At 39.2% G+C, this 57,671-nt stretch carries 51 protein-coding genes (1 of these 51 running past the window's edge); 40 read left to right on the top strand and 11 right to left on the bottom strand.

Features of this window, described 5'->3' with window-relative positions; genetic code table 11:
* The 14 genes from NOL38_RS04500 to glf form a co-directional block, all read left to right on the top strand.
* Window positions 1-690: the 3' portion of a sugar transferase gene (locus NOL38_RS04500; protein ID WP_277941497.1), read on the top strand. 690 nt of this gene lie to the left of the window's left edge; 690 of the gene's 1,380 nt are visible here — the last part of the coding sequence; its start codon lies beyond the left edge, outside the window; it ends in the stop codon at window positions 688-690.
* An 8-nt stretch (window positions 691-698) separates the two neighbouring features.
* On the top strand, window positions 699-1,148 hold the full coding sequence (pssD, locus tag NOL38_RS04495) for a PssD/Cps14F family polysaccharide biosynthesis glycosyltransferase (protein ID WP_277941496.1): 450 nt from the start codon (window positions 699-701) through the stop codon (window positions 1,146-1,148).
* Window positions 1,148-1,633, top strand: coding sequence for a glycosyltransferase (locus tag NOL38_RS04490; protein ID WP_277941495.1), 486 nt, complete (start codon window positions 1,148-1,150; stop codon window positions 1,631-1,633). The genes pssD and NOL38_RS04490 overlap by 1 nt, the downstream gene beginning before the upstream one ends.
* A gap of 39 nt (window positions 1,634-1,672) precedes the next feature.
* Window positions 1,673-2,146, top strand: a complete 474-nt coding sequence (locus NOL38_RS04485; RefSeq protein WP_277941494.1) for a serine acetyltransferase — start codon at window positions 1,673-1,675, stop codon at window positions 2,144-2,146.
* A gap of 34 nt (window positions 2,147-2,180) precedes the next feature.
* Entirely contained in the window at window positions 2,181-3,209 is a 1,029-nt protein-coding gene (locus tag NOL38_RS04480) for a glycosyltransferase family 2 protein (protein WP_277941493.1), read from the top strand.
* Between the two features lie 56 nt (window positions 3,210-3,265).
* Window positions 3,266-4,501, top strand: coding sequence for a hypothetical protein (locus tag NOL38_RS04475; protein WP_277941492.1), 1,236 nt, complete (start codon window positions 3,266-3,268; stop codon window positions 4,499-4,501).
* 10 nt (window positions 4,502-4,511) lie between these two features.
* Entirely contained in the window at window positions 4,512-5,678 is a 1,167-nt protein-coding gene (locus NOL38_RS04470) for a CDP-glycerol glycerophosphotransferase family protein (protein WP_277941491.1), read from the top strand.
* An 80-nt stretch (window positions 5,679-5,758) separates the two neighbouring features.
* Window positions 5,759-6,151 carry a glycerol-3-phosphate cytidylyltransferase gene (gene tagD, locus NOL38_RS04465; RefSeq protein ID WP_277941490.1) on the top strand — a complete coding sequence of 131 codons (393 nt, stop codon included), beginning with the start codon at window positions 5,759-5,761 and terminating at the stop codon, window positions 6,149-6,151.
* Between the two features lie 95 nt (window positions 6,152-6,246).
* On the top strand, window positions 6,247-7,302 hold the full coding sequence (locus NOL38_RS04460; protein ID WP_277941489.1) for a glycosyltransferase family 2 protein: 1,056 nt from the start codon (window positions 6,247-6,249) through the stop codon (window positions 7,300-7,302).
* Between the two features lie 102 nt (window positions 7,303-7,404).
* Window positions 7,405-8,841, top strand: coding sequence for a flippase (locus NOL38_RS04455; RefSeq protein ID WP_277941488.1), 1,437 nt, complete (start codon window positions 7,405-7,407; stop codon window positions 8,839-8,841).
* 41 nt (window positions 8,842-8,882) lie between these two features.
* The gene (locus tag NOL38_RS04450) at window positions 8,883-9,995 is read left to right on the top strand and encodes a glycosyltransferase (RefSeq protein WP_277941487.1); all 1,113 of its coding nucleotides are present in this window, start codon (window positions 8,883-8,885) and stop codon (window positions 9,993-9,995) included.
* A gap of 144 nt (window positions 9,996-10,139) precedes the next feature.
* Window positions 10,140-11,384, top strand: coding sequence for a glycosyltransferase 61 family protein (locus tag NOL38_RS04445; RefSeq protein ID WP_277941486.1), 1,245 nt, complete (start codon window positions 10,140-10,142; stop codon window positions 11,382-11,384).
* A 68-nt stretch (window positions 11,385-11,452) separates the two neighbouring features.
* Window positions 11,453-12,352, top strand: coding sequence for a UTP--glucose-1-phosphate uridylyltransferase GalU (galU, locus tag NOL38_RS04440; RefSeq protein ID WP_277941485.1), 900 nt, complete (start codon window positions 11,453-11,455; stop codon window positions 12,350-12,352).
* A gap of 509 nt (window positions 12,353-12,861) precedes the next feature.
* The gene (glf, locus tag NOL38_RS04435) at window positions 12,862-13,974 is read left to right on the top strand and encodes a UDP-galactopyranose mutase (RefSeq protein ID WP_277941484.1); all 1,113 of its coding nucleotides are present in this window, start codon (window positions 12,862-12,864) and stop codon (window positions 13,972-13,974) included.
* 99 nt (window positions 13,975-14,073) lie between these two features.
* On the opposite strand, the gene NOL38_RS04430 is transcribed toward glf, so the two are convergent.
* Both NOL38_RS04430 and NOL38_RS04425 read right to left on the bottom strand, forming a co-directional pair.
* Complete coding sequence (locus NOL38_RS04430) at window positions 14,074-14,562, bottom strand: NADPH-dependent FMN reductase (RefSeq protein ID WP_277941483.1); 489 nt, start codon at window positions 14,560-14,562, stop codon at window positions 14,074-14,076.
* Window positions 14,563-14,680: 118 nt separating this feature from the next.
* Entirely contained in the window at window positions 14,681-15,130 is a 450-nt protein-coding gene (locus tag NOL38_RS04425) for a MarR family winged helix-turn-helix transcriptional regulator (RefSeq protein WP_002938613.1), read from the bottom strand.
* Between the two features lie 213 nt (window positions 15,131-15,343).
* Between NOL38_RS04425 and NOL38_RS04420 the strand changes: the two genes are divergently transcribed.
* The 16 genes from NOL38_RS04420 to NOL38_RS04345 all read left to right on the top strand — a co-directional run bounded on the left by NOL38_RS04420 (window position 15,344) and on the right by NOL38_RS04345 (window position 35,976).
* Window positions 15,344-15,841 (top strand): cell wall elongation regulator TseB-like domain-containing protein, encoded by a 498-nt coding sequence (locus NOL38_RS04420; protein ID WP_172101995.1) that lies wholly within the window; start codon window positions 15,344-15,346, stop codon window positions 15,839-15,841.
* Entirely contained in the window at window positions 15,838-17,019 is a 1,182-nt protein-coding gene (locus NOL38_RS04415) for a pyridoxal phosphate-dependent aminotransferase (protein WP_277941482.1), read from the top strand. The genes NOL38_RS04420 and NOL38_RS04415 overlap by 4 nt, the downstream gene beginning before the upstream one ends.
* A 14-nt stretch (window positions 17,020-17,033) precedes the next feature.
* The gene (gene asnS, locus NOL38_RS04410; RefSeq protein WP_024377171.1) at window positions 17,034-18,380 is read left to right on the top strand and encodes an asparagine--tRNA ligase; all 1,347 of its coding nucleotides are present in this window, start codon (window positions 17,034-17,036) and stop codon (window positions 18,378-18,380) included.
* Between the two features lie 103 nt (window positions 18,381-18,483).
* On the top strand, window positions 18,484-19,803 hold the full coding sequence (locus tag NOL38_RS04405) for an MATE family efflux transporter (RefSeq protein WP_277941481.1): 1,320 nt from the start codon (window positions 18,484-18,486) through the stop codon (window positions 19,801-19,803).
* Between the two features lie 49 nt (window positions 19,804-19,852).
* On the top strand, window positions 19,853-20,230 hold the full coding sequence (locus tag NOL38_RS04400; RefSeq protein ID WP_002941727.1) for a RidA family protein: 378 nt from the start codon (window positions 19,853-19,855) through the stop codon (window positions 20,228-20,230).
* 21 nt (window positions 20,231-20,251) lie between these two features.
* Complete coding sequence (rapZ, locus tag NOL38_RS04395) at window positions 20,252-21,139, top strand: RNase adapter RapZ (protein ID WP_277941480.1); 888 nt, start codon at window positions 20,252-20,254, stop codon at window positions 21,137-21,139.
* Window positions 21,136-22,110 (top strand): YvcK family protein, encoded by a 975-nt coding sequence (locus NOL38_RS04390; RefSeq protein WP_024400159.1) that lies wholly within the window; start codon window positions 21,136-21,138, stop codon window positions 22,108-22,110. Before rapZ ends, NOL38_RS04390 begins: the two co-directional genes overlap by 4 nt.
* Window positions 22,107-23,024 (top strand): DNA-binding protein WhiA, encoded by a 918-nt coding sequence (gene whiA / locus NOL38_RS04385; protein WP_105120323.1) that lies wholly within the window; start codon window positions 22,107-22,109, stop codon window positions 23,022-23,024. Before NOL38_RS04390 ends, whiA begins: the two co-directional genes overlap by 4 nt.
* Window positions 23,025-23,307: 283 nt before the next feature.
* Window positions 23,308-24,003, top strand: a complete 696-nt coding sequence (locus tag NOL38_RS04380) for a Crp/Fnr family transcriptional regulator (RefSeq protein ID WP_014638193.1) — start codon at window positions 23,308-23,310, stop codon at window positions 24,001-24,003.
* A 261-nt stretch (window positions 24,004-24,264) separates the two neighbouring features.
* A complete protein-coding gene (gene arcA, locus NOL38_RS04375) occupies window positions 24,265-25,494 on the top strand; it encodes an arginine deiminase (RefSeq protein ID WP_408549305.1) in 1,230 nt (409 codons plus the stop codon).
* The gene (locus NOL38_RS04370; RefSeq protein WP_002941721.1) at window positions 25,494-25,934 is read left to right on the top strand and encodes a GNAT family N-acetyltransferase; all 441 of its coding nucleotides are present in this window, start codon (window positions 25,494-25,496) and stop codon (window positions 25,932-25,934) included. Before arcA ends, NOL38_RS04370 begins: the two co-directional genes overlap by 1 nt.
* Window positions 25,935-25,952: 18 nt before the next feature.
* Window positions 25,953-26,966 carry an ornithine carbamoyltransferase gene (gene argF / locus NOL38_RS04365; RefSeq protein WP_011922164.1) on the top strand — a complete coding sequence of 338 codons (1,014 nt, stop codon included), beginning with the start codon at window positions 25,953-25,955 and terminating at the stop codon, window positions 26,964-26,966.
* A 117-nt stretch (window positions 26,967-27,083) separates the two neighbouring features.
* The gene (gene arcC / locus NOL38_RS04360; RefSeq protein ID WP_024400852.1) at window positions 27,084-28,031 is read left to right on the top strand and encodes a carbamate kinase; all 948 of its coding nucleotides are present in this window, start codon (window positions 27,084-27,086) and stop codon (window positions 28,029-28,031) included.
* Between the two features lie 342 nt (window positions 28,032-28,373).
* Window positions 28,374-29,876, top strand: a complete 1,503-nt coding sequence (locus tag NOL38_RS04355; RefSeq protein WP_044693483.1) for a YfcC family protein — start codon at window positions 28,374-28,376, stop codon at window positions 29,874-29,876.
* Between the two features lie 118 nt (window positions 29,877-29,994).
* Window positions 29,995-31,335 (top strand): dipeptidase, encoded by a 1,341-nt coding sequence (locus tag NOL38_RS04350; protein ID WP_024396022.1) that lies wholly within the window; start codon window positions 29,995-29,997, stop codon window positions 31,333-31,335.
* A gap of 369 nt (window positions 31,336-31,704) precedes the next feature.
* Entirely contained in the window at window positions 31,705-35,976 is a 4,272-nt protein-coding gene (locus tag NOL38_RS04345; protein ID WP_277941479.1) for a family 16 glycosylhydrolase, read from the top strand.
* Between the two features lie 289 nt (window positions 35,977-36,265).
* Here the strand turns inward: NOL38_RS04345 and NOL38_RS04340 are convergent, their stop codons facing one another.
* Both NOL38_RS04340 and queA read right to left on the bottom strand, forming a co-directional pair.
* Window positions 36,266-36,739 carry an arginine repressor gene (locus NOL38_RS04340; RefSeq protein ID WP_002941715.1) on the bottom strand — a complete coding sequence of 158 codons (474 nt, stop codon included), beginning with the start codon at window positions 36,737-36,739 and terminating at the stop codon, window positions 36,266-36,268.
* Window positions 36,740-36,802: 63 nt separating this feature from the next.
* A complete protein-coding gene (gene queA, locus NOL38_RS04335; RefSeq protein ID WP_277941478.1) occupies window positions 36,803-37,831 on the bottom strand; it encodes a tRNA preQ1(34) S-adenosylmethionine ribosyltransferase-isomerase QueA in 1,029 nt (342 codons plus the stop codon).
* A gap of 347 nt (window positions 37,832-38,178) precedes the next feature.
* Here queA and NOL38_RS04330 point away from each other — a divergent pair, with 347 nt between their 5' ends.
* Window positions 38,179-38,883 carry a glucosamine-6-phosphate deaminase gene (locus NOL38_RS04330; RefSeq protein WP_277941477.1) on the top strand — a complete coding sequence of 235 codons (705 nt, stop codon included), beginning with the start codon at window positions 38,179-38,181 and terminating at the stop codon, window positions 38,881-38,883.
* A gap of 38 nt (window positions 38,884-38,921) precedes the next feature.
* Here NOL38_RS04330 and NOL38_RS04325 read toward each other — a convergent pair whose 3' ends face one another.
* Both NOL38_RS04325 and NOL38_RS04320 read right to left on the bottom strand, forming a co-directional pair.
* Window positions 38,922-40,028 (bottom strand): low temperature requirement protein A, encoded by a 1,107-nt coding sequence (locus NOL38_RS04325; RefSeq protein ID WP_277941476.1) that lies wholly within the window; start codon window positions 40,026-40,028, stop codon window positions 38,922-38,924.
* A gap of 73 nt (window positions 40,029-40,101) precedes the next feature.
* Window positions 40,102-41,058, bottom strand: coding sequence for a glutathione S-transferase family protein (locus NOL38_RS04320; RefSeq protein ID WP_277941475.1), 957 nt, complete (start codon window positions 41,056-41,058; stop codon window positions 40,102-40,104).
* 138 nt (window positions 41,059-41,196) lie between these two features.
* On the opposite strand from NOL38_RS04320, the gene NOL38_RS04315 reads away from it, so the two are divergent.
* Entirely contained in the window at window positions 41,197-41,913 is a 717-nt protein-coding gene (locus NOL38_RS04315) for a pseudouridine synthase (RefSeq protein WP_277941474.1), read from the top strand.
* Window positions 41,914-41,927: 14 nt separating this feature from the next.
* A complete protein-coding gene (locus tag NOL38_RS04310) occupies window positions 41,928-42,407 on the top strand; it encodes a glutathione peroxidase (protein WP_277941473.1) in 480 nt (159 codons plus the stop codon).
* 18 nt (window positions 42,408-42,425) lie between these two features.
* On the opposite strand, the gene NOL38_RS04305 is transcribed toward NOL38_RS04310, so the two are convergent.
* The 5 genes from NOL38_RS04305 to NOL38_RS04285 all read right to left on the bottom strand — a co-directional run bounded on the left by NOL38_RS04305 (window position 42,426) and on the right by NOL38_RS04285 (window position 47,787).
* A complete protein-coding gene (locus NOL38_RS04305; protein WP_024392922.1) occupies window positions 42,426-43,427 on the bottom strand; it encodes a FecCD family ABC transporter permease in 1,002 nt (333 codons plus the stop codon).
* Window positions 43,424-44,449, bottom strand: coding sequence for a FecCD family ABC transporter permease (locus NOL38_RS04300; protein WP_009909658.1), 1,026 nt, complete (start codon window positions 44,447-44,449; stop codon window positions 43,424-43,426). The genes NOL38_RS04305 and NOL38_RS04300 overlap by 4 nt, the downstream gene beginning before the upstream one ends.
* Window positions 44,450-44,462: 13 nt before the next feature.
* On the bottom strand, window positions 44,463-45,392 hold the full coding sequence (locus tag NOL38_RS04295; RefSeq protein WP_277941472.1) for an ABC transporter substrate-binding protein: 930 nt from the start codon (window positions 45,390-45,392) through the stop codon (window positions 44,463-44,465).
* Between the two features lie 12 nt (window positions 45,393-45,404).
* A complete protein-coding gene (locus NOL38_RS04290; protein WP_024385481.1) occupies window positions 45,405-46,190 on the bottom strand; it encodes an ABC transporter ATP-binding protein in 786 nt (261 codons plus the stop codon).
* 151 nt (window positions 46,191-46,341) lie between these two features.
* Window positions 46,342-47,787: a UDP-N-acetylmuramoyl-L-alanyl-D-glutamate--L-lysine ligase gene (locus NOL38_RS04285; protein ID WP_277941471.1), complete on the bottom strand. Its 1,446-nt coding sequence runs from the start codon at window positions 47,785-47,787 to the stop codon at window positions 46,342-46,344.
* A gap of 145 nt (window positions 47,788-47,932) precedes the next feature.
* Here NOL38_RS04285 and NOL38_RS04280 point away from each other — a divergent pair, with 145 nt between their 5' ends.
* From NOL38_RS04280 to NOL38_RS04250, 7 genes are all read left to right on the top strand, one after another.
* Window positions 47,933-48,679: a lysophospholipid acyltransferase family protein gene (locus NOL38_RS04280; RefSeq protein ID WP_277941470.1), complete on the top strand. Its 747-nt coding sequence runs from the start codon at window positions 47,933-47,935 to the stop codon at window positions 48,677-48,679.
* Window positions 48,680-48,745: 66 nt separating this feature from the next.
* Window positions 48,746-49,408 carry a helix-hairpin-helix domain-containing protein gene (locus tag NOL38_RS04275; protein ID WP_277941469.1) on the top strand — a complete coding sequence of 221 codons (663 nt, stop codon included), beginning with the start codon at window positions 48,746-48,748 and terminating at the stop codon, window positions 49,406-49,408.
* Window positions 49,392-51,629, top strand: coding sequence for a DNA internalization-related competence protein ComEC/Rec2 (locus NOL38_RS04270; protein ID WP_277941468.1), 2,238 nt, complete (start codon window positions 49,392-49,394; stop codon window positions 51,627-51,629). Before NOL38_RS04275 ends, NOL38_RS04270 begins: the two co-directional genes overlap by 17 nt.
* Before the next feature lie 95 nt (window positions 51,630-51,724).
* Window positions 51,725-52,756: a DNA polymerase III subunit delta gene (holA, locus tag NOL38_RS04265; RefSeq protein ID WP_277941467.1), complete on the top strand. Its 1,032-nt coding sequence runs from the start codon at window positions 51,725-51,727 to the stop codon at window positions 52,754-52,756.
* 112 nt (window positions 52,757-52,868) lie between these two features.
* Window positions 52,869-53,474 carry a superoxide dismutase SodA gene (gene sodA, locus NOL38_RS04260; RefSeq protein ID WP_024408471.1) on the top strand — a complete coding sequence of 202 codons (606 nt, stop codon included), beginning with the start codon at window positions 52,869-52,871 and terminating at the stop codon, window positions 53,472-53,474.
* Window positions 53,475-53,737: 263 nt separating this feature from the next.
* Window positions 53,738-55,762 (top strand): surface-anchored 5'-nucleotidase, encoded by a 2,025-nt coding sequence (locus NOL38_RS04255; protein ID WP_277941466.1) that lies wholly within the window; start codon window positions 53,738-53,740, stop codon window positions 55,760-55,762.
* Window positions 55,763-56,055: 293 nt separating this feature from the next.
* Window positions 56,056-57,671, top strand: a 1,616-nt coding sequence (locus NOL38_RS04250; protein ID WP_277941465.1) for a KxYKxGKxW signal peptide domain-containing protein, incomplete at its 3' end; no start/stop codon positions are given.

Below are 57,671 nucleotides of genomic sequence, written 5' to 3'. Positions count from 1 at the left end.
TCATTCGGCTTCAAAGCTTTGAAAAATAAGAAGATCCAACTATTGGGTGACCATAGTATTGTTACTTTTTCAACAAATTTTTACAAACCCAGTCATATCATGATGAAGCGACTTTTAGATATTCTAGGTGCAATCGTAGGATTGTTAATCTGCGGATTAGCATCAATTGTATTGGTCCCAATCATCCGACGTGATGGTGGCCCAGCAATCTTTGTTCAAAAACGTGTTGGAAAAAATGGAAGGATATTCAAGTTTTATAAATTCCGTTCGATGTATATCGATGCTGAAGAACGTAAACAAGAACTGATGGATCAAAATCAGATGCAAGGTGGTATGTTTAAATTGGATAATGACCCACGGATTACTCCTATCGGGCATTTCATTAGAAAAACAAGTTTAGATGAACTACCTCAATTCTACAATGTTTTAATCGGTGATATGAGCTTGGTAGGCACTCGTCCACCAACTGTTGATGAATTTGAAAAATATTCACCAAGCCAAAAACGAAGACTTAGCTTTAAACCAGGGATTACAGGTTTATGGCAAGTAAGTGGTCGCAGTAATATCACAGATTTTGATGAGGTTGTAAAACTTGATGTTGAATACATTGATAACTGGAATATCTGGTCCGATATCAAAATCTTGTTAAGAACGTTTCAAGTAGTGATTAAGAGAGAAGGAAGTAAGTAATAATATTTATGAAAGTTTGTCTAGTAGGATCCTCTGGAGGTCATTTAAACCACTTATTTTTATTAAAGCCATTTTGGAGTTTTGAAGACCGATTTTGGGTGACATTTAATAAAGAAGATGCGAGAAGTATATTGAAAAATGAGAAAATGTACTCGTGTTATTTTCCAACCAATAGAAATTTATTAAATTTAATACGAAATACTTTTTTAGCATTTAAAATTTTAAGGAAAGAGAAACCGGATGTAATTATCTCGTCCGGGGCAGCTGTAGCGGTTCCGTTTTTTTACATTGGAAAAATATTGGGTGCTAAAACTGTATATATAGAAGTTTTTGATAGAATTGATAAACCAACTGTAACTGGAAGATTAGTATATCCTGTAACTGATAAATTTATTGTACAGTGGGAAGAAATGAAAAAAGTCTATCCAAAATCTAAAAATCTAGGGAGTATTTTTTAATGATTTTTGTTACTGTAGGAACTCATGAGCAGTCATTTAATAGACTAATTGAGGAAGTTGATGCACTAAAAAAAAATGGTATTATTACAGAAAGAGTATTTATTCAAACGGGATTTTCAACGTATGAACCTAAATATTGTGACTGGAAAAACATTATTTCATATACTGAAATGGAATCATATATGGATGTGGCCAATGTAATTATTTCACATGGGGGACCAGCAACATTTATGGGCGCAATTGCAAGAGGTAAAAAACCAATTGTTGTTCCAAGAAATGTAAAATATGGAGAACACGTAAATAATCACCAACTTGAATTTGCTAAACAAGTTTTAAATCGATTCGATAGTATTTATCTTGTGGAAGAAATAAATGATCTAAAAAAATTTCTACAAAAGGATTATTCATTTTTGGAAAATTCAACTTCCAATAATGAAAAATTTAATATTAATTTTAGAAAAGAGATTTTTGATTTGTTTAAGTAAGTTTTTTGATAATAACATATTTTTTTAGATGGATTAATTATGAATGATAAAAAAGCAAAAGTAATAATATGGATAATGAAGTATGGTAAGCGTCATTTAAGCAAAAATACTTTATTTCATAATTTAAATTACCTTATTTATAAACTTTTGAACTCAATAATTGTTTTAGGATTTTTTGGTTCAGAAATACATTCTTCAAGAAGTATTAGCGATAACATAATTTTATTCCATCCTTATGGAATTGTTATTAGTGCTGATGCAAAAATCGGAGATGGAGTAATTATCCGACAGCAAGTAACAATTGGAAATAAAGGTTTAGGAGGCATTGGTGACAAATCACCTACTATTGAAGAAAATGTAGAGATTGGTGCGGGTGCTAAGATTATTGGAGATATTACAATCGGTGCAGGTTCAAAAATAGGAGCTAATGCGGTAGTTACAAAAAGCTTTCCAGCAAATTCAATTTTAGTGGGAGTACCTGCAGTCAATATAGCGAATAAATCTAAAACTTGAAAAAGTCTATTTCTGATTTTAGTAGGAGAGAGTTATGGTAGGAGTGTCAATAATAATTCCAATTTATAACGTGGAAGATTATTTGATTCAATGTTTAGAGAGTATAGTTAATCAAACTTATACGAATATTAATGTTATTTTAGTCAACGATGGTTCAACGGATTCAAGTGGAGAAATTTGTGAGATGTATGCAAATAAATTTGATTTTATTACAGCATACCATAAGGAAAACGGTGGTTTAATTTCCGCTTGGAAATATGGATTGTCACATGTAACAACGGATATTATTTCATTTGTTGATCCAGATGATTGGATAAATGAAACATATTATGAAGTCTTAGTGAATAAATTTTTAGAATTCGATGCTGATATTATTACAAGTAGGGTTATGATGGATTTTGGAGCATCTCAAGAAGAAATCCAATATAAAATACACAATGGTTTATTTGTAGGTAAGATACTAGACGAAAATATTAAATCTGTTTTTCTCTCTCAGGGTGGCTTTATGGATAGGGTTATTCCAGTCACTAGATGGGCAAAGTTGATTAAAAAAGATTTAATTGAGAATAATTTAAAGTATCTAAATGAAAAAATAACCTATGGTGAGGATTTAAATATAATTTTACCTGCTATTTTAGATTCTAAAAGAGTTTATATTCACAATGAGGGAAACGCTACATATTATTATAGAGTGAGAAAAGATTCAATGCAGCACTCATATGACAGAAATAAGCTTTTTAGTGTGAACGAGGTTTATTCGTCACTAATGAATATCGCACTAGAAAAGAATAGGAATGAGTTAAGAACACAAATTTTGACAGATTATATTTGTGCCTGTGTACAGTGTTATAAGAATGAATTAAATAATTTAAATTATGTAGTATCCATAGAAAATTTAAAAATATTGAATAAAAATAGCTTCTTCACGGAAGGCTATTCTGTAGTTAAAAGTAATAAATTTGGATTATTGAATAGATTGATAGTTATTTCGCTGAAGTATGACAATACTTTTTATTCTAAGATGCTTTATAATATTTTAGTTTTGTCTAAAAAATTTAAATAATCATTATTTTATAAATAATTGATTAAAATATTTTTGTTGTAGGAATGGAAATAAAAATGAAATTAAAAATTCCGAATACTAGTAGTGTAAGCTTTTGGCTGATAGCTAGTTTACTTATTTCATTTGCTTTAGAAGTATTAGTACAAATGAAAGTCATAAGAGATGTCCCAATTCTAAAGATGGGTCAATATCTATTATTATTGTTCCCAATTTCATTGGCTTTTTTGCAAGTGATTTTTCAAAGATATAATCGAGAGAATAGTATTGAGCAAATTCCAAATTTAAAATTTAAAAATGAACTTAAATTAGGATTACTTTTAGGATTAATTTTTTTGGTATTAACCTTGTTACGTTCTTATAGTGAAGGAATTTTTAGTGCAAATTCAATATTAGAGGTTTTTCAAATTACTTTTCCTTTTATTTTTTCATTTGTTATTGTGAATTTCGTAAGTCAAAAAGGTATAACTAATTTTATGAAATTTTCACTCATAATTGTGTTGATAGGTTTGTTGTTTGATGAAAGAGAGAATCTAGTAGTAATCAGTAATTATTTAAAGATTTCTATATTTGATTCTTATTCACCGTTTGAAAATAACACATTTCCACAATTTGCAGCACCGTTAGGGGTATATTTTGTGTATCATATGAGAAAGTATCCGTTTATGGCCGCGCTTGCACTAATTGTCAATTTTTTAATTTTTAAGCGCGTATTACTTTTGATGGTTATTGTACTTTTTATTTTTAGATTCTTCCATTTAGATAAGAGATTCTGGAAATTAGGAAGATATACAAAAACATATGCAACATTGTGGTTCTGTATAATTTTACTAACATATCACATGTACCTTCCGGAAAATAGAGTTTACTATGAGCAACTGTTAGATGTTAATTTTGCTCGTTTTACTGTTGGAAGAATTTATCGATTTTGGTATGTTAATGAACAGGGCTTCCAATCTTATGGGTTAGGTTCGACTAGGGAATTTTTATTTCAAAAAAATCTTTCCTATGTAGGTTATGATTTCGAGATGGATTTTATAAAGACATTCTTTGAAATAGGCCCAATTGCTGTAGCTTCATATGTTTTTGTAATGTTAAAATCATGTGGTAAGAATATATATGCTGTTTTAGCAGTTCAGTTATATTTCTTGAATTATTTAATGGCTAATGGAATGTATCAATATTGGTCTGTATCATTATTGTTGCTTTCAATTGCTTGTATTAGCAATGATGAAGAAAATTTAAAATATAAACAATATATGGACAAAAAGATTGTGAAATTTAGAATTGTATAGGTATGGATATATGGGGATTGGTTTAGGAATTAAATCAAAATATAAATGGTATATATTTGGAAATATTTTTCGAATATTTCAAATAAATAAAAAAAAAATTGTAGTTGATAATTTTTTAGGTAGAGGATATGGTGATAATCCTAAATACATTGTTGATGAGTTGTTAAAACTTGATAGTAAATTAGATATTGTTTGGGTAGTAAATAATAAAACAGATACTTCATTATTTCCAAAAGGGATTAGAACGGTTAAGTATGGTTCGATAAAATCAATTTATGAGTGGATGACTGCCAAAATTTGGATAGATAATGTGAAACAATACTATAAATTGAAAAGAAAAGGACAATATTATCTCCAAACATGGCATGGAGGTGTATCTTTAAAACGAGTGGAAAAAGCTGTAGAAGATAGCTTAGATATTGGCTATGTAAATGCCTCAAAAATAGATTCAACAATTATTGATGCTATGATTTCTAATAGCAATTGGCAAACCAATGATTATAAGACAAATTTTTGGTACAATGGTCCAATTTTTGAATTTGGATTACCAAGAAATGATATTTTTTTCCACAATACTGAAATAATTTCGAAAAAAGTAAAAGATTTTTTTGAAGTTCCTGAAGAATATAAAATAATACTTTTTGCCCCTACATTAAGAAATCATAAGAATACGTTCGAACAAAAAGAAATCTTTACAATAGATAGTGAAAGACTAATCAAGTCATGTGAAAAAAAATTTAAAAATAAATATGTATTAATTAATCGATTTCATCCAGGGGTCGCTGATCACATTAATATAGTACAATCAGAGTTTAATAAAGATGGGAATTTTTATTCGGATATGCAAGAGTTACTAGTTGCTTCGGATGTTTTGATTACAGATTTTTCAAGCAGTATATTTGACTTTGTTCTGAAAAGTAATAAAGTATTTCTGTTTGCGAAGGACTATGATGATTATATAAATAAAGAAAGAGGCTTAAATTTCGATTTAAAAAAAGATTTGAAGTTCAATTTTGCTAATAGTCAGGATGAACTAATTTACAATATTTTAAATTTTAATGAAGAAATTGCTAGCAATAATATCGAAGAAATGAAAGTGTTTCTTGGTATGTGCGATGATGGTAATGCATCTTTAAGAATAGCAGAACATATAATGAATATTATCAATGAAAGTTGAATTTATGGCTTATTTTTTATTTGTCTTTAAGAAAGATGAAAAAATATAAATTAATACTTGTAGTAGAAATGGAGTAGGAAATGAAACGCGTAATTACATATGGAACATTTGATTTATTGCATTATGGGCATATTAACCTTTTGAAGAGAGCAAAAGCTTTAGGAGACTATTTAGTTGTTGTAATTTCATCAGATGAATTTAACTGGAATGAAAAGCAAAAAAAATGTTATTTTTCTTACGAGCAAAGAAAAGCTTTGGTTGAGGCTGTTCGATATGTTGATTTAGTAATATCTGAGGATAGCTGGGATCAAAAAAAATCCGATGTACACGAGTATCATATTGATACTTTTGTTATGGGTGATGACTGGGAAGGAAAGTTTGATTTTTTAAAAGATGAAGGCGTGGAAGTTATATATTTACCAAGAACACCCGAGATTTCAACAACTCAGATAAAAAATGAGCTCAAGCAATAGTCATGTAAAAAAATTAATTGTTTAAATTGGTAGTGTGTTTCCATAATTTTTAAAAATAGTGTGAATTAAAAAGTAAGTGCAAAAGAAGGTATAAATTGGAAAATAATCTACATAGTTCAATTGGGAAAATAAGTATCATTTTACCCATATATAATGCTGAAAAATATATACATAATACGATAAATTGTATATTGAATCAAACTTATTCAAATTGGGAACTTATTGCGATAAATGATGGAAGTGTTGATGCAACTTATGAAATATTGAAATCTTTTGCTCAGAATGATCATAGAATAGTATTGATAAATAAGGAAAATGGAGGTGCAAGTCAGGCACGAAATATTGGATTATTAAAAGCAACAGGAGAATTTATTGCTTTTATTGATGATGATGATTATGTTGATCCAGATTTCTTAAATAAGCTAGTAGACGCAATTACTGAGTTTAATGCTGATATTGCGATGTGTAATATTATTCAAAATGATGGGTCATTAGAGTACAATTGGGAAAAAATTGAATTTTTTAAAGGAAATGAACAAATTTTTGACGAATATGCAAGAGAAGGAATTTGTAATAGAATTTGGAACAAATTATATCGTCGAGAAGTTGTCGAAGGTATTTATTTTGCAAATGATCGACCTATAGGAGAGGATTCATTATGGACTCCTCAAGTTATGGAGAGAGCTTCATCGTTAGTAAGAATTCCAAAAGGTTACTATCAATATATTATTCGACAGAATAGTTTGATGCATGGTGGTCGACCGGATAATATGGCGCGATTGGAATTTCTCGCAAATGCATTTTTGGGTATGTTAATAATTTTAAAGTTTGCAAATGACCAAGAAGGTCGTTCAAAAAAACTCAAAGTTTCAATTTCATTGTGCATTCAAGCAGTTACAAGAAATTTAGATTTACATTATTTTGAGACTGATAGAATTATTCAAAGTTTTATTAAGCAAAATCCAGATATTTATGATTACTGTTCAACAAATGCAGAAAAATTGGTAATTTCTGCAATAGAGGATGGAAAAAGATTTTCTGATATTGTAAATAATTATAGAAAATTTGTGTTTTTTAAAGGAACATTTTCTGAAAAAAAAGAATTATTTATTCGTAGTTTAAAAGAGATATTAAAGAAATTAATGAAATGAAATTCCTTATAATAAATGAAGTTTAATCAGTTGATATTCATTTTTTTGAAGCGTTGGATCAAGATATAGATAATTTGAATTAGGAAGGAATTTGTTTTAGATATGAAGAAGAAATCATTAGCATTAAATGCATCACTAAATGTTTTAAGAAATATTTTAAATTTAATATTTCCACTAATCACTTTTCCATATGTGACAAGAGTTTTAGATGTTGAAGGAATTGGAGAATATAATTTTGCAAATTCAATTGTTAGTTATTTTTTGTTGATTGCGGGTCTTGGAATTTATAAGTATGGTATTCGAGAGGGGGCAAAATTCAGAAATGATAAAATTAAAATTAGTGAATTTGCAAGTGAAGTATTCTCATTAAATCTAATTTCAACTATTTTAGCATACATCCTTCTATTTCTGACTATCATGTTTTCAAATCAAGTGAGTCAGTATTATGTGACAGTCTTAATATTTAGTTTACAAATTTTCTTTACAACTATTGGTGTTGAGTGGATTTTTTCTATGTATGAAGAATACGTCTATATTACTATCAGAAGTATACTATTTAAAATTGTATCGATGTTGCTCCTGTTTTTGTTAGTAAAAGATAGTAATGATGTTGGAATGTATTCAGCAATAACAGTTTTTTCATCTGTAGGTTCAAATATTCTAAATTATTTTAAAGCAAAACAAATGGTCATCCTTAGATTTGTTTTTAATAATAAGTTAAAAAAGCATTTAAGACCTATATTAATTTTATTTGCTTCAAGTATAGCTGTACAAATTTATATTAATTCGGGTATTACAATTTTAGGTTTTATGAAGGATACTTATACAGTTGGATTATACTCGGTTTCATCAAAGATTTACTCAATTGTAAAAAATGGATTAGCGGCAATGTTACTTGTTACTGTTCCAAGACTTTCAATGTTTTGGGGAAATGGTTTGAAAGATAAATATGTTGCCCTATTCAAAGATATTTATCATAGCTTGCTAATTATTATGATTCCAACTATGGTTGGTTTATTCATGCTTAGTAAAGAAATAATTTTGATAATCTCAGGAAATGAATATATTTCAGCAGTACCTTCACTAAGAATTCTGTGTTTTGCCTTATTATGCTCTATAATATCCTGGGTGTTTAATGATGGAATATTAATTCCTACAAAGCGTGAGAAATTCGCGTTATATTCGACACTTATTAGTGCTATAGTAAACATTTTAGTTAGTTTTGCTTTAGTGGATCTACTGGCTCAGGATGCTGTTGCAATTGCGGTATTAGTAGCAGAGTTTGTGGGGATGTTATTAAATATATATTGGTCACGTGATATTATTAGATTCAAAGATATATTTGAATTACATATTGGATCATATATTGGTTGCATACTTATTGCGATTGAGTGTTACTTGGTTTCTAAGTATATTTATGGAACTATAAATATTTTAGTAATTGCAGTCGTAGTTTCAGTTTTTACATATGCGATGTTACTTTTTATTTTTAAAGATCGTTTTATCATGAGTGTTAAAAAGTATATTAATAAGAGTTAATCCTAAGTGATAAAATTATTATAATTTTGTGAGGTTTTAGTTTGGAGAAAAAGATACTTTTAATAAGTACTGTACCTTTAGCAAGTAATGGAATTTCTACGTTTGTAATTGAAAGTTCAAAAATTCTTTCTGGATTTGGAAATGATGTAACAATCTTAACAATTAATAGTGTAGATGAAAAAAGAAGAAAAGAAATAATTGATAACAATGTTAATTTATTAGAGGGATATAATCGACAAAATATATTGGAGTACTTTTTTAAAGTGGTTCAATTAATAAAAAAAGATAAGTATGATTTGGTTCATGTGCATGGAAATAGTAACACAATGTCTATTGAATTGTTTGCAGCAAAATTTGCAGGCTGCAAGGTACGAATTGCACACAGTCATAATACTAAAACTAACCATTCTAAGCTTCATAAAATCTTAGCACCCTTATTTAGAAGTTCGATTACTGGTCGTTTTGCATGCGGCATGGCAGCCGGTCGCTGGTTGTACCAGGAACAAGATTTTTATGTAATAAATAATGGAGTTGAATTTTCAAAGTATGGTTTTAATAAATCAATTCGAGATTCAATTAGGGAAGAGCTTAATTTAAAAGAAGTTGACATTTTATTAGGACATATTGGTGGATTTAACTATCAAAAGAATCAGGAGTTTTTACTAGACATTCTGCCGTTATTAGATGAACGGTTTAAATTGATTTTTTTAGGTGATGGAGAGTATTTTGATACTGTACAAAGGAAATCTCATGAATTAGGACTTTCAGATAGAGTATTTTTTAAAGGAAGTGTAAATGATGTTACTAGTTTCTTGAATGCACTAGATATTTTTGTACTACCGTCTAGGTTTGAAGGATTACCATTTTCTTTAATTGAAGCAAAGTCTGCAGGCCTACCATGCTTAATATCAGATAGAATTTCTAAAGAAGCTAATTTAGCTGAGGGAATTTATTTTTTAAGTATTGACGACATATTGCTTTGGAAGAATTCAATACTTAAGATCTCTTCAAAACCTATTAATAGAGAACTTGCTTCAGAGATCGCAATTAGGGAATTAACTGAACAGGGATACAGTTTACAAAATAATATTATTTTTATGAACGAAGTTTATAACAAATTAATATTAGAAAAAAAGTCCATTAATTATTCTTAAAGTTATTTATGTGATGTATAGGATTGTATAAACGATTTATGTAAACATTAATAAAAAAGCGATTATTAATAAGACGGAGTCGCTAAAAATGAGTTTTATAAACCAAAGTGTTTATTAACTCAAAGATATTGAAGGAGCTAATTCATGAATATTTTCGATGAAAGGTACTTAGATGAATTCACCCAAAATGATTTTTATAAGCTATCTACTAAAAAATACTTATTAAAGAAACAATTAGAGGTGAAAGTGATTGATAATGGAGTAGTGCTTCCACCAAAATCTAATGACTCTAAAATTGTTGATAAATTTAACAACTCGAATTTACTAATTGGAAAAGGTGGAATAGTTGATGCCCGAGGGCGATACTTAAATATTTCATCCCAAAAGGCAGAAGGAATGAAAGACCGTGTTGTAGGTGCTTATAATTTTGATGAGTCAGAACTACGAATAAGTGAAGAAAAGGTAATATATTTAAATTATTTTATAAAACAATGGGGTCATTTTTTATTGGATGTAGTTGGTCGACTATGGTATCCATTACAACAAGATAGCGAAACCAAAATAGCTTATACTTGTTTCTCAGGTGAGGATTCAAAGATTGAGGGAAACTATTTAGAGTTCTTCAATTTGTTAGGAATCGATGAGTCAAGGTTGTTATTGGTAAATAAACCAACCCAATTCAAGCAAGTTATTGTCCCTGAAAGTTCCATTCTGCCTGGAAGTTATTATACGAGTGAATATAAAGAAATTTTTAATAAACTTGTGAGAAATGTTAAGGGGAGAAAACCAGAGTTAAAAAACAGGAAAATATACTGTTCTCGATCTAAGTTACAAGTAGCTAAGAATAAGGAATTTGGTGAATCAAAGATTGAAAAAATATTTCTTAATAATGGCTATTCACCGATTTACCCTGAAACTATGACATTATCTGATCAAATTAAAGCATTAAGATCTGCGGATGTTGTTGTAATGAGCAGTGGATCATTGGCCCATAATTTATTATTTATTGATCGTGAAATTGAAGTTTTTATTTTAAATAAGACATATAGAATGAATTTACACCAATTTTTAATAAATGAGATTTCGGAAGCAAAGGTTAAATTTGTGGATTTTTATATTGCACCATTACCAGTATTGTATGGTTATGGTCCATTTTTGATGGATATAACTAAGTCTCTAAGGAATTTTTTTGATGATAATAATTTTTTATATAGTCCAACTTCTATTTTAACATCACATGACTATAGAAATTTTTATAAAAAGTGGTTGTGGTTTTACAAAAAACATATAATAAAGTTTAGTCCAATACGTGAAGGTGACAATGAATTTGAAAAGAGTTTGAAAGAGCTGAGACGTAACTATAAGCTGAGTAAGAAAGATTCGAGATAGTTTATTATTCAAATTCAAAGATTTTTTCAAGCATGAAAATAATTCTAATAAGTTGTAAGGAGTTTTTTATGAAGAAAGTTAGAAAAGCAGTTATCCCTGCTGCAGGATTAGGTACTCGATTTTTGCCAGCGACCAAAGCCTTGGCTAAGGAAATGTTGCCTATTGTAGATAAGCCAACCATTCAATTTATTGTGGAAGAAGCTTTGAAATCAGGCATTGAAGATATTTTAGTTGTTACAGGTAAGGCAAAACGTTCAATCGAAGATCATTTTGATTCAAACTTTGAATTAGAATATAATTTAAAAGAAAAGAATAAACATGAGTTACTAAAATTGGTAGATGAAACGACAAGCATTCGTTTGCATTTTATTCGCCAGTCTCATCCACGCGGGCTTGGAGATGCTGTATTACAAGCCAAGGCTTTTGTAGGGAATGAGCCATTCGTAGTTATGCTTGGTGACGATTTGATGGATATCACTGATGAGCATGCTCTTCCATTAACGAAACAATTGATGAATGATTACGAAAAGACTTCTGCATCAACAATTGCAGTGATGCCAGTTCCACACGAAGAAGTTTCTGCTTACGGGGTTATAGCGCCACATGGAGAAGTGGAAGATGGACTTCATAGTGTTGATACATTTGTGGAAAAACCAGCACCGGAAGATGCACCGAGTGATCTAGCCATTATTGGACGTTACCTACTTACTCCTGAAATTTTTGACATTTTAGAAACGCAAAAACCAGGTGCAGGCAATGAAATTCAGTTGACTGATGCTATCGATACATTAAACAAAACTCAGCGTGTATTTGCTAGAGAATTTAAAGGTAAGAGATATGACGTTGGAGATAAGTTTGGATTTATGAAAACGTCTATTGACTATGCCCTTAAGCACCCACAAGTGAAGGATGACTTGAAACAGTTTATCATTGATCTTGGAAAAACATTAGATGAAAATCAAGTCTAAAGGTAGTTTTACTATTGCTTGTTTTACCACTATACTATTAGCAGAGAGGAAAATGATATCCTTTCATTCTTTATAATCTATTTTGAAAACGATGAAAGAACAAGAGCAGTGATGGAATATTGGTTTCAATTATTTTTGTAACTAAGAAACATCTTTCGTAAGTGATAAAAGGGCTCTTTGTCAACTGTAGTGGGTAAATGTCAGCTAACATCTAGAGAGGACGAAATTCGTCCTCTTTTTCTTTATGTTCAAAGCGATCAAAATGCGTTTTTTAAAGGCCGGTTACTTTCATTCTAGAACAGTGCCTACGATTCTCTCTATTATTGCTAAACTTGATGAAGGTTGTATTGTCTGTTATAATATTGGATATTGCAAGTTTTAAGTGAAAGGTTTTAGGGAAGAGATTATCACAACTCACTCTTTATTAGTTATGAGACTATGGTATTAATGATAGTCTAGTAAAAGATTTGGAGAAATGACTTCCCTAGAAGGTTAAATGTAAAAACAATATGAAAAAATACGATTATCTAGTTGTTGGTGCAGGGCTGTTCGGAGCGGTCTTTGCTCATGAAGCAGCAAAAAAAGGGAAAATGGTTAAGGTTATCGAAAAACGAGACCACATTGCAGGTAACATCTATACTAAAGAAGTAGAAGGTATCCAAGTTCATGAGTATGGTGCACATATTTTTCATACTTCCGAAAAAGAAATTTGGGATTATGTGAATCAGTTTGCGGAGTTCAACCGCTATACAAACACACCAGTCGCTAACTACAAGGGTGAGATTTACAATCTTCCATTCAACATGAATACCTTTAACAAGCTTTGGGGTGTGGTTACTCCTGCGGAGGCAGAGGCAAAGATTGCTGAGCAACGTGCTGTTTTGGGAGGAAAAACACCTGAGAACTTGGAAGAACAAGCCATCTCACTAGTTGGTACAGACATCTATGAAAAATTGATCAAGTCATACACCGAGAAACAATGGGAAAAACCATGTACGGAGTTGCCAGCCTTTATCATTCGTCGTTTGCCCGTGCGTTTGACTTACGACAATAACTATTTTAACGACACATTTCAAGGTATTCCCATTGGTGGTTACACGCAGATTGTTGAAAAAATGTTGGACCATGACAATATTGATGTGGAGACAAATGTTGATTTCTTTGCCAATAAGGAAGACTATTTAGCGACCTATCCGAAGATTGTCTTTACAGGAATGATTGACGAGTTTTTTGATTACCAACTTGGTGAATTGGAGTACCGTAGCCTTCGATTTGAGACAGAAGTATTGGATATGGAAAACTACCAAGGGAATGCGGTTGTCAACTACACAGATAGCGAGACACCATATACTCGAATCATCGAACACAAACATTTCGAATTTGGTACACAACCGAAAACCATTATTACCCGTGAGTATTCGAAGACTTGGAAACGAGGTGATGAGCCGTATTATCCAGTCAACAATGATCGCAATAATCATCTATACACAGCATATAAGAAATTGGCAGAACAACAAGAGAATGTTATATTCGGCGGGCGTCTGGGTCATTATCGTTACTACGATATGCACCAGGTTATCGGTGCGGCCTTGCAATGTGTGAGAAATGAAGTTGGGGAATGATTTTGAGAAGTCATCAAAGTAGTAATTGATTCTTGGCAGAAGTTGGAATGCTCTCTAAATGTTAATCAAAAAAACCAGAAATTCTGGTTTTTTTGATTATTATTGGATTGCTGCCAACAGGTCAGCTGCTTGTTGTTCGAGTTTTGTTAGAATTTCGTCAGATAACTCCAATACACCTGTTCCCCATGCTTCTGGATTGATAGTTGAACCTGTAAATTCACCAGCAATTTGAGTGCGAATAAATGGAAGAAGGTGTTGGAAGTCTTTGAATAGGTCGTCGTGACCACTGTTTGCGACTGCAGAGACAGTTGTGATTTTATCTTGTAGGATAGATGGTCCTTTTGGATTGGATAAATCGAGCGAACGACTGAGCCAATCGAGAGCATTTTTTACGATGCCTGGGATTGCATAGTTATATACTGGTGAGAAAATCCAGATAGCATCCGCAGCGTCTACTTGTGCACGTAGCTCTGCAATTTCAGGAAGGATAGGTGTCTCGATGTCTTGGTTGAATAGGGGAATTTTTGCAAGATCAATGTAAGATACTTGAGCCTTATCAGCCAAGAACGCTTCAGCTTTTTTTGCCATTTGATGGTTAAAAGAACCGTCACGTAGTGAACCAACTAAAAACAATACGTTTGCATGATGGCCTCCTTTTCATAAAAACATAAATTTAGTATATCGTATTTGTCTTTTGTTGGCAATCCTAGGTCTGCTGGTTCTTGAATTTTTTAAGTATCTCGGCTAATTGGTCTTGTTCTTCTGAACTAAGGACAGAAAAAATCTCTCCAACGTGATCATAATGCTCTGGAAGGATTTTTTCAATGGTTTCGCGTCCAAGTGGAGTGAGAGCAATCAAGGAAGCACGACGGTCATTTGTATCGATAGTCTTGTAGATATAACCATCTCGAATCATGTTTTTTATAACGACAGTCATGTTGCCAGAAGTACTTAATAATTTATCAATTAAGTCTTGAATCCGCAGATTTCCTTTGTTGTAGAGTGCCTCCATCACTCCAAACTGACAAACTGTCAGTCCGTATTTTTTGATTGTTTCTAATTCTGATTTTGTGATAGTATTAGCTGCTCTGCGAAAGACGACTAGACTGTGAAGTGCATGCTTGTTCTCGTTTAAAGATTGTTCAACAGTTCTCATGAGAATATTTTAGCAATAAATAGTTCGGTTATCAAGCAAAAAAAGTTAAATCCTATATTCATAGGTAAAGTAGGTTATATAGCATAGAGGAGCTGAACTGTGGGTCCCAGTTCTTATATTTGTTCTCTGTCTGGAGGAGAATGAAAGTTTATTCACAATTCAATTACGGAAAAAATGGAAATATGCTTTAACTTGTAGTATAATAGGACTACTATGGAAAAAAAGATTTTTCAACTTTTGGAAGTATTGGCAACGAAGAAGGGACAGCTGATAGCTGGTTCCTTTATACTCCTAAGTGTCATGACTTTTTCGATATTCGTTATTTGGGACCTTGCAGCTAAGCCTTTTTCTGATGTGCAGAATCACGCTATTTCTGTAGCTCGAGACTATACGGATATGGAGGTTGTTGATGATGTCTCTATCTACAACGGGACAGAAACATACTTTAGCGTGCAAGGAAAGACGAGTCAGGGGGAAATGATTGCGGTTATCATTCCTGAAGAGACAAATACTGTGTATGTTTATCCAATGGCGAATGGTATTTCTAAGGAAGAAGCGCAGGCAGTCGCTACAGAGAATGGTGCTGGAGAGATAGAAAAATCGGTTCTTGGCTACAGAGATGCGAAGCCGATTTGGGAAGTCAAATCAGGCACTGCCTACTATTTAGTTGAATTTGAAACAGGGAACTTTATCAAACGGGAGGGCTTATGAGCAAGTTATCAAGACGAGTCTTAGAGATGGAAGAAAGTGTAACTCTGGCAGCAGGTGCGCGTGCAAAATCCCTGAAGGCGGAAGGACGCGATATTTTAGAGCTGACCTTGGGTGAGCCAGACTTCGTCACACCGAAAAATATTCAAGAAGCTGCTATTAAGTCTATCGAAAATGGTAAGGCGAGTTTTTACACGGTGGCTTCAGGTCTTCCTGAGTTGAAGGATGCGGTAAATACCTACTTTGAGAATTTCTATGGCTACTCTATCGAACGCAATCAAGTTGTTCTTGCCACGGGTGCCAAGTTTGTCCTCTACGCTTTCTTTGCGGCGGTCATCAATCCTAGTGATGAGGTGATTATTCCGACACCTTACTGGGTATCCTATGCTGACCAGATTAAGATGAATGAAGGGGTGCCTGTCTTTGTCACTGCAAGTGAAGAGCACAATTTCAAGGTAACGGTTGACCAGCTGGAAGCAGCTCGGACAGATAAGACCAAAGTGCTCTTGCTCAACAGCCCGTCCAATCCGACAGGGATGATTTACAGTCGTGAGGAATTGGAAGCTATTGGCAACTGGGCTGTGGAGCACGATATTCTCATCTTGGCAGACGATATTTATGGTCGTTTGGTCTATAATGGAAATACCTTTACACCGATTTCAAGTATTTCAGAGAGCATTCGTCAGCAGACTATTGTGGTCAATGGTGTGGCAAAAGCCTATGCCATGACAGGTTGGCGGGTTGGCTTTGCGGTTGGTAATCCTGAGATCATTGCGGCTATGAGCAAAATTGTCGGACAAACGACGTCAAACTTAACAACCGCTGCTCAATATGCGGCCATTGAAGCCTTTACAGGTCCGCAAGATACGGTAGAAACCATGCGTCAGGCCTTTGAAGAGCGACTCAATACCATTTATCCCTTGCTGGCAGAAGTACCAGGTTTTGAGGTTATCAAGCCAGAAGGGGCCTTCTATCTCTTCCCAAATGTCAAAAAGGCTATGGAAATGAAGGGCTACACAGATGTGACCGAATTTACCACAGCTATCTTGGAAGAAGTAGGAGTAGCCTTGGTGACAGGTGCTGGTTTTGGTGCTCCTGAGAATATCCGCCTCAGCTATGCGACAGATATGGACACGCTCAAAGAAGCAGTGGCTCGACTACACACATTTATGAAAAAATAAAAAGAGGAAAAATAATGTCTAGAAAATTGATTACCATCAACCAAGTAAAAGATTATGTCGGTCAAGAAGTGACCATTGGTGCCTGGGTTGCCAACAAATCAGGCAAGGGCAAGTTAGCCTTCCTGCAATTGCGTGACGGAACAGCCTTCTTCCAAGCAGTTGCTTTCAAGCCAAACTTCATCGAAAAATTCGGTGAAGAAGCTGGTACTGAGAAGTTCGATGTAGCAAAACGTCTCAGTCAAGAAACGTCTGTCTATGTGACAGGGATTGTCAAGGAAGACGAGCGTTCTAAGTTTGGTTATGAGCTAGATGTGACAGACCTTGAAGTAATCGGTGAGTCACAAGATTACCCAATCACACCAAAAGAACACGGTACGGACTTCCTCATGGACAACCGTCATCTCTGGTTACGTTCTCGTAAACAGGTCGCTATCCAGCAAATCCGTAACGCCATCATCTATGCGACTTATGAGTTTTTTGAGAAGAATGGCTTTATCAAGTTTGATAGCCCAATCTTGTCTGGAAATGCGGCAGAAGATTCAACAGAATTGTTCGAAACAGACTACTTTGGTCAACCAGCTTATCTCAGTCAATCAGGTCAGCTTTACCTGGAAGCTGGTGCTATGGCTCTTGGTCGTGTTTTCGACTTCGGTCCTGTTTTCCGTGCGGAAAAATCAAAAACTCGCCGTCACTTGACTGAGTTTTGGATGATGGATGCCGAGTATTCATTCCTCAGCCATGAAGAGTCACTTGACTTGCAAGAAGCTTATGTCAAAGCCTTGATTCAAGGTGTTATCGACCGTGCTCCACAAGCCTTGGAAACTCTTGAGCGTGATGTGGATGCCCTCAAACGCTACATTGCAGAGCCATTCAAACGTGTGGCTTATGATGATGCCATTACCCTTCTGCAAGAACATGAAGCTGATGAAGATACAGACTACGAACACATCGAGCATGGTGACGACTTCGGCTCGCCACATGAAACTTGGATTTCAAACTACTTTGGTGTACCGACTTTCGTTGTTAACTATCCAGCAAGCTTCAAGGCCTTCTACATGAAACCAGTTCCTGGCAATCCAGAGCGCGTGCTTTGTGCGGACCTCTTGGCTCCAGAAGGCTACGGTGAAATCATCGGTGGTTCTATGCGTGAGGACGATTACGATGCTTTGGTAGCCAAAATGGACGAGCTCGGCATGGACAAGTCAGAATACGAATTCTACCTTGACCTACGTAAGTACGGTTCAGTACCACACGGTGGTTTCGGTATCGGTATTGAGCGTATGGTAACCTTCGTCGCTGGTACAAAACACATCCGTGAAGCCATTCCGTTCCCGAGAATGTTGCACCGCTTGCATCCATAAGCAAATCAATAGATATACAAACAGACTACACATGTGGTCTGTTTTCTTGCTTTTTCACTCTCTTTTATTTATAATTATTCTAAATAAAATCGTGGAGAGGAAAATGAAGCAAGAAAGTTTAGGAAAAGAAATTATTCGTTTGGCCTTGCCTGCTACGGTGGAAAATATCTTTCAGACCTTAGTTGGTTTTGTGGATACCCTCTTGATTGCACAGCTGGGGCTGGTAGCGGTGACGGCAGTTGGCCTTGCCAATACGATTTTGAATGTCTATTTGGCGGTCTATATGGCTTTGGGAGTTGGGGCAACAGCTTTGATTGCTCGGTCTATTGGCGCAGGAGATAGGGAATCTCTTACCTTTCATGTCCGTCAAGCCTTAGTGTTTTCAGTAGGTATAGGTCTGCTATTTGGTTTACTATCCCTTGTTTTCGGGCGGCAGATGCTGGTCTTAATGGGAGCAGATGCGGAGAGTTTGGCTGGCGCCCAGGCATTTTTTTACTGGGTTGGTGGTTTGACGATTTTCCAAGCTCTGATGACTATTTTGGGAACAATCTTGCGGGCATATGGGGATACAGTATCCCCTATGAAAATGAGCTTACTGACCAATGGTTTTAATGTGGTCTTGGACTATTTCTTGATTTTTGGTATTGGCTCTTGGTCAGGGTTGGGGATTGTAGGGACAGCCTTGGGAACCGTCTTAGCTCGCTTGCTTGGTACAGTCTTGCTTTACCGAAAGGTGCAACAGACTGACTTGGCAGTTGATCTCAAACAATTGTTCCACTTGGGAAGTCCTAAGGAAATGGTGGATTTGACCTTACCTGCAGCAGCCGAACGCTTGGTTATGCGGTTGGGACAGGTGGTCTATTTCAGTTTGATTGTGGGGCTGGGGACGACTGTCTATGCTTCTCATATGATTGCAGGCAATATCGAGAGTTTTACCTATATGCCTGCCTATGGTCTTGCGACAGCTGCTGCCGTTTTGATTGGTCAAGCCTTGGGCAAGGGTGACATTTCCACAGTCAGACGGGTCGCATTTGTCAGCTCTGCCTATGGAGTAGCGATCATGTCCCTGCTGGGAGTCGTCTTGTTTGTCGGAGCTCCAAGTTTTGCTTTGCTATTTACCAAAGACCTAGAAGCAGTCCGTCAAGTCGTCACAGCCTTACGGATCGATGCTTTCAACCAGCCAGGCCTTGCGGTTTCTTTGATCATGGCTGGCGCTCTGCAGGGCTTGGGGGATACCAAGTCGCCACTCTACTCCACAATGATAGGAATGTGGGGGCTGCGCGTCGTAGGTGTTATCGTCTTAGGTCAGATGTTCGGTTTAGGAATTGCCGGCGTCTGGCTGTCGATTTTGATTGACCTGCTCTTGCGAGCGATTTTCCTGACTTGGAGATTTCAGGTAAAAATACGAAAACTGGCCGATTAGGCCGGTTTTTTGGTATAATATCGATAGAAAGAATAAAGGAGATTTACAGATGAAAACCATTCATACAGATAAGGCACCAGCAGCTATTGGCCCATACGTTCAAGGAAAGGTTGTAGGAAACTTCCTCTTTGCCTCTGGTCAGGTTCCCTTGTCACCTGAAACGGGTGAGATTGTGGGAGAAACTATTCAAGAACAGACGGAGCAGGTCTTGAAAAATATTGCAGCAATTTTATCAGAAGCAGGAACAGACTTCGACCATGTGGTGAAGACGACTTGTTTCCTAAAAGATATGAATGATTTTGTAGCCTTTAATGAAGTTTATAAAACAGCTTTCTCAGCAGATTTTCCAGCTCGTTCAGCGGTGGAAGTTGCACGCTTGCCACGTGATGTTAAGGTTGAGATTGAAGTTATTGCAGTTATTGATTAGAAGAGAAAAGGAGGGAATGTCATGTCGGACAAACTCCATTTAGTTATTGTGACAGGGATGTCGGGAGCTGGTAAGACAGTAGCCATTCAGTCTTTTGAGGACTTGGGCTATTTTACCATTGATAATATGCCGCCGACCCTCTTGCCAAAATTTTTAGAACTGATTCGCTATAGTCAAGACAACAATAAGATTGCCTTGGTGGTGGATATGCGGAGTCGCTCCTTCTTCTCGGAGATTCGAGAGGTGTTGGATGAGATTGAGGGGGCAGAGGATTTAGATTTTAAAGTCCTATTCTTGGATGCGACGGATAGTGAATTGGTTGCTCGCTATAAAGAAACTCGTCGTTCCCATCCTTTGGCGGCTGATGGTCGTGTTTTGGACGGGATTCAGCTAGAACGTGAACTTTTGGCTCCCTTGAAAAATATGAGCCAGAATGTCATTGATACGACAGAGCTGACACCTCGCAATCTCCGTAAGGCAATCTCGGAGCAGTTTGCTAGTCAAGATAATCAGCCGTCGTTTCGCATAGAAGTCATGTCCTTTGGTTTCAAATATGGACTACCTCTGGATGCGGACTTGGTCTTTGATGTGCGTTTCTTGCCAAATCCTTATTATCAGAAAGAATTACGAAATCTGACTGGTCTGGATGCTCCTGTCTTTGACTATGTCATGGAGCATCAAGAATCAGAAGAGTTTTATAGTCATTTGCTCGGCTTGATAGAACCGATTCTTCCTGGTTATCAGAAGGAAGGAAAATCAGTTCTAACGATTGCCGTTGGATGTACGGGTGGTCAGCATAGAAGCGTAGCCTTTGCTAAACGTTTGGCAGACGATTTAGAGAAAAATTGGAATGTCAATCGTAGTCATCGTGATAAGGACAGACGGAAGGAGACGGTCAACCGCTCATGAGAAAACCAAAAATTACAGTTATCGGGGGCGGGACTGGTATTCCAGTCATTTTGAAGAGTTTGCGGGATAAGGATGTAGAGATTACCGCTATCGTGACGGTAGCTGATGACGGAGGATCTTCGGGGGAAATCCGTCAGGCTTTGCAGGTGACCCCTCCAGGTGATTTGCGTAACGTCCTATTGGCTATGTCGGATATGCCCAAACTTTATGAACAAATTTTCCAGTATCGTTTTGCGGATTCAGATGGACCCTTGGCTGGTCATCCGCTAGGGAATCTCATCATTGCTGGTATTTCAGAAATGCAGGGTTCAACCTACAATGCGATGAGGTTGTTGACGCGCTTTTTCCATACGACAGGGCGGATTTATCCATCTAGCGAACAGGCCTTGACCCTTCATGCTATTTTTACAGATGGGACCGAGGTAGCAGGTGAGAGCAAGATTTCCAAGCATAATGGGATGATTGATCATGTCTATGTGACAAATTCTTATAACGATGATGAACCGAAAGCCAGTCGCCAAGTAGTTGAAACGATTATGGAAAGTGACATGATTGTACTTGGACCGGGTTCTCTTTTTACCTCAATTTTGCCGAATCTGATGATTTCTGATATTGGCAAAGCCCTAAAAGAAACAAAGGCTGAAGTGACCTATGTGTGCAACATTATGACCCAACGGGGAGAGACTGAGTTTTTCTCAGATGCGGACCATGTGGCGGTTCTCAATGCCCACCTAGCTGAACAATTCATTGATACAGTTTTGGTCAATATTGAACCAGTTCCACAAGAGTATATGAATAGCAATCAGTTTGATGAATACTTGGTACAGGTAAAACACGATTTTGCAGGTTTGCAAAAACAGGCTAATCGTGTGATTTCTTCGAATTTTCTTCGCTTGGAAAATGGCGGAGCTTTCCATGATGGTGACTTGGTGGTAGAAGAGTTGCTCAAGATTTTGCAGGTGCGGTCATGAGTTTTACAGTACAAGTAAAGGAAGAATTGCTGCTTCAGTCTAGCCAAAATAAGAGCGAGCTATCTGCTATTATCAAATTATCAGGTAGTTTGGGCTTAGCTTCATCAGGTTTGACTCTTTCTATCAGCACGGAAAATGCAAAGATTGCCCGTCACATTTATGAACTGTTACTTCATTTCTACCAGATTAAGGCTGAGATTCGCCATCATCAAAAACCTAATCTCAAAAAGAATCGTGTGTATGCAGTTTTGATAGAAGACGGCGTGAATGAGATATTGAATGATTTGTATTTGGCTGATAGCTTCTTTGGATTAGAGACGGGGATTTCTCCCTTGGTTTTGGAAAATGATTCGTGGAGTCAAGCCTATCTTCGTGGAGCATTTTTAGCGGCAGGCTCTGTTAAAGATCCTGAAAAAGGGAAATACCAGCTTGAAATAGCTTCTGTCTATAGTGACCATGCCAATGACCTGGCCAATCTGATGCAGAAATTTCTTTTGGATGCCAAAGTCATTGAGCGAAGTAAGGGAACTATTACCTATCTGCAACGTGCAGAGGACATTATGGATTTTCTTTTGGTGATTGGAGCAGAAGAGGCAAAGACAGAATTTGAGAATGTTAAATTGCTTCGTGAGGCTCGAAATGATCTAAATCGAGCTACCAATGCGGAAGCTGCTAATATTGCAAAGACGGTCAATGCTAGTATGAAAACAATTAATAATATTATCAAAATTATGGATACTATCGGTCTAGATCAGTTGTCAGGTGACTTGCAGGAGATTGCCCAGTTGCGAATTCAACATCCAGACTATTCCATTCAGCAATTGGCGGATAGTCTAACGGTACCAATCACTAAAAGTGGTGTCAACCATCGTTTGCGGAAAATCAATAAGATTGCGGATGAATTGACTGACTAGATAGGTATACATAGAATGTTACAGTCATTTGAATTAACTTTGATACCTCGTCACTCTCGGCTTGCCGTACTCTAGTATTGCTTGCACCTCAGTTCCTTGTCTGAAAGTTAATCCATTCGACGATACTAAGACTGGTTCGAGAGGACCGGTTTTTTGTATGCTGTGATAGCAATCTTCTTCACTGGAATGATCCTGTTTTATGAATTTTTCAGTAATGATTAGCATAGAACGTTAATATATGTTAAAATAGATAGAAGGATACTTTAGCTAGAAAGGAGTTTTGATGATAAGCAACGAACAATATGATTATCTAAGGGCACATCCAACTTTTGAACGTTTGACACGTGATAGCTTTGATCAATTAGCTAAGCATATTCGTTTTCGAAAGATTCCTAAGGGGCAAATCTTTTTTTACGCAGAGGATCCTAGAGATTATCTATTTGTATTGTATAAGGGCTATGCTCGGATTGAGCAATATGATGAGACGGATAGTTTTACGTATTTGGACTATATTCGGCAGGGCGGTGCCTTCCCTTTTGGAGATATGTTTCAGGACAAACCTTATCATTATACCGCCATTGCCATAACGGACCTAGAGTATTTTATTGTACCGATGGTCTTGTTTGAAACCTTGTCGAAGATAAATCCGAGTCAAATGGCTTATATCTGTCAAAAATTATCCAAAGTGCTTCGTTTTCAAGAATTGCGCTTGCGAAATGCGATGCGTTCCAAGGCATCAGATCGAGTCGTTCAAGCCTTGGCTCTTCTTTATTGGGATATGTGCCAGCGCGATCAGTTTGCTACCTTGCCATTTGAAATTCATATTCAAGAGATTTCGCGTTTAGCAGCTACGACACGGGAAACAGTTAGCCATGTTTTGAAGCAACTGAAACAGGATGGTAAAATTGCTTATAGTCATAAACAGTTAACTTATTTAGATATTGATTATTTCTTAGAAAATTTGACAGAAACTCATTGAAGTTTCTGTTTTTTTATAAAAAAATAAAAATTCATATAATGATATAACGGAAAGAATTATGCAGAATATAGGCGATATAATCGATAATTATTTATAAATAAGGTTAAAAATGTGAAGAATTTCTCAAAATGAATGTGAGCGTTTTCAAGTTTTTGTTTTTTTGCTCTGTTAAACTATGGATGTAAAGAGGAAATGAGAGGCAGGAAAGCGTACGGTCCTCCTCGTTTCCCATCATGTATAAATCTACAAGGAGGACAGATCATGTCAAACCATCCAATTCATGTCTTTTCAGAAATTGGTAAGCTGAAAAAAGTTATGTTACACAGACCAGGTAAGGAAATTGAAAACCTCATGCCTGACTATCTAGAACGCCTACTCTTCGATGATATTCCGTTCTTAGAAGATGCACAGAAAGAGCATGATGCTTTTGCTCAAGCTCTTCGTGATGAAGGTGTAGAAGTGCTCTACTTGGAAAAATTGGCTGCTGAGTCACTTGTTACACCTGAAATTCGTGAACAGTTTATCGATGAATATCTTGAAGAAGCTAACATTCGTGGTCGGGCAACTAAAAAGGCAATTCGTAAGCTGTTGATGTCTATTGAAGATAATCAAGAACTGGTTGAGAAAACGATGGCCGGTGTTCAAAAGGCAGAATTGCCAGAAATCCCTTCTGAAGAAAAAGGTTTGACAGATTTGGTTGAATCCTCTTACCCATTTGCAATAGACCCAATGCCAAACCTTTACTTCACACGGGATCCATTTGCTACGATTGGTAATGCTGTTTCTCTTAACCACATGTATTCAGAAACACGTAACCGTGAAACCTTGTATGGTAAATATATCTTCACTCATCACCCAGAATATGGTGGAAAAGTTCCATTGGTTTACAATCGTGAAGAAACTACTCGTATCGAGGGTGGGGACGAATTGGTTCTTTCAAAAGATGTTTTGGCAGTAGGTATTTCACAACGTACCGATGCTGCATCAATTGAAAAACTATTGGTAAATATCTTTGAACAGCATGTTGGCTTCAAGAAAGTATTGGCATTCGAATTTGCTAACAACCGTAAATTCATGCATTTGGATACGGTATTTACCATGGTTGACTATGATAAGTTTACTATCCACCCAGAAATTGAAGGTGACCTTCGTGTCTTCTCTGTAACCTATGAAAATGAAACGCTTCATATTGAAGAAGAACATGGTGACTTGGCAGAACTTTTGGCTGCGAACCTTGGTCTTGAAAAAGTAGAATTGATCCGTTGTGGTGGCGGTGATATGGTTGCTGCTGGTCGTGAGCAATGGAATGATGGTTCAAATACATTGACCATTGCACCAGGTGTGGTAGTTGTTTACAAACGCAATACGATTACCAATGCAATCCTCGAGTCCAAAGGGCTTCGTTTGATTAAGATTGGTGGAAGCGAATTGGTTCGCGGTCGTGGTGGACCTCGTTGTATGTCAATGCCGTTTGAACGGGAAGACATCTAATGCCAAGTATAGAACGAACAACAATCGGTTCGGAAGAATGGCAACGCGCAGCCTCTATCTATGTCCGCTATAAGGTATTTGTCCTTGAGCGTGGTATTGCAAAGGAAGATGAATTTGACCAGAATGATACGGAAGGAAGAGTTTACGCCAATCTCTTTATTGGTGAAGAGCCTGTTTCGACGGGACGTTTTCTTCCTGTCGGTCCTGGTCAAGCTCGTCTAACCCGAATAGCCACTCTACCGAATTTTCGTGGAAAAGGCTATGGAAAAATGATTATCAGCTCTTTGGAAGCTTATGCACGTGAAGCAGGCTTTCATCAGTTGAATATACATTCGGAGTTAACTGCAAAGACTTTTTATGAGTCAGTTGGCTACCAAGCAACTTCTGAAGTTTATCAAGAAGATGGAGAATGGTGCCAGACATTGACAAAATTTATTTAAACATTAGGAGAAGAGACAATGACAAACGTATTTAAAGGTAGACATTTCCTTGCAGAGAAAGATTTCACACGCGCAGAATTGGAATGGTTGATTGATTTCTCAGCTCATTTGAAAGATTTGAAAAAACGCAATATTCCACACCGTTATTTGGAAGGTAAAAATATTGCTCTCTTGTTTGAAAAAACATCAACACGTACTCGTGCTGCCTTCACAGTAGCATCTATTGACCTTGGTGCCCATCCAGAGTATCTTGGTGCAAATGACATCCAACTTGGTAAGAAAGAATCTACAGAAGATACTGCTAAAGTTTTGGGACGCATGTTCGACGGTATTGAATTCCGTGGTTTCAGTCAAAAAATGGTGGAAGAATTGGCAGAATTCTCTGGTGTGCCAGTATGGAATGGATTGACAGATGCATGGCACCCAACTCAAATGTTGGCTGACTACTTGACTGTCAAAGAAAACTTTGGCAAGTTGGAAGGCTTGACTCTGGTTTACTGTGGTGATGGCCGTAACAACGTTGCCAACTCTCTCTTGGTGACAGGTGCTATCCTTGGTGTCAATGTCCATATCTTCTCTCCAAAAGAACTCTTCCCAGAAGAAGAAGTAGTTGCCTTGGCTGAAGGTTTTGCGAAAGAAAGTGGAGCACGTGTTCTCATTACTGATAATGCTGACGAAGCAGTCAAAGGCGCAGATGTTCTCTATACAGACGTTTGGGTATCAATGGGTGAAGAAGATAAATTTGCTGAACGCGTTGCCCTCTTGAAACCATACCAAGTGAATATGGAATTGGTGAAAAAAGCAGAAAATGAAAATCTCATCTTCTTGCACTGCTTGCCTGCCTTCCATGATACAAACACTGTTTATGGTAAAGATGTCGCTGAAAAATTCGGCGTAGAAGAAATGGAAGTAACAGACGAAGTATTCCGTAGCAAATATGCTCGTCACTTCGACCAAGCTGAAAACCGTATGCACACTATTAAAGCAGTGATGGCGGCTACTTTAGGGGATCCATTTGTTCCACGTGTGTAATAGTTAACTATCTAATAACGCATCGCAACCTCCGGGGGCTGGCACCCAGCCCCCATATTTTGAGGATAGATATGTAAGCGATTACTATTTCGCGAAAGTGAGGAAAAAGCAAGAGATATGACAAATCGTAAAATTGTAGTAGCCTTGGGTGGCAATGCCATTTTATCGTCCGATCCATCGGCTAAAGCACAAAAAGAGGCCTTGGTACAAACAGCCAAGCACCTTGTAAAATTGATAAAAAATGGGGATGACCTTATTATCACGCATGGTAATGGTCCTCAGGTTGGAAACTTACTTCTTCAAAACCTTGCTGCTGATTCGGAAAAGAACCCAGCTTTTCCACTAGACAGTTTGGTAGCCATGACAGAAGGTTCGATTGGTTTCTGGTTGCAAAATGCCTTGGAAAATGAATTGCTCAAGGAAGGCATTGAAAAAGATGTAGCATCTGTTGTGACCCAGGTTATCGTGGATAAGAATGATCCCGCCTTCGAAAATTTGACCAAGCCGATTGGACCATTCTATACAGAAGAAGAAGCGAAAGCAGAAGCAGAAAAGACTGGTGCAACCTTCAAAGAAGATGCCGGTCGTGGCTGGCGCAAAGTCGTTGCTTCGCCAAAACCTGTAGGAATCAAAGAAATTGGTACCATTCGTACCCTTCTCAATGCAGGTGAGGTAGTCGTAGCTGCTGGAGGCGGAGGTATTCCAGTTGTCCAAGAAGCAGATGGCACCCTGACCGGTGTGGAAGCAGTTATTGATAAGGACTTTGCTTCTCAATGTTTGGCAGAATTGGTTGATGCAGACTTGTTTATCGTCTTGACAGGTGTGGACTATGTCTTTGTTAACTACAACAAACCAGACCAAGAAAAATTAGAAACAGTTACCGTAGCTGAATTGGAAGAATATATCAAACAAAATCAATTCGCACCAGGTTCCATGCTACCGAAAGTTGAAGCAGCTATTGCTTTTGTAAACAATAAGCCGCAATCAAAAGCAGTCATTACCTCATTAGAAAACTTAGGCGCTTTGATTGAATCCGATAGCGGCACGATCATTGTCAAAGGCTAAGTAGCTGTATGTATCGTTGAGGCTTCTATTTATTGATGTACTCTGCATGCAAATATAGTTTTTAAACTAGACGGGTTATTTATTGATGGAGTTAGGGGAGTGGAAGTATTGATAGTCCTACAAGGGTTCCCTTTAATCGAAACATGAAGGTCTGGGCTTCTAAGCTTCCTCCCCTCTCATCCATTTCCTATCAAGTATCTATCTATAAGCAATGATTTCAGATAATAGACTGAAGGAGATAGACATCTCTTGAAGATAGGTGGGTATTTGATACGGTTATTACGGATACAATTTCCCTTAAATAGGGGATAAACTTTTAAAATATTATAGGAGGTTTTTGCGATGAGCGAAAAAGTGAAAAAAGGCTTTAAATTGCCTTCGTCTTATACAATATTGATGCTCATTATTGCCTTTATGGCAGTGATGACATGGATTATTCCAGCTGGTCAGTATCAGGTTGATGAAGCCGGACGTTTGGTGGCTGGTACCTATGAGAAGGTTGCTCAAAATCCACAAGGGATTTACGATGTTTTTATGGCTCCAGTTCGTGCCATGCTTGGTCATGGTGCGACTGAAGCAGCGATTAACGTAGCATTCTTCATCATCATGGTTGGCGCCTTTCTTGGTGTAGTTAACGAAACAGGTGCACTTGATGTAGGGATTGCTTCTATTGTAAAACGCTTCAAAGGTCGTGAAAAAATGTTGATTTACATCCTCATGCCTTTGTTTGCCTTGGGAGGCTCAACCTATGGTATGGGTGAAGAAACAATGGCTTTCTTCCCGCTCCTTGTTCCTGTTATGATGGCGGTTGGTTTTGACAGTATTACCGGTGTAGCTATCATCTTGCTAGGTTCTCAAATCGGCTGTTTGGCTTCTACTGTAAACCCATTTGCAACGGTTGTAGCCTCTGATGCAGCAGGTGTAAGTGTTGCGGATGGTATGATTTGGCGCTTGGTCTTCTTCGTTGTCATTCTCGCGATGGGGGTTCTCTTTGTAGCCAACTATGCTGAGAAAGTGAAAAACGATCCGACTAAGTCCTTGGTTTACAAACAGCGTGAAGCAGATATGCAACACTTTAATGTCGCAGCAACTCAAGAAGTGAATGCAGAATTATCACCAGCTCAAAAACGTGTTCTCTGGGTATTTGTACTAACATTTGTTCTCATGATTTGTAGCTTTATTCCATGGGAAGATTTGGGTGTGACTATCTTTACACAATTTAATGATTGGTTGATTGGTCTTCCATTCATCGGTCAAGTGATTGGTTCTTCAACAGCTGCTCTTGGTACTTGGTACTTCCCAGAAGGAGCAATGCTCTTTGGTATCGCAGGGATTGTAGTTGGTTTAGTTTATGGTATGAGTGAAGAACGTTTGGTAAAATCCTTCATGTTCGGTGCGGCTGATATTTTCAGCGTAGCTTTGATTTGTGCTATCGCGCGTGGTATTCAAGTCATCATGAACGATGGTATGATTACTGCCACTATTCTCCACATGGGTGAAGAAGGATTGCAAGGTTTGTCTTCACAAGTATTCATCATTTTGACCTATCTCTTCTACCTACCAATGTCCTTCTTGATTCCATCTTCATCAGGTCTTGCAGGGGCTTCTATGGGTATCATGGCACCTCTTGGTGAGTTTGTAAATGTACCAGCGAGCTTGGTTATCACAGCTTTCCAAGCTGCATCAGGTCTCTTGAACTTGGTAGCTCCAACATCAGGTATTGTAATGGGAGCCTTGGCACTTGGTCGTGTTGAAATTGGTACTTGGTATAAATTTGTAGGTAAGTTAATCGTAGGCATCATGATTGCCTCCATAGCTATTTTGGTCATTGCGACATTCTTCTAATCGAAATTCTGGGTCAGATTTTATCACGAATACAGATAAAATTTGGCTCAGTTTTTCCTTTTATGATAGAATAGTGCTAGAAAATATATCATATCTTATTATGTTGAAAGGGGACACAATGAGAACAAGTTTTATTCAGTCATCGCATCAGGAGGCATGTATTCAAGCCATCCAAGAACTGGTTGCTTTTCCTTCTGTTTTGCAAGAACATCAGGCAGATACGCCATTTGGTCAAGCGATTCAGGATGTTCTGGAGCACACGTTGGCTTTGACGGAAAAGATGGGTTTTAAAACTTATTTAGACCCTGCTGGCTATTATGGCTATGCTGAAATTGGGCAAGGCGAAGAATTATTAGCAATCCTTTGCCACTTAGATGTGGTACCTGCTGGTGATCTTAGTCAATGGCAGACGCCGCCTTTTGAGGCTGTGGTAGAGGGAGATTATATTATTGGACGCGGGGTTCAGGATGATAAAGGTCCTTCAATGGCGGCCTTATTTGCAGTAAAAGCACTTCTTGATGCGGGAGTCCACTTTAACAAACGGATTCGTTTCATTTTTGGAACAGATGAAGAGACCTTATGGCGGTGTATGAACCGCTACAATCAGTTGGAAGAAGTGGCAACTATGGGCTTTGCACCAGATTCTTCCTTCCCTTTGACGTATGCTGAAAAAGGATTACTACAGGCCAAATTGCATGGTCCAGGTCACCCTTGTCTGAGTATCGAAGCGGGAACTGCCTATAACGTAGTACCTGCCAAGGCAAGCTATTCTGGTCATTTATTAGCAGGAGTTATTGCGGAATTAGATCAATTAGGCTTTGATTATGAAACCAAAGATGATCAAGTAACGGTTCTTGGTATTTCGCGGCACGCCAAGGATGCTGCTGAGGGGGTCAATGCCATCGTTCGTTTGGCAAAGGCTTTGGAACATTTCGAAAATCATCCAGCCTTGGACTTTATCGTCAATGCAGTTGGTGAAGATGCCACAGGATTTAAGCTTTTTGGTGATGTGACCGATGAACCATCAGGGACACTCAGTTTCAATATTGCAGGTCTAACCATTAGCGCAAAAAAATCAGAAATTCGCTTGGACATTCGTATTCCTGTCACTGCGGATAAAGAAGCCCTAGTTTCTACTTTACAAGCCAAAGCGCAATTATGTGGCTTGACCTATGAAGAGTACGACTACCTTGCTTCCTTGTATGTGCCATTAGACAGCCAGCTGGTATCTACGCTCATGTCTGTTTATCAAGATAAGACAGGAGATTTAACAAGCGAGCCAATCTCGTCAGGTGGGGCTACCTTTGCTCGTACTATGCCAAACTGTGTGGCCTTTGGTGCATGTTTCCCAGATACAGAACAAACAGAGCACCAGGAAAATGAACGCATGCCATTAGAAGACTTATATAAAACAATGGATATTTATGCTGAGGCAGTCTATCGCCTAGCTGCGGAATAGCCATTATCAGTATTGAATAGTAAATTACAGTTTAAAAGCTCTTAGTGAAATATCTAAGAGCTTTTCTTATGAAGAATGACATTGAAAGATGAGATAGAAATGTGTCACTGTTTACAAGAAGTGGACAAAAATATATGAAAGTGTGACTTATTATATGCTGTTTTAGAAATAGACCCCATCTGCATATAGAATAAGTCAAGTTAGACTATTCTACAATAAAACGCTTACATGTTATATTTGTGACAGAAATGCGATCGCACATCAACCAGTAAACTGAATTTTGAGTCTTATACGAGACTAAATAGGTTTACAAACTGCTTTATTTTGGCTATAGGTAGGATAAACTTGCAGATTTTATAGGAGGAAATAATGAAAAAAGAAACAAGTAAGTTTACGAAAAAAGTCATCCTTGGTCAGCTTCTTATCTGTACCAGTTTTTTGGTATGGGCAGGGCAGACTGCAGCAGCAGAGGAGGTATCTCAGGGAGAACCAGTAGCAATCAACAATGATGTTCCCCCTACTATTGAAGCAAAACCGCTTGTAGAAGCTACTCCATCAACTGAAACAGAACCTTCAACTCCAGAAGAAAAACAGGAGGAACCAAAGGTAGTTGAGAAAAATGTGATAGAAGGAAAAGAGCCGACTACCAACAGTCAGCACTTGATGGCTTCAGAATTGACGACCATTCCTTCGGTTGCCATAAAAAATCCAGAGAAAGCAACGGATGGTGTGTCTTATGGTAGTTCAGATGATGCCAGCAACAATACAAAAATTATTGCAGGTGAAGAAACGGGAGGTGCTGATAATGGCTATTCTCAGTGGGATCATGTCTATGTTCAGTATGACTTTGAAAAGGAAGTTCCTGTCCATACTGTAAATATTTACCGTAATACCTATGAAAATGCAATCTCTACATTTAAAGATGTTAAGGTCGAGTTGTCCACCAGCGCAGACTTTTCTCCTGAAACTACGAGGGTCATCTTCGAACAGGCAGATGTAGAAGAGACAGTAACAAACAAGGGGAAACCACAAGTTATTCAACTCCTGTCACCGTTTGATGCACGTTATATGCGTATTTGGGGACGGGGGCATTATATCCAAAATACAAACAGTTCCTGGAAGGGATATAGTAATGGCGTTCTCTTCAACGAGATAGAAGTCTTGGCGCAGGTTGAAACAGACGAAAGCGCAAACGAAAATCCACAGACCGAGCTAGTCAATCTTGCCGAATTGAAGAAGCCATATTTTTATGGAAAAGCTCCCACCAATCCAGAAGCCATTAATGATGGCAAATTTGATGAGAATTATACTACTCAGGAATCAAAAGGCATGGGAGCCTATCTCCAGTATGAATTTAAAAATGTCTACACTATCGAGGAAATCAAGGTTCAATTAGCTCCAGGTACCTATTCTCATTTTCGTGTAGATTTAGATGATGATTACAATGCATGGAACACCTATAAAACAGTTTATCAAGCAAGCAATCTTTCTGTGAATGAAGGAGAGATTTTGACGATTGCGGTTCCGAAAGGCTCTAAAGCAAGATACGTTCGATTTACAGGGGCATCTGCTGACGAAGAAGCACTCCGTTATTCAGAAATCCAAATTATGGGACATGGAAAATCATATGATGAAGCCGCACCTGAATACCTTCCGCCAAAATCTGATTACGATACCTTAGTCTGGTCTGATGAATTTGACGGAGATAAGATTGACGAAAGCAAGTGGCAGATTATTGATGGCATGTGGAACCACGCAGCTATCTACAATCGGAAAGCTGTTTCTATTAAAAAAGAAGGAGACAAGAGCTATTTATCTATTCGCACTACCAATCATAATACGACAGATGAGCTGATAAAAGCAGTTGGTTTGGACCGCTATAATGATACGAAATTGCCAGAAAAAGTAACCTGGTCATCTGGCCGTCTAGAATCTAAGGATAAATATTCTTTCCAATTTGGTCGGATGGCTGTCCGCGCCAAGGTAAATGACTCTAAGGGAATCTGGCCGGCTATTTGGATGTTGGCACAGGATGAGACTGGTCACGATGAGATTGATGTTTTGGAATATCTAGGGCAAAATCCGTGGGAGGCATGGACAACCAATCATTTTGGTATTCTAGCTAAAAATAAGGAATCTCACGGTGTACCGATTAAGAATTATGAAGCCTGGAGTCAGGAATTCCACGTCTATGAAGTAGAGTGGACTCCAGATGTCATCAAATGGTATATTGATGGAAAATTTGTTTTCCAAACCATGCGTGGTAAGGATAGGGATGGTATGCACACCCGCCCTATGTTCCCAATACTGGAAACCCAAGTTGGTGATGGCTGGGTTGGTGACGTTGACTACAGCAAAAATATGACCAAGCAAGATAGTGAATACCTGATTGACTGGGTACGCGTTTACCAAAAAGCAGGACAAGACAAGGTTTACTTTGATAATCTAGACGATGCAACTGCTAGTGACTATACAATTAAACCAAGTGAGAAACGTGGTCAATTAGTATCAGTTTCACACGGTCAGGCTGCGCATGAAAATAAAAATAACTTTTATTATGGAGGGCAACCACGTTACGAAACAAGTCGTCTATATGCAGATGGTCAAGGTGAAAATGCACTCATTTATAAGGTGAATGATCCAAAAGCACTCCATCTTACAACCTATTATAAAACCTTGGAAGATTATGCAGTATACAATGATAAGGCATGGGCCAAGGAAGGAAAATCTATTCGTAAACACTTGGTTGGAGCAGCTGAAGGGGCAATTGATTTTACCGTCTATTCATCGGTTGATGGGAAAACTTGGAATAAGGAAACAACAAGTGTAGTTGATAATTTTGTAGAGGCGACACCAGCCTATGCACGTACGACATTTGATATTAGAGACATCCGAAGAGGAACCAAGTATATCAAGATTGTCTTTCCAGAATTATCAGGTATATCCTATAAATTGGAAAGCGGAGCTGAAAAAGCAGTGGTTGCTAGTGATGTTCAACTGGCAAAAGTTACCTTTGTAGCTTCAGACCCTAGTGCAGAGCCAGAAAAACCAATTGTTGACGAACGTAAATTAAGTTTATCCAAAGTTTTCTCTCTAGATGCTGGCCGTAAATATTTCTCAGTTGACCAATTAAAAGAGATTGTTGATTTGGCTTCTTATTATGGTTATACAGATTTGCATTTATTGGTGGGTAATGATGGTATGCGATTCCTATTGGACAATATGGAATTGACGGTTGGTGATAAGACCTATACCAGCGATGCGGTAAAGCAGGCCCTTATCAATGGAAATAATCATTATTACAATGATCCAAATGGAAATCATCTTACCCAGGCAGAGATGGACGAACTGATTGCTTATGCTAAGGCAAGCAATGTTCGTTTGATTCCAGCCGTAAATAGCCCGGGACACATGGATGCTATTTTAGAAGCCATGGAAGAGCTTGGTATCCCATCTCCTAAATTTACTTACAACGGTAAAACTTCTGCGCGAACAGTTGACTTAAATAACAAAGAAGCGATTGCTTTTACCAAAGCATTAATTGATAAATATGCTGGATATTTTTCAGATAAGGCCAAAATTTTCAATATCGGTCTGGACGAATATGCAAATGATGCTACAAATGCGTCAGGCTGGCGCATCCTTCAATCTCAGGGAGACTATGGCAAATTTATTCAATATGCCAATGAGTTAGCGGCTATCGTCAAGAAGCATGGTTTAGAGCCAATGGCTTTCAATGACGGTATCTATTATAACCACGATACTAGTTCAGGTACTTTTGACAAGGACATTATTGCTTCTTTCTGGACTGGTGGCTGGGGAGGATATGACGTTGCCTCATCTAAGTTTCTTGCTGACAAAGGCCATAAGATTTTAAATACCAATGATGCTTGGTACTATGTTATTGGACGTGAAGCAGAAGGTTGGGGATGGTATAATCTTGATCAAGGTCTGCGTGGAATTGAATCAACACCACTGGAAGTTGTTCACAAAAATGAAAACTCAGAGATACCGGTAATCGGTAGTATGGTTGCTGTCTGGGCAGATGATCCAAGTAAAGAATATAGTTATGATTCTGTTCATCGCCTCATGTACGAGTTTGTAATGGCGAATCCAACTTACTTTTTAGCTGATTATGTTGATTTGCACGAAGAAATTGGTAAGCTTCCTGCTGATTTGAGTGATTATAGTCCAGAGAGCGTAGCAAACTTAAAAGAGGTTTTGGACAAGATTGACTGGAAACTCAGTAAAAATAACCAGGCATTTGTAGATGGTTATTTAGCAGAGGTAAAAGCTGCGCGTGAAGCGTTAGTTCCTCTGCCACCACTAGTGACAGCAAAAGGAGACAGCGTCAAAGCGGAGCCCTTACCAGTAGGGCAGCTACCTTTGATTACCGCTAAGGGAAAAAGTGTCCAAGCAGAAGCACGTCCCGCCTTTAAGGGATACCTGACACCAAACTATGGTCCCTCTGTCACACCTTTATCCCTTGTATCAAAACTAAGCAGTGAGCAGTCAAATTCCAAGCAAGTAGCCTCTCAGAAGAAAGAATTGCCAAATACAGGCGCAGTAGATGGTCTTGGATTCACTCTTCTTGGACTTATCGGCCTAGCAGCAGCTAGTCGTCGGAGGAAAGAGGAGTAACTTAGCCATTTGAGTGAATGTTCAGGGCTTTCTAATTGTAATGATATAGTCATTTAGTTTTTCTTTCACTCGCTTTGCCGTACCCAAGTATAGCATGTAGCTCATTGCCTTGTACAAAAAGTAAACTAGAAGACTATGAATAACAGGATAATTTTTATCAACTACTAAAAATCTCCCGTAATAAATCTTATTACGGGAGATTTTCGTTTATGAGTATAAAGGGAAGTTATTGATATTTATTTGAAAAATTATCTTTAAAATTAAGTATGTTGTTTGTGAACACAAATTTTTATAATTTACTAAAGAAAAATGGTGGAGTAAACTGTTTCAAGTGCTCGAAGCAAGCTTGTGCCCCCTCGACATCTTCACAAATGATGAGACAGACATCGTCACCGCAGACGGTCGCTACAATTTGAGGAATCTCCATGGCATCCAAAATAGAACCGAATGAGTTGGCCAATCCAGGTAGGGTCTTGAGCACCACTTGATGTTGGATAGGTTTTAGCATGACCAAAGCATCTTCCATATAGAGTCGCAGTCGTTTTTCCCAGCGAGTAGGAGCAATGGGGTTGATGACATAGTGAGAAGAATCATCTTCGTTGACTTTGACAAGATTGAGCATCTTGATGTCACGGGAGAGGGTAGATTGGGTGACGGAGACTCCGTTGACCTCTAGTAATTCTTGCAATTCCTGCTGGGTATGTATTTTCTTCTCCATGATTAGAGACAGGATCAGCTGATGGCGGCTTTCAATCTTGTTCATAGGGCCCTCCTTGAGATGTAAGGAAAATAAAATCTGAACTCAGAATAAATTGGTGATAACAGCCTATTGAATAAACATTGCATCCCCAAAACTAAAGAAGCGGTAGCGTTCTTCAACAGCATGTTTATAGGCATCTAAGGTAAATTCTCTACCTGCAAAGGCAGAAACTAGCATAACCAAAGTAGATTTTGGTAGGTGGAAATTGGTTGAGAAGGCATCAACGATTCGGAAGGTGTAGCCAGGTTTGATGAAGATATTTGTCCAACCAGAATCAGCTTCCAAACGGCCATCAAATTTATTACCGATGGTTTCGAGGGTGCGGATGGATGTCGTGCCGACTGCGATGATACGACCACCGCTATCTTTGACCTGATTGAGGGTTTGAGCAGCTTCAGCTGATAGGTTATAGAATTCCGAGTGCATTTCATGCTCATCAACGTTATCAACAGAGACTGGTCGGAAGGTCCCAAGCCCAACGTGAAGAGTCAAATAGACTAGCTTCACTCCTTTAGCTTCGATTTTTTCGAGTAACTCTTGGGTGAAATGTAGTCCAGCAGTTGGGGCTGCGGCAGAACCGTTTTCCTTGGCATAGACTGTCTGATAGCGCTCACGATCTTCCAATTTTTCATGAATGTAAGGTGGAAGTGGCATTTCGCCTAGACTTTCCAAGACTTCAAGGAAGATACCTTCATAGGAGAATTCAACAATTCTTCCACCGTGTTCTAATTCTTCTACGATAGTAGCAGTTAATCGTCCGTCACCAAAAGCGACTGTGGTACCGACCTTCAGACGTTTTGCTGGTTTGGCAAGAACTTCCCACTGATTACCTTGGGTATTTTTCAAAAGCAAAAGCTCAACATGTCCCATAGTTTCAGGCTTGTAGCCATAGAGACGGGCAGGCAGAACACGTGTATTGTTCATGACCAGGGCATCACCAGGATTCAACTGGTCGATGATATGGTCAAAGTGACTGTCAACCATGCTCTGTTTTTCGCGGTCGAGGATCAATAGTTTAGAGCTGTCGCGCTTTTCAAGGGGAACTTGAGCGATAAGCTCTTCGGGTAAATCAAAATCAAAATCTGCAGTATTCATATTCACTCCTTAGACTAAAACAAAATATAGGTAAAATAAATCAATAGGGCAAATGGCAAAGCCACCAATAGACTACCAATCAGGTAGAAAATAAACTTTAGGACCTTTGATTTAGAAATAAAATAGCCAGTAAGGCAGAACAGAATACCAATAAAAAATAAGTAAAAAAGCACATCTGTCATAAATGTATTATATCATAGTTAGACACTTAAGTCTTGATGGATGGGAAGAGAATTAAAATTATTCGTGCTGATGTAATACTCTATAGGTATAAATTCTTGACAAAAATTGGTCTATACCATATAATAAAGAAAAACAATAAATGGTATAGACCAAAGAGGTGTGTTATGAAAATTCATGTAGTAAACAATCAAGTTGAAGGAGCAACTGTAGCATTAGACATTTTGAGAGAAAAATTGAACGGAGGTGCCAAGGTATTAGGTTTGGCAACAGGCTCCAGTCCGTTAGAATTTTACAGATTGATTCGTGAGTCAGATTTAGACTTTTCGAATGTGACATCTGTAAACTTGGATGAGTATGTTGGTCTAGGTGAGGAGAGCGACCAATCCTATATTCATTTTATGAAGGAAAATCTTTTCAATGACAAACCATTTAAGAAATCTTATTTACCGAATGGTTTGGCGACAGATGTAGTTGCTGAAACAGAACGTTACAATAAAATTTTGGCTGAACATCCGGTTGATTTCCAAATTTTGGGTATCGGTCGCAACGGCCATATCGGTTTCAACGAACCAGGTGCTCCATTTGATGGTCAGACCCATCTGGTTGAATTGGCGCCATCAACCATTGAAGCCAATGCACGCTTCTTTGACAATCCAGAAGATGTACCAAAACAAGCTATATCCATGGGTATCGCCAACATTATGGCAGTCAAAACCATTGTTCTCATGGCCTATGGACAGGAAAAAGCTGACGCCATTAAGGCGACGGTGGAAGGGGCAGTAACAGAAGATGTCCCAGCAAGCGTCCTCCAAAACCACGACAATGTCATCCTTATCCTCGACCAAGCCGCTGCGAGTAAATTAGCATAATAGACAAAACCGACTACCATTTTTGGTAGTCGGTTTTTTTAGGATTCAAGGTCAGCTTCTACACGATTGCGGTGGCGGAAAGAGATGACCAGCATCATAAATGAACTAGCAACGAGAATAGCAGCAATCAAGGTTAGATGGTGGTGAAACACTATCAGAAGAATGATGGTAGTGAATACTACAATAGCATATTGAAGCCAAACCATCTTATCTAGTTGATAAAGGTCCTGGTTGTAGCGACTGGTCATCAGGATTCCTATAAAGTAGAGGAAGTAACCAATGAGGAGGAAAGGCAAGCCCAAACTAGCATGCTCACCAGGCAAGACCTCCACAGAGACTGTGAAGAAGTTGAGACCCAAAACCAGTACCATATGGGCATAGAGTAAGGTGGCTACATTTGTCTTTTGATGGTGGTTGATATTGAGATAGGTTTGCGAAATGTAAAACATAAAGGAGAAAGCCATTGCCAAGAACAATATAACACTGTCGAACAGATGCGTCTGAATCGGATAATTTTTCAAAATTGCAATGACCGTCTCACCAAAGGTAATGATCGTAATCAACTGGCAGCGTTCTACGATATGAGGAAAGTTCATCACATCATGGCTGAGTTTGTCTTTGAAAAAATAGGAAATGAAAAATGGAAGATAAAAAATTAAGAGACTCTTTTCATCATAGCTCCAGAAATTGAAGTAAATAGCTACCAAAGCCAAGAAAAATACCAGCACATAAATCCCAAACATATAGAGACTATGTTTTATATCTGCCGTAAAACCGATTTTCCGGCCCCGAAGGTAGTACTGCAAGCAAATCAGCAGATAAGACAGAGTCAAAAAGATAGTAAAGGGCAGGGCTGTCGCTTCAAAATCATGACTAAAGGTTAGAGACAGTTGTCCCACTACAAACATAGAAGCGATGATAGTGAAAATATCCAGTAAATCTCGCTCACCATATTTGTTGAGGTAAATCGTCTCATTAATCCACAAGGTCATAATAATCAGGTTGGCGGTGATAAAAGTTAGAATTTCCCTGAGACCGATATGGTCACCGTGCAAAAGTCCAGTCAGTGATGAAGTGGCTAGAACAAAGACCAAATCATAAAACAATTCGTAATTGGATACACGTTTTGCCTTAATTTCAGACATAAAAATCTCCTTTTTAAAAAAATCTGAACTATTATACCATACGAAAAGGGAGGCTGTCATCTCCCTTTATTTCTTACAGTGTCCAGTCCAAGTCAGGTCCGACTGGGACAATACCTGTTGGGTTAATGGTTTTGTGGCTACCGTAGTAGTGCTGTTTGATATGGTCAAAGTCAACCGTCTCCGCAATACCAGAGTGGTTGTAAATCCGCTTGGTGTAATTCCACAAGTTTGGATAGTCCACCAAAGCTTTAATATTGCACTTGAAATGTCCAAAGTAAACAGGGTCAAAACGTACCAAGGTGGTAAAGAGACGCAGGTCAGCCTCTGTCAGCTGGTTGCCAACCAGATAGTTCTTATCAGCTAAATGCTCTTCTAGTTTATCCAAGGCAGCAAAGAGATTTTTGACTTCTTTTTCATAGACTTTCTGATTGGTTGAAAAACCTGCCTTGTAAACGCCATTATTGATGTTTGGATAGACAAAGTCATTCATGGCATCAATCTCGGCTTGCAGATTTGCTGGATAATAGTCATCGTAATTTCCAGTAATATCATTAAAAGCAGAGTTAAACATGCGCATGATTTCAGCCGATTCATTGCTGACGATGGTATTGGTTTTCTTATCCCACAAGACAGGCACGGTCACCCGACCAGAGTAAGTTGGGTTAGCCTTCAAATAGACCTGATAGAGATAATCGCTGTTAAAGAGGGTATCCTTGATAACACCAGGACCATCTTCAAATGTCCAGCCATTTTCTAACATGAGGGGATGAACGACAGACAAGGAAATATGGTCTTCCAAGCCCTTTAATTTTCGCATAATCAAGGTCCGACTAGCCCAAGGACAAGCCAGAGAAATATAGAGGTGGTAGCGACCAGACTCAGCCTTGAAACCGCCCTCTCCTGTTGGGCCTGCCTGTCCGTCTGGCGTAATCCAGTTGCGAAATTGTGTGACAGTACGGACAAATTTACCGCCTGTTGACTTGGTGTCATACCATTGATCCACCCATTTGCCATCTTGTAACAGTCCCATGAATTTTCTCCCTTACTGAAAAAATGGGAAATCCAATAGGATGATTGGATTTCCTTTGTAAAAAAATATATCACTAACTAGTATTATAAACTTTTTTCAAAAAGAGTCAAGCTATATGATTTGTGATACAATAGTCCCATGAGATTAGACAAATGTTTAGAGAAAGCTAAAGTTGGCTCGCGTAAGCAAGTTAAAAAACTTTTCAAAGCCCAGCAAATCAAGATTAACGGACAAGCAGCTCAAAGCCTAAGCCAGATTGTTGACCCTGAATTACAAGATATTCAGGTGGCAGGGCGAACAATCAAGCTAGAAGGCTCGGTATATTATCTGCTCCATAAGCCAAGAGGAGTAGTGTCGGCAGTGACCGACAAAGACCACCAAACTGTCATTGACCTGATTGCTCCTCAAGACCGTAGGGAAGGACTCTATCCAGTTGGTCGCTTAGACAGGGATACCGAAGGTCTAGTCCTCATCACCAACAACGGGCCACTCGGTTACCGCATGCTCCACCCCAGTCACCATGTGGACAAGGTCTACTATGTGGAGGTCAACGGCCCCTTGGGTCTGGATGCCCCGACATTTTTTGCCTCAGGCGTTACCTTTTTGGACGGCATTCGTTGCCAACCCGCAGATTTGACTGTCTTGGAGGCTTCTTTGGACCATAGCAGAGCGACTATCAAGCTGGCAGAAGGTAAGTTTCATCAGGTTAAGAAAATGTTTCTAGCCTATGGTCTCAAGGTCACTTATCTCAAGCGGATTTCCTTTGGAGGTTTTGAGCAGGGGGATTTGGAACGAGGTGCATACAGACAACTCACACCAAATGAATTGGATCATTTATTCACTTATTTTGACTAGAGGAGGAAATGATAATGAGCATTTATGAAATTACAGTTCAAAAACAAGATGGCACAGCCCAGTCCATGGCTGAGTATCAAGGGCAGGTGCTTTTGATTGTCAATACTGCACCTGGTTGTGGATTGGCACCACAATACAAGGAACTACAGGAACTATATGATAGCTATAAAGACAACGGTTTTGTAGTGCTCGATTTCCCTTGCAATCAATTTTTAAATCAGGCTCCTGGTTCTGCTGAAGAAATCAATCAGACCTGTAGTTTGACTTATGGAACAACCTTTCCTCGCTTTGCAAAAATTGAAGTAAACGGTGTAGGAGCTAGTCCGCTATATCACTATCTTAAGAAAGAAAAATCGACCTTATTAGGAGGTCGAATTGAGTGGAATTTTACCAAGTTTTTGGTGGATAGACAAGGGCGTGTGGTCAAACGATATTTACCAACAACTAGTCCATTAAAACTTAAAGAGGATATTGAACTTTACCTAGAAAAATAACAAGAAGGCTGGAGTCATCTAGCCTTCTTGTTTTAGTAACCACAGAAAATAGGGAGCGCCGATAAGGGAGACGATAATGCCGGTTGGGATGCCTGTTCCGACAAGTAGTACTCGTCCTATGGTATCCGCTAGAAGTAGAATGAAGCTTCCTATTATCATAGTAGCTGGAATGATGACACGATGGTCATTTCCTAACCATTTGCGCACAATGTGACCAGCAATGAGACCAACGAAGGTGATATTACCAACTAAAATGACACTAAGAGAGGCTAGGGCGGTAGCCAATACCAAGGTAATCCGCCTTTCACGCTGTAAGTGGAGTCCCAAAGCCATGGCTGTCTGGTCGTTTAGATTCATAATATTGAGTGAGCGACTTCGACTAAACGTTGCCATCCACACCAATAGAAGAAGAGGAGTATAGATTACGATAGTTTTCCAATCTCCACCATTTACTCGACCGCTGAGCCACTGGACAATGTATTCCATCTTAAAGTCATCTAATTGGCTGATGATGCTGACCATGATACCAGACAGCATGCTCGAAATTCCAACTCCCGTGATAATTAAGCGTGCAGGATGGATGCCGTACAGCTTCTTACGTGCAATCCAGTAAACTAGAAAAATGGTTAATCCACCGCCCATCATAGCAAATAGAGGCATGAGACTCAATAAGACAGGGCTGATTTTTGAAGAGAGACCGACAAATAGTGCCACAACAAGACCAGCTCCTGCATTGATTCCTAATATTCCAGAATCTGCCAGAGGATTGCGGGTCAAAGTTTGTAGCAACAAACCCGCCAAAGCCAGAGAAGCCCCTCCGATAATGGAGGCGATTATTCTAGGTAAGCGAATTCGCCCAATGATCAGTAGAGTCGATGAACTGGCACGCCCACTCATGATGTCGATGAGATCTGAAAAGGATGAATTGCTATAGCCGATAGATAAGGAAAGTAGGAAAATGACAAATAAAAGGATTAGCAGGAATGTGAATATTTTTAGATAGTTGTGATGTCTTATCAAAAGTGTTTCTCCTTTCTAATCAACCATAGGAAGCAAGGGAGACCAATGATACTGATGACTGCGCTAATGGGAGTTTCAACAGGTGGATTGATAGAACGGCAAACCAAATCTACCCAGATGAGGAAACTAGCCCCTGCAAAGGCAGTTAATGGCAAGAGTAGCTTGTAATTTTTCCCTGTAAACATGCGGATAAAGTGAGGAATAATGAGCCCGATAAAAGAAAGCGAGCCCACAAGAGCTACCGCAGAAGCTGAGAGTAGAAGGACAATTCCCAACAAAACCAAGGTCATCAGTAAGGTTCGTTGACCTAGATTTTTAGCAACGGTTTCGTTAAGACTCAGGATGGTCAGCTGATGCGAAAAGAGTTGAGCAAGGATAAGGCCGATGATGATAAGAGGAGCAATGATGGCCAGCATCTTCCAGTTTACCTGTACCAATCCCCCTGCTTGCCAGCCAATCACTGCAGTTGATAAATCAAAGTAGATAGTAATAGCCTGACCAATAGCAGAAAATAGACTTGCTACCATGGCGCCAGATAAAATTAAACGTAGTTGATTGTAGCCTTTTTGGACCTGATAAGCTAGACCAAAGACTAGACCGGCTGCCAGACAGGAGCCCAGTAAACATATTAATAAAATTTGACTGTAGTGCAAACCACCGAATAGAGCATAGGCAACAATGAGAGCAAGTCCTGCTCCAGCATTGATTCCTAATAAGCCAGGATCGGCAATCGGATTACGTGTAATTCCTTGCATCATTGCCCCAGCTTGGGCCATGGCAGCTCCCACCAAGATGGCGGCTACCATTCTAGGCAAGCGCAAATCGATGATAACATCCTGAGCGGAAGAATCTGTCAGTGGATGCTTTAGGGTTTCTATCAGTTGTTGGTGGCTATAAGAAATAGCTCCAAAGCGTAAACTAAGATAGACTCCAGCTATGAATGAAAGACAGATGATGAAAAAAACAAGCCAAATATTCTTTGGCTTTGTTTTGGGATAACGAGAACTTACTAGTTTGTTCATATATCCAGTCCTTTTACTGAAGTTTTTGAATTTCTGAGACAAAGGCGTCAATTTGTAAATCTAAAGACATCGGATCGGAGAAGTAGAAGAGGTTATAGTCTATCTCGATGACGTGACCATTCTTTACAGCAGGTAGATTTTTCCAAATATCACTTTCTTTGAGAGCGGCAGCTGCTTCTTTTGTTTTATCATTGACGTTAACAAGGACATAGTCGCCAACATATTCTGGAAGAGCTTCTTGAGATACCCCAAACCAGCCTTCTTTATTGATGATGTCTTCTTGAACCTTTGCAGGAGCGGCAAAACCGAGAGCGCGATAGATTAATTCTCCACCACGACCAAAGTTATTACCGTAAAGGAAGATGTTCTTATCGAAGAAGTCCATGACGGTAAATGTTGAACTTGTATCAATCAATCCTTTCAATTCCTCTTTCGCAGTAGCAACTTTCTTATCCCATTGATCTAACCAGGCTTGTGCTTCCTTTTCTCTTCCAAAAATCTGACCAATATCTGTCAGCATTTTCAAGTAGTCACTCTTTCCATAAGTGATTTCAATAACTGGAGCAATTTCTTTCAGTGTTTCTAAGTTATCATCACCAGCAAATACTAGAATGACATCTGGATTTTGTGCGGCAATCGCTTCTGTATCTGCCGTTGTCAATTGTGGAACATCCTTTAATTTGTCTCCAAAGACGGGACTATTTTTCTCTAAATCTAGACTATAGCTAGATACATCAATTCCTAATTGTAAGAGATAGCCTGTGTAAGAGTAAGCAAAGTTGACAACTTTTTTAGGATTTTTTGGAATGTCACCGTGGTAAGTAATGCCTTCAATCTTTGGCATGCTAGACAGTTCTACGTCTGTTGAAGAGGAAGAGGTAGAACAAGCTGTTAAGAAAACCAGCCCAACAAATAAACTAAAAATAGCTAAAAACTTTTTCATTTTTTCTCCTTATTATTTTTTTAAATCGTAAGTTAGCAAAATAGGGTAATCTTGACCAGCAACCTGCATCAATTGAGGTTCAATGCTAAAAATGTCCCTCAGTATCTCAGTTGTCATCATATTGGACACAGACCCATGGTAGCGAATATCTCCCTCTTTCATGGCAATCATATAATCTGAAAATCGAGCTGATAAATTGACATCGTGAAGGACCATCACAATGGTTTTCTGTCGACTTTGATTCAGTTCTTTTAAAAGTTCTAAGACTTCCAATTGATGATTGAGATCAAGATAGGTTGTTGGTTCATCTAAGAAAATGGTATCCGTATCTTGGGCAAGTGCCATCGCAATCCAAACCCGTTGCCTCTGACCACCTGATAAATCATCAACTGGTAACCTAGCGTAGGGAGCGGTCTGGGTGACTTCCAAGGCCCAGTTGATTTTCTCTCTATCCTGATCAGTGAGATGCCCCAGTCCATTTTGATGCGGAAAGCGACCATAGGAGACCAGTTCATAGACGGAAATCCCTTCTGTCGCTTCTAAGACCTGAGGGAGCAGGGCCAATTTTTTTGCAACTTCTTTGGTTGGTAGTTGTGAAATGGCTTGTCCATCTAAATAGATAGCCCCTTCTTGAACAGGAATAATCCTTGTCAATGCCTTAAGCAAGGTCGATTTTCCACAGCCATTGGCACCAATGATCGTAGTTATATTTCCTTTTGGAATACTTGTTGATAATTCATCAATAATAATCCGATTGTCGTAAGAGACTTGGATATTTTCCGCTTGAATCGAAGACACAAACTCCTCCTTTCCAGAATATGATTTATTAATAATTTGTTCCGACCAGTATTATATCAAAAAAACTTATCAAAACAAAGAGTTTTCTGAAAATTTTAATTTGATAAGAATGGTTATAAAAAATCCCTGTCCTAAGGACAAGGATACTTCGCTATAGATAGCGTTTTGCTACTTCGATGTCACCGTCATAGGTGGCCTTTTCGCTGTTTACAATCTGGTAGGCGTCAGCTCCTTTGCCTGCGATGATGACCGCGTCCCGAGAAGAAGTTGTCTGGCTCATAGCGGTACGGATAGCTTCTTCCCGGTCCAAGATAAAGTTGCTTGGACGGGTCATGTGGGCACGGATTTGTTCAGCAATAGCAGCCGGATCTTCACGGTTGGGGTCATCAGCTGTCAGAATCACCTCAACCTGTGGATAGTCATTGAGCAGAAGACCGAAGTCTTTGCGGCGACTTTCTCCCTTGTTACCAGGAGCTCCCAAAATCAAAAACACCTTGCCAGTCTGGTGCTCTAAGACGACATCAATCAGCTTCTTGACACTATCGCCGTTATGGGCATAGTCCACGAATACCTTGGCACCGTTTTGCTGGGTCAGGACTTCCATACGACCAGGGACATTGGTTTGGGCAATCCCTGTGTGAATATCTTCCAGACTTGCTCCCAAACGGAGACAGGCCAGTCCTGCTGCGATGGCATTTTCTTGGTTGAAGCCACCAATCAGCTGGATGTCGTAATGGCCAGCCAATTTGCCAGTCGCTGTGAAGTCAAAACCTGCTGATTGGCTAATCTGGTTTTTAGAAGTCGGCCCATAAAAGTCATGGTCCTTTGAGCTGACTTGCTTTTTCACGACTTCAAAATGGTCCATTCCAGCATTGACAATAACCGCTCTGCTATTGTCCATCAAAAGACGCTTATGGTAGAAGTAGTCCTCAAAAGTCGGGTGCTCAATGGGACCAATATGGTCGGGGCTGATGTTGAGGAAGACGCCGACATCAAAGGTCAGCCCGTAAACCCGCTTGACCAGATAGGCCTGGCTGGACACCTCCATAATCAAGTGGGTCATGCCGTTTTGGACCGCCTCCGCCATCATAGCAAAGAGGTCCAGACTTTCGGGCGTGGTCAGGGCAGACTTAAAGAAAGTCTCACCGTCCAGTGTGGTGTTCATGGTCGAAAGCATGGCAGGTTTCTTGCTCTGTTTAAGGATGTTAAAAGCAAAATAAGCCGCCGTTGTCTTACCCTTGGTGCCGGTGAAGGCCAGGAGTTTGAGCTGTTTCTGGGGACGACCATGAAATTCCATGGCAATCAGGCTCATAGCCTGCTTGATGTCGTGGACGATGATAGCAGGAATGCCGACCTCATAGTCGATTTCAGACACGTAAAAAGCCAGCCCAACCTCGATAGCCTTTTCCAGAAATTCCTTCTTAAAGGCCAAACCCTTGGCAAAAAAGAGGGTCGTTGGGCTAACAGTCCGGCTGTCATAGCTGAGAGCGTCAAACTGGACATCCGTCCATGTGCTGTCAGTCTGGTCATTCTGTTTGATATGGCAGAAGTTAACATCCGCCTTCAATATTTCTAATACACGTTCAATTGTTATCATGTTTCTATTGTAAACCTATCTAGTGGTTTTTACAAGTCGGGACTTTGTAAATATAGACTTTTTGATTGTAAAAATGTATGTATATGACACTTCGTCCTAGAGTAAATTTGTGCTATAATAGGAGGGATTGAAAAAGGAGAAGTTTATGTTTTATTCTTATCTACGAACACTATTAACATTCTTGTTGTGGGCCATCAATGGCAATATTCACTATCATGATAGAGAGAAGATTTTGCCACAGGAGGAAAATTATATTCTTATCGCTCCGCACAAAACCTTCTGGGATCCAGTCTTTCTTGGCTACGCAGCTGCTCCCAAGCAGTTCATCTTTATGGCTAAAAAAGAATTGTTTAAGGACCGCGGTTTTGGTTGGTGGATTTCAAAATGTGGTGCCTTTCCAATTGACCGTGACAATCCTGGCATGGCAGCCATCAAGTATCCAGTTAACATGTTGAAAAAAAGTGACCGTTCGCTGGTCATGTTTCCTTCTGGAAGTCGTCATTCATCTGAGCTCAAAGGTGGTGTGGCGGTCATTGCCAAGTCAGCCAAGGTCAAACTCATGCCAGCAACCTATGTGGGTCCCATGACTATCAAAGGGCTCTTAGCTGGTGAGCGAATCGATGTGGCTTTTGGAAATCCTATCGATGTTTCGGACATCAAGCGTATGGATGATGCAGGTACAGCAGAAGTAACTAGCCGAATTGAGGCTGAGTTCAACCGCTTAGATGACCATGCGGCATCTTTCCAAACCAAGAAAAAACCAAATATCTTGACTTATATCTATCGTATCCCAGTTCTTTTGCTGGTTGCTCTTATCTTGGGATTGACCTATGCCTTTAGCTATATTGCCAGCTTCTTCTGGCAACCAAGTACTCAGTTGGATAAAAAATAAGTAAATGAAACTCGCAGCTTGCGGGTTTTTTGTATTTTTTACGAACTATATAGGTGGAGGTAATTTATGGATACGATTAAAACTTATATAGAAATGCTTAAAGAATACAAGTGGCAAATTGCTCTGCCCGCAGTGGCTGGCTTGCTAATGGCGACGTTCTTAATATTCAGCCAACCAGCCAAGTCTGACCAGACAGGACTGACAGACTTTCCACAGACCGAACAAACTTCTAGCAGCTCTGACTTGGTCGAGGAAAACAGTACAGAAGTAAGTGAGGAACCCAGCCAGCTGGTCGTTGATGTCAAAGGAGCAGTAGCAAAACCAGGGCTCTACACTTTAGAAGCTGGTGCGCGTGTCAATGATGCAGTTGAAGCAGCTGGCGGCTTGACCAGTCAGGCAGACCCTAAGTCTATCAATCTGGCTCAGAAGCTCAGCGACGAAGCGGTCGTCTATGTGGCCAGCAAAGATGAAAATATATCGGTGGTGGCCAGCACGACTACCAGCTCTGCTATGTCCCAAGAAGAAAAAAACACCAGTCTAGTCAATCTCAATACGGCGACCGAGGCTGACTTGCAGACCATTTCGGGTATCGGTGCCAAGCGGGCGGCGGACATTATCGCCTATCGTAAGGCCAACGGCGGTTTCAAGTCGGTGGATGACCTCAACAATGTGTCGGGCATCGGCGACAAGACTATGGAAAGCATCCGGCCTTATGTCACGGTTGACTAAGCTCCCCTGCCAGCCTATCCACTTGGCTCTTTTGGCGGTGGCGGCCTACTTTGCAGTCCACTCTTTTTCCCTCTTGACAATGGGCCTGCTGAGTCTGTTACTAGTTGTCTTTGGTGTTCGGCAAGGTAAGACAGTTTTTATCAAAACGCTGCCGCTTCTAGCCCTGTGTGGTCTCTTTTTCGGATGCCAAAAGGTCCAATGGGAGCGGTCAGACCAGTCAGCCCCAGAGCAAGTGACAACTGTGCAGGTCATTCCAGATACCATTGACATCAACGGGGACAGTCTGTCCTTTCGCGGTCGGGCTGACGGACAAACCTATCAGGTGTTCTATAAATTAGCCAGTCAGGAGGAGCAGGCCTATTTTCAAAAGCTGATAGACCTGGTCCAGCTAGAAGTGGAAGCAGAGGTCAGCCTGCCAGCTGGTCAGCGGAATTTCAAGGGCTTTGACTATCAGAGCTATCTGAAAACACAGGGCATCTATCGGACTGTCAAGCTAACGGCGATTAAGAAGATTGTCCCTGTCCAGTCTTTGAATGTTTTTGACTGGCTGTCTAGCTGGCGGAGACAGGCCTTGGTCTATATCAAAACCAATTTTACAGCACCCATGAGCCACTACATGACAGGGCTTTTGTTTGGGGAGCTGGATAGTGATTTTGACCAGATGAGTGACCTCTATTCTAGTCTAGGAATCATTCATCTCTTTGCCCTGTCTGGTATGCAGGTTGGATTTTTCATCGACAAGTTTCGCTGGATTTTACTGCGTTTGGGCTTGACCAAGGAAGCCGTAGATAAGTTGCAGATTCCCTTTTCCATTGTTTATGCTGGTTTGACAGGCTTTTCTGTGTCAGTGGTGCGGTCCTTGGTCCAGAAAATTCTGGGTAATATGGGTTTGCGGAAGCTGGATAACTTTGCGGTGACAGTCTTTGTCTGTCTGCTGATTCTGCCCCGATTTCTGCTGACAGCAGGCGGTGTCCTGACCTTTACCTATGCTTTTTTGCTGACGGTTTTTGATTTTGAAGACTTGGGGCAGGTCAAAAAGGCTGCGGTGGAGAGCCTCAGTATTTCACTGGGAATTTTGCCGGTGCTTATGACCTATTTCTATGCCTTTCAGCCCTTGTCTATCCTCTTGACCTTTGTCTTTTCCTTTATCTTTGATGTCCTGCTTTTGCCAGGTTTGTCAGTTATTTTTCTCTTGTCGCCAATCGTCAAGATTACTTGGGTCAACGGATTTTTCGTTTTTATGGAGAAAATCATTGTCTGGGTGGCGGATTTGGGATTGCGGCCTTGGATACTGGGCAAGCCGTCTGAGCTGGTCCTCTTGCTTTTGCTGGTCAGCCTTTTCTTGCTCTACGATTTCCACAGGAAGAAAAACTGGCTCCTGGGACTGAGCCTGATCCTCGCTCTGCTATTTTTCATCACCAAACACCCGCTGGAAAACGAGGTGACGGTGGTGGACATTGGGCAGGGGGACAGTATCTTTTTGCGGGATATGCGGGGGCGGACGGTCTTGATTGATGTGGGCGGTCGGGTCGATTTTGCGGCCAAGGAAGCGTGGCAGGAGCGGTCTTCGCAGGCAAATGCAGAGCGGACCTTGATTCCCTATCTGCATAGTCGGGGCGTGGACAGGATTGATAGTTTGGTCCTGACCCACACCGATACGGACCATGTGGGCGATGTGCTGGAAGTGGCGAAGCAGGTGCAAATTGGTCGGATTGTCGTGTCGCCAGGAAGTCTGACGGTGCCTGACTTTGTAGCAACTCTGAAAAAAATCAATGTGCCTGTCCATGTGGTAAAAGTGGGCGACCGCCTACCAATTTTTGACTCCTATCTGGAGGTCCTCTATCCAGACGGGACAGGCGACGGTGGCAATAATGATTCTGTTGTTCTTTACGGTCGCTTGTTGGAAGCCAATTTCCTCTTTACAGGGGACTTGGAGCAGGGGGAGTTGGAATTGATAGAATCCTATCCCGACCTGCCTGTCGATGTCCTCAAAGCTGGTCACCACGGATCTAAAGGTTCTTCCTATCCTGAATTTCTAGACCATATCGAAGCCAAGATTGCCCTGGTATCAGCTGAAGAAAATAATCGTTACAAACACCCCCACCAGGAAACTTTGGACCGCTTTGACAGCCGGAATATCCAAGTCTATCGCACAGACCAGCAAGGAGCTATTCGCTTTCGAGGTTGGAAGGAGTGGACGATCGAGACGGTGAGGGAGTGACTATTGAAATGTAGGCAAGGTGGAATAGGGTACACTCCCACTGTAGCTGTTTTCTTTTTTGCGTGGTATAATGGAGAGAAGAATACGGAGAGATTATGACAGTAATTGAACAGATTGAAAAATTAAAAAAAGAGAAATTAGAGCTTCTGACCGTTTTATGCGGTGAAGACATCGGACAATACCAAATAGCGAAAGACTTACTTCTGAGGAAGCTTGATTTTGATGCGGCAGATTTAGGTTTTGCCTATTTTGATATGTCGGAGGCTGATTATCATCAGGTAGACTTGGACCTAGTTTCTCTTCCCTTCTTTTCAGATGAAAAAGTAGTGATTCTTGATTATTTTGCAGATTTAACGACAGATAAAAAACGGCATTTGACAGATGATGAACTCAAACAGTTTGAGGCCTATTTGGAAAATCCTGTCGAAACAACACGTTTGGTCATTCTAGCACCGGGTAAGTTGGACAGTAAGCGTCGTCTGGTCAAACTCCTCAAACGAGATGGACTAGTATTAGAAGCCAATCCTCTGAAGGAGATGGATTTGAAAAATCATTTCCAAAAGGAGATAATGCGTCTTGGATTGCAGATGGGAGGAGAGGTTTTTCAATATCTTTTAGAAAAGTCCAATTTTGATTTTGCAGAAATCAGTAAGAACCTAGCCTTTCTTCAATCTTATAAGGGAAAAGAGACGATTGAAATTTCAGATATTGATGCGGCTATCCCCAAAACACTACAAGATAATATCTTTGATTTAACACAGTTAATTCTACAAGCCAAGGTAGACGAGGCTCGCAACTTAGTTCGTGACTTGCGATTGCAAGGGGAGGAAGAGGTTAAGTTGATTGCCATCATGTTAACCCAATTTCGAACCTATCTACAAGTGCAAATACTAGTAGAGCAAGGCCGAGGGGAGCAGCAGATAGTAGCTGAGTTATCAACTATTATGGGGCGTAAGGTGAATCCTTACCAAGTAAAGTATGCTTTGCGTGATTCACGCCATCTGTCCATTGGATTTTTAAAAAAAGTCGTCAAGCTCCTAATCGATACAGATTTTCAAATTAAAACAGGCCAATTTGATAAGGATTATTTATTTGATTTGCTATTATTAAAAATCGCGACGGCATAGTAAAAAGAGTATTCTTAGATCGAGGGTCAACCGTGGTTTCAGACAAATAAATTGAAAAGGCTCTCACATTGGAGTAGAATAGAACTATCACTTAGTATAGGAGAAAACGAAAATGGCAATTATTTTACCAGACCTTCCATACGCATACGATGCCTTGGAACCACATATTGATGCAGAAACAATGACCCTTCACCACGATAAGCACCATGCGACTTATGTTGCAAATGCTAATGCAGCACTTGAAAAACATCCTGAAATTGGCGAAGACCTTGAAGCTCTTCTTTCAAATGTTGACCAAATTCCAGCTGACATCCGCCAAGCTTTGATCAACAACGGTGGTGGTCATTTGAACCATGCTCTTTTCTGGGAATTGCTTTCACCTGAAAAAACAGAAATTTCAGCAGAATTGGCAGCAGATATTGATGCGACTTTCGGTTCATTTGATGCTTTCAAAGAAGCCTTCACTGCAGCAGCAACAACTCGTTTCGGTTCAGGTTGGGCTTTCTTGGTTGTTAATAAAGAAGGTAAGTTGGAAGTTATCTCAACTGCTAACCAAGACACACCAATCATGCAAGGTTTGAAACCAATCTTGGCATTGGATGTTTGGGAACATGCTTATTACCTCAACTACCGCAATGTCCGTCCAAACTACATTAAAGCCTTCTTTGAAGTAATCAACTGGGACAAGGTTAACGAACTTTATAAAGCAGCTAAATAAGAACAGTTCTCTTCCGTTTGGAAGAGATTTTTTAGTTGCGAAGAGTACTTTGGAGAGAATTGTGTAAGGGAAGAGGGATGATTTTTCGTATTATGGATAAAAATAACAAGATATTTTCAGAAAAATGATGTAAAAGTAAGAATAAACGAATATTTTTATAATTTTTTGTTATAAATGACTGATTTAATATTGAAAAGCCGTAAGAAAAGGATTATTATAGATATGTCAATATGACAAAAAATAGAAGGAGCATTGATTTGCTTATGAAAAAGAATATTCGGTTGAAAAGCAGTGTACTAGCTCTTGTAGCTGGTTTTAGTGTCATTACAACACAGGCTGTTTTAGCAGATGAATTAGCTGTTCAAATTATGGGAGTTAATGATTTCCATGGTGCGCTTGATACGACAGGGACAGCGCGATTGGAGGGGGAAACAGTTCGGAATGCAGGAACTGCAGCCTTGCTTGATGCTTACATGGATGATTCGCAAGCAGAATTTGAAGAAACAGCAGCAGAAACAGAAACACCTGCAGAGTCTATCCGTGTTCAAGCTGGAGATATGGTTGGTGCAAGTCCATCGAATTCTGGACTTTTACAAGATGAACCAACTGTAAAAGTCTTTAACAAAATGGATGTTGAATACGGTACTTTGGGGAACCATGAATTTGATGAGGGACTTGATGAGTATAACCGTATCATGACTGGTGAAGCTCCAAAAGAAGGTCAGTTTAATGAGATTGTAGATAATTATACTCATGAAGCAGCCAAACAGGAGATTGTTATCGCTAACGTTATTGACAAAGAGACGGGTGAAATTCCGTATGGCTGGAAACCGTATGCTATTAAGACTATTCCTGTAAATGATAAAGAAGCAAATATTGGCTTTATTGGTGTAGTTACGACAGAAATTCCTAATCTTGTTTTGAAGAAAAACTATGAGCAGTACACTTTTTTGAATGAGGCAGAGACGATTGCGAAATATGCGCGTGAGTTAGCTGAAAAGGGTGTAAATGCGATAGTTGTACTGGCTCACGTCCCAGCTACAAGCAAGGATGGTGTGGCTGCTGGTGAAGCTGCAGATATGATTGCTAAGCTAAATGAAATCTATCCTGAACACTCAGTTGACCTTGTGTTTGCCGGTCACAACCATGTCTATACAAACGGTACAACAGGCAAAACCTTGATTGTACAAGCTACCTCACAAGGTAAGGCTTATGCAGATGTTAGAGCTGTTTATGATACAGATATTGCCGACTTTAAAGATGTTCCGACTGCGAAAATTATTGCAGTGGCACCAGGGCAGAAAACACCAAGTCCAGAAATTCAGGCGATTGTAGACGAAGCAAATACCATTGTTAAAAAAGTAACAGAGCAAAAAATTGGTACGGCTAGTCAAGCGACAGATATTTCACGCGAGGTAAATGAATTTAAAGAAAGTGCTGTGGGCAATTTAGTAACATCGGCTCAATTAGCTATTGCTAAGAAATCAGGCTATAATGTTGACTTTGCAATGACCAACAATGGCGGGATTCGGGCAGATTTGAAGGTCCAAGAGGATGGAACAGTAACTTGGGGAGCAGCACAAGCTGTTCAACCATTTGGGAATATCCTACAAGTCGTTCAAATGACAGGTGAGCAGATTTATACAGCCTTAAATCAACAATACGATGAAGGCGAAAAATATTTCCTTCAAATGTCTGGAATTAAATATATTTACACGAAAGCAGATAATCCAACGGAAGAAAATCCTTACAAGGTTGTTAAAGCCTTCAAAGAAGATGGAACGGAGATTGTTCCGACAGAAACCTATACACTAGTCATCAATGACTTCCTATTTGGTGGTGGGGATGGCTTCTCGATTTTCAAAGAAGCTAAACTGATTGGCGCTATCAATCCAGATACAGAAGTATTTGTTGAGTATTTGACTGATTTAGAAAAAGCAGGTCAAACCATTAGTGCAACTATTACAGGTAGAAAAGCATTTGTCGAGGAGTACGTAGAAGAACCAAAAGCAGAAGAAAAAGGAGATACTGCTGGGACAACTACCGATACGAAAACACCTGAAAAAGCAAACGACGGTGGCGGTAGTGTAGCAAATCAGAAAGCAACCGAGCAACCGGCACCATCTGGAAGTATAGCTCCTATTTCAAATAAGAAAGCTGAAAAAGCATCAGAAAATCAAACACTTCCAAATACTGGTCAAGAAGCCCTAGGCTCCCTTCTTATTAGCTTGGGTGGCTTGGTTTCACTCGGAATGGCTGTCTCAATGAGACGTAAGGAAGGGGAATAATTTTTAGATTATATAACAGATTTTTTAATATTTATATGCAAAAAGTCAGGGTGATTTGTCCTGGCTTTTTAATTTCATTCATGCTGAATAAATGCTTACATAAAATAAAACGCTATATTAACATATATGATGTAAACATATTCTTATTTGATGTACATATAATCAATTGACAAACTGGTGATTTTGGGATAAAATGGAATGCTGAGTCTTAAAATATCTATGCTAAATACATATAGGAATATGAAGGCGTAGCTGTTTATTCAACTTAGGAGAAGTTATATGGGGGAGCTAACATGAGTAGCAAAAAAAGGAACGATTATACAGAAGTCTCGCGCAAAAGCCGAGTAAAGATGCACAAATCTGGAAAACATTGGGTGCGTACGGTGATGTCGCAAATTGGACTTATCCAATTAGGCAAACAAACTACTTCTGAAAAAACTAAGGTGAAACTATCTCCAGCACCACAACAAGTTTCTGCAACAAAAGTATTACGTGGTTTGATAGCTGCGAGTGCTGTAGTTGGTGGTGGGGTCTCTGTAGACCAAGTCCTTGCAGAGGATACGGTGATGGCAACCGAAGTAACCACGTCTGTGTTGGTTAATGAAGATACCGTGAGCATGAGCAATGTTAGTGCTGATTCAGATACAACTTCACAATCGTACAGCATTTCTGAATCAACAAGTAATTCAGAATCGGTTAGTCAATCAATTTCTACAAGTGAGTCTGTTTCGGAAAGTGAAGCGATTTCCGCAAGTGAGTCAGTATCAGTTAGTGAATCAGCCCTAAGTTCGGAAACTGCTAGTACGACCAGCCGAACTACTGGTATAATTTATCGTGTTGAATATGTAGATGAAACAGGAAAAGTGGTTAAAAAATATCCACGTTCAGTAATGGTAACTACTACAGATCTGATTGCCAAAACAACTGTGACCGAAACAGCAACACAAATCCCATCGGGCTATCGCTTGGCCGAGAATCAGTCAAGTGTTGCTGAAAAAGAAGTTGTTGAAAAACAGACGAATGTTATTCAATTCCGCATAGAAAAAGATGAAACTACAAGTACGGTATCATCTAGTGCATATACTGCTTTACGTGCAACAGTTAATGGTTCCAAAGCTTCTTTAAATACTAGTCTGACATCCAAATCATTGGATGAATTGAAAAGCTTTAGTGTAACTGATTTATTGATTGTTGAATCAGGCTATAGTGCCCAACTAAACTATATCAGAGTTGGGTCAACATACGTACAAACTCTTGCTGAAGCTATTGAAAAAGGTTTGACTGGGACATATCAATTTAATTTCACGATTATTGATAATTCTACGGGTTCACATTATACAAAACCTGATGGACAGGTAGATATCGTTACAGCTAGTCTTTCAGTTACGAAGGTAGATAGCACTTCCATCTCACAAAGTATTTCAGCATCTGAAAGTGAGTCGAAATCTATCTCTACTTCAGAATCACTTTCCAATTCAATTTCAAACTCTATTTCTGAGTCGATTATTGAATCTGTTTCAGAATCTATTTCAAATTCAGAGTCGCTTTCAGATTCGATTTCAAACTCTATTTCGGAGTCAGTGCGCGAGTCTGTAGTCGAATCGGTATCAGAATCAGTGCGTGAGTCAGTAGTTGAATCCTTGTCGGAATCAGTCCGTGAGTCGGTAGTTGAATCGCTTTCAGAATCGGTTCGTGAGTCAGTAGTTGAATCCTTGTCGGAATCAGTTCGTGAGTCGGTAGTTGAATCGCTGTCAGAATCGGTTCGTGAGTCAGTATCTGAATCAGTATCAGAGTCAATTTCAGAATCCGTGTCTGAATCAATTTCAGAATCAGTATCAGAGTCTGTGTCTGAATCAATTTCAGAATCAGTATCAGAATCAATTAGTGAATCCGTCTCTGAGTCAGTAAG

Source organism: Streptococcus suis, from assembly GCF_029616525.1.
Classification (GTDB): domain Bacteria; phylum Bacillota; class Bacilli; order Lactobacillales; family Streptococcaceae; genus Streptococcus; species Streptococcus suis_AF.
The sequence above is the reverse complement of the archived record's forward strand: the minus strand, read 5'-3'. Positions and strand labels throughout refer to the sequence as shown.

What these genes read in the sequence shown, in the direction of transcription:
- NOL38_RS04340 (WP_002941715.1), bottom strand. Translation starts at nt 36,739, where the DNA reads ATGAACAAGATTGAAAGCCGCCATCAGCTGATCCTGTCTCTAATCATG.
- NOL38_RS04455 (WP_277941488.1), top strand. Translation starts at nt 7,405, where the DNA reads ATGAAGAAGAAATCATTAGCATTAAATGCATCACTAAATGTTTTAAGA.
- NOL38_RS04280 (WP_277941470.1), top strand. Translation starts at nt 47,933, where the DNA reads ATGTTTTATTCTTATCTACGAACACTATTAACATTCTTGTTGTGGGCC.
- NOL38_RS04310 (WP_277941473.1), top strand. Translation starts at nt 41,928, where the DNA reads ATGAGCATTTATGAAATTACAGTTCAAAAACAAGATGGCACAGCCCAG.
- NOL38_RS04490 (WP_277941495.1), top strand. Translation starts at nt 1,148, where the DNA reads ATGATTTTTGTTACTGTAGGAACTCATGAGCAGTCATTTAATAGACTA.
- whiA (WP_105120323.1), top strand. Translation starts at nt 22,107, where the DNA reads ATGAGTTTTACAGTACAAGTAAAGGAAGAATTGCTGCTTCAGTCTAGC.
- NOL38_RS04405 (WP_277941481.1), top strand. Translation starts at nt 18,484, where the DNA reads ATGAAGCAAGAAAGTTTAGGAAAAGAAATTATTCGTTTGGCCTTGCCT.
- holA (WP_277941467.1), top strand. Translation starts at nt 51,725, where the DNA reads ATGACAGTAATTGAACAGATTGAAAAATTAAAAAAAGAGAAATTAGAG.
- NOL38_RS04285 (WP_277941471.1), bottom strand. Translation starts at nt 47,787, where the DNA reads ATGATAACAATTGAACGTGTATTAGAAATATTGAAGGCGGATGTTAAC.
- NOL38_RS04400 (WP_002941727.1), top strand. Translation starts at nt 19,853, where the DNA reads ATGAAAACCATTCATACAGATAAGGCACCAGCAGCTATTGGCCCATAC.
- glf (WP_277941484.1), top strand. Translation starts at nt 12,862, where the DNA reads ATGAAAAAATACGATTATCTAGTTGTTGGTGCAGGGCTGTTCGGAGCG.
- NOL38_RS04480 (WP_277941493.1), top strand. Translation starts at nt 2,181, where the DNA reads ATGGTAGGAGTGTCAATAATAATTCCAATTTATAACGTGGAAGATTAT.
- NOL38_RS04390 (WP_024400159.1), top strand. Translation starts at nt 21,136, where the DNA reads ATGAGAAAACCAAAAATTACAGTTATCGGGGGCGGGACTGGTATTCCA.
- queA (WP_277941478.1), bottom strand. Translation starts at nt 37,831, where the DNA reads ATGAATACTGCAGATTTTGATTTTGATTTACCCGAAGAGCTTATCGCT.
- NOL38_RS04355 (WP_044693483.1), top strand. Translation starts at nt 28,374, where the DNA reads ATGAGCGAAAAAGTGAAAAAAGGCTTTAAATTGCCTTCGTCTTATACA.
- argF (WP_011922164.1), top strand. Translation starts at nt 25,953, where the DNA reads ATGACAAACGTATTTAAAGGTAGACATTTCCTTGCAGAGAAAGATTTC.
- asnS (WP_024377171.1), top strand. Translation starts at nt 17,034, where the DNA reads ATGTCTAGAAAATTGATTACCATCAACCAAGTAAAAGATTATGTCGGT.
- NOL38_RS04315 (WP_277941474.1), top strand. Translation starts at nt 41,197, where the DNA reads ATGAGATTAGACAAATGTTTAGAGAAAGCTAAAGTTGGCTCGCGTAAG.
- NOL38_RS04470 (WP_277941491.1), top strand. Translation starts at nt 4,512, where the DNA reads ATGGGGATTGGTTTAGGAATTAAATCAAAATATAAATGGTATATATTT.
- NOL38_RS04350 (WP_024396022.1), top strand. Translation starts at nt 29,995, where the DNA reads ATGAGAACAAGTTTTATTCAGTCATCGCATCAGGAGGCATGTATTCAA.
- NOL38_RS04270 (WP_277941468.1), top strand. Translation starts at nt 49,392, where the DNA reads ATGTCACGGTTGACTAAGCTCCCCTGCCAGCCTATCCACTTGGCTCTT.
- NOL38_RS04300 (WP_009909658.1), bottom strand. Translation starts at nt 44,449, where the DNA reads ATGAACAAACTAGTAAGTTCTCGTTATCCCAAAACAAAGCCAAAGAAT.
- NOL38_RS04325 (WP_277941476.1), bottom strand. Translation starts at nt 40,028, where the DNA reads ATGTCTGAAATTAAGGCAAAACGTGTATCCAATTACGAATTGTTTTAT.
- NOL38_RS04330 (WP_277941477.1), top strand. Translation starts at nt 38,179, where the DNA reads ATGAAAATTCATGTAGTAAACAATCAAGTTGAAGGAGCAACTGTAGCA.
- NOL38_RS04370 (WP_002941721.1), top strand. Translation starts at nt 25,494, where the DNA reads ATGCCAAGTATAGAACGAACAACAATCGGTTCGGAAGAATGGCAACGC.
- NOL38_RS04485 (WP_277941494.1), top strand. Translation starts at nt 1,673, where the DNA reads ATGAATGATAAAAAAGCAAAAGTAATAATATGGATAATGAAGTATGGT.
- NOL38_RS04345 (WP_277941479.1), top strand. Translation starts at nt 31,705, where the DNA reads ATGAAAAAAGAAACAAGTAAGTTTACGAAAAAAGTCATCCTTGGTCAG.
- NOL38_RS04275 (WP_277941469.1), top strand. Translation starts at nt 48,746, where the DNA reads ATGGATACGATTAAAACTTATATAGAAATGCTTAAAGAATACAAGTGG.
- NOL38_RS04475 (WP_277941492.1), top strand. Translation starts at nt 3,266, where the DNA reads ATGAAATTAAAAATTCCGAATACTAGTAGTGTAAGCTTTTGGCTGATA.
- tagD (WP_277941490.1), top strand. Translation starts at nt 5,759, where the DNA reads ATGAAACGCGTAATTACATATGGAACATTTGATTTATTGCATTATGGG.
- NOL38_RS04415 (WP_277941482.1), top strand. Translation starts at nt 15,838, where the DNA reads ATGAGCAAGTTATCAAGACGAGTCTTAGAGATGGAAGAAAGTGTAACT.
- NOL38_RS04320 (WP_277941475.1), bottom strand. Translation starts at nt 41,058, where the DNA reads ATGGGACTGTTACAAGATGGCAAATGGGTGGATCAATGGTATGACACC.
- rapZ (WP_277941480.1), top strand. Translation starts at nt 20,252, where the DNA reads ATGTCGGACAAACTCCATTTAGTTATTGTGACAGGGATGTCGGGAGCT.
- sodA (WP_024408471.1), top strand. Translation starts at nt 52,869, where the DNA reads ATGGCAATTATTTTACCAGACCTTCCATACGCATACGATGCCTTGGAA.
- pssD (WP_277941496.1), top strand. Translation starts at nt 699, where the DNA reads ATGAAAGTTTGTCTAGTAGGATCCTCTGGAGGTCATTTAAACCACTTA.
- NOL38_RS04445 (WP_277941486.1), top strand. Translation starts at nt 10,140, where the DNA reads ATGAATATTTTCGATGAAAGGTACTTAGATGAATTCACCCAAAATGAT.
- NOL38_RS04430 (WP_277941483.1), bottom strand. Translation starts at nt 14,562, where the DNA reads ATGGCAAAAAAAGCTGAAGCGTTCTTGGCTGATAAGGCTCAAGTATCT.
- arcA (WP_408549305.1), top strand. Translation starts at nt 24,265, where the DNA reads ATGTCAAACCATCCAATTCATGTCTTTTCAGAAATTGGTAAGCTGAAA.
- NOL38_RS04420 (WP_172101995.1), top strand. Translation starts at nt 15,344, where the DNA reads ATGGAAAAAAAGATTTTTCAACTTTTGGAAGTATTGGCAACGAAGAAG.
- galU (WP_277941485.1), top strand. Translation starts at nt 11,453, where the DNA reads ATGAAGAAAGTTAGAAAAGCAGTTATCCCTGCTGCAGGATTAGGTACT.
- NOL38_RS04425 (WP_002938613.1), bottom strand. Translation starts at nt 15,130, where the DNA reads ATGAGAACTGTTGAACAATCTTTAAACGAGAACAAGCATGCACTTCAC.
- NOL38_RS04380 (WP_014638193.1), top strand. Translation starts at nt 23,308, where the DNA reads ATGATAAGCAACGAACAATATGATTATCTAAGGGCACATCCAACTTTT.
- NOL38_RS04255 (WP_277941466.1), top strand. Translation starts at nt 53,738, where the DNA reads ATGAAAAAGAATATTCGGTTGAAAAGCAGTGTACTAGCTCTTGTAGCT.
- arcC (WP_024400852.1), top strand. Translation starts at nt 27,084, where the DNA reads ATGACAAATCGTAAAATTGTAGTAGCCTTGGGTGGCAATGCCATTTTA.
- NOL38_RS04295 (WP_277941472.1), bottom strand. Translation starts at nt 45,392, where the DNA reads ATGAAAAAGTTTTTAGCTATTTTTAGTTTATTTGTTGGGCTGGTTTTC.